We start from the raw sequence: 55,067 nt of genomic DNA, 5'->3' as shown, positions 1-55,067 counted from the left end.
ACGACGGGACACCGCGGACCGTGATCAGCTCGGGTGCGCTGCAGCTGCTCACCGCGCGCCAAGTGGAAGCCGTGCTGAGCCATGAACGCGCGCACCTTTCTGGACATCATCACGCGTTGACCTCACTGTCACGAGGACTCGCTCGCGCGGTCCCGCTTCCCCTCTTCCGCGCGTTGCCCGAGCAGATCGAGCTGCTGCTCGAGCGATCGGCCGACGAGATCGCGAGCACGCAGTGCGGGCGGGGCCAGGTCGCCTCGGCGCTGGCACGGATGGTCGACCACGGTGTGCCGGGCACCGCTCTGGCGGCCACCGGCGGAAGCCTTGACACCCGGATGTCCTACTTGCTCGATCCAGCCAGCTCCCCGCGCCTGCGCGCACGAACGCTGGTGTCCTGGCTCCTCATCGCTGTGGTCACCGCCGTTGGACCAGTGACGCTGCTGACGCTTGCCTGCGAACTGAGCTTGGCCCCGTAACCATAGCGACTCACCCGAGCAGCAGACCCTGTCGCCTCGACCTCGTAATACAGCGCGCAGTTCCAGATACCCAAGTTGGTAGTTACGAAGTTGGGTTTTCGGTGTACCGTAACTCCATGCCCGACTCGCCGAAAGGTCGCTCGCATGCGCCGGAGGACTACCTGCGCGCGATCTTCGACTTGGCTGAGAACGGCCACAAGGTGACGACGACAGTTCTGGCCCGCGAGCTCGGAGTCAGCCCGTCCTCGGCGAGCGCCATGGTCAGCAAGTTGCGTGAGCGGGGGCTGGTCGAGCATGCGCCGTACGGATCCATATCAATGACCCACCTAGGTATGAGCTCAACTCTGGCCGTGCTGCGGCGCCGCATGCTCATCGAGCTGTACCTGCACCGCGAACTCGGTTGCCGCAGAGAGCGCGCACATGACGACGCCGCCGCATTGGAGCATGCGGCTTCCGAGACGTTGATCAGTCGGATTGCTCAACAGCTCGGCGAGCAACTTCCCCCAGATATAACGCCTGCCCCAGCACCCTCCTTGAGTATCGTGGAGCCGCGATGAGCACGACCCAGGAACCGGCCGCCGAACACGCGACCGTGGCCGTGGGTGAAGTGCTCGCGAGGGGACGCCTACGCGGTGTGGTGGCGATGCTCGGCCCGGCCTTCATCGCCGCGATCGCCTATGTCGACCCCGGCAACTTCTCCACCAACATCAGTGCGGGCGCCGAGTTCGGCTATGCGCTGGTATGGGTCGTGGTGCTGGCGAACCTGATGGCGATGCCTGTGCAGTTCCTTTCCGCGAAGATCGGCATCGTCACTGGCAAAACGTTGCCTGAAGTGTGCCGGGACCGGTATCCGGCCCCGGTCAGGTGGGCGTTATGGCTGCAGGCCGAGATCGTCGCCATGGCCACGGACGTCGCCGAGTTCGTCGGCGCCGCGCTGGGGCTCTACCTGCTGTTCGGGGTGCCCATGCTGCCCGCGGCGCTGATCACGGCCGTGGTCGCGTTCATCGTTCTCGGTTTACAGGCACGCGGCTACCGTCCGTTCGAACGGGCGATCGCAGCCATGCTGCTGCTCATCATCGGCGGCTTCACCTACGAACTTCTGCACATCGGCCCCGACGCCGGCGAGGCCCTCGCCGGGCTGGTGCCGACGCTTCCAGGATCCGGGAGCGCCTACCTCGCGGTTGGGATCATCGGCGCCACCGTGATGCCCCACGTCGTCTACCTCCACTCGGCCTTGACGAGCCGCCGCGTTTCCTGTTCGAACGACACCGAACGACGGACAGTCCTCCGCTTCGAACGCTGGGACGTCATCGTCGCCCTCGGTCTGGCCGGCGCCATCAACCTCACGATGCTCATGGTTGCGGCAAAGCTGTTCCATAGCACCGGGAACACCGACATCGGCAGTATTGAAGACGCCCATGCCGGGCTCGTCACGCTCGCCGGAGGCACGGCAGCTTTGATCTTCGCCGTGGCGCTCTTGGCGTCCGGCATCTCGTCGTCAAGCGTCGGCACCTTCGCTGGCCAGGTCGTCATGGCCGGCTTCCTGAACTTCCGGATCCCGCTGCTGCTGCGCCGACTGATCACCATGCTGCCCGCACTCCTCGTGATCGCACTCGGCATGAACGCCACCGACGTCCTGAACTTCAGCCAGGTCGTCCTCAGCTTCGGTGTCCCGTTCGCACTGATACCGCTCGTGCTCATTACGCGAGATTCGGCCGTCATGGGTTCCTTCTCGAACTCTCGACGGATGACGATGCTCATGACAGTGATCACATCCGTGATCGTGTGCCTCAACGGCTATCTGCTCTACGACCAGTTCCTCGGCTGATCCCGTGAGCTCGCGCCGTCGGTAGACCGCGGGCTCTCCGGCGCATCTGTGTTGACCCAAGCATTACCGCCCGGCATTCTTATACACACATTGCGATGTGTGCATACGATTATCTGGTGAGCAAAGGAGACGCACGATGAGCCGGGGGCAGGGCCACGGTCACGGTCACGGACTGGCAGCCGCCAGCGCAGGCGCTCGGCATCTGCCCCGGTTGCGGATGGCGCTTGGGCTCACGGCAGCCTTTCTCATCGTTGAAGTGGTCACGGCGCTCACCACGGGGTCGCTCGCACTGCTCTCCGATGCCGGGCACATGCTCACCGACGTAGCGGGCCTCGGCATGGCACTTGCAGCAATCTCAGTGGCCAATCGCGGCCAGAGTTCGAGCGGCCACACCTTCGGCCTGTACCGGCTCGAGATCCTCGCCGCACTGGCCAACGCAGTCCTCCTAACCGGCGTGGGGATCTACGTTTTGTGGGAGGCCATCGACCGCCTCGCCAATCCGGTCGAAGTGCCCTCGGTCCCGTTGCTCGTCGTCGCCGGGGTTGGCCTCGTCGTCAACCTGGTCGCTTTCGGCCTGCTTCGAGCCGGCGCAAATCAAAGCCTCAACGTGCGCGGCGCTTACCTCGAAGTGGTCGCCGACATGTTCACCTCCCTCGGCGTGCTGGCGGGTGGATTCCTGATGATGGTCACCGGGTGGCCCTGGGTCGACCCCGTCATCGGCGCCGTGGTCGGACTCTTCGTCGTGCCTCGCGCTATCCGACTCGGCGTGCAAGCGCTGCGCGTGCTCATCCAAGCTGCCCCCTCGCACGTCGACGTCGAGGCGCTGCGCTCTGACTTGGCGAACATCCCTGGCGTGCAGGAGGTTCGCGATCTGCACGTGTGGACACTGACCTCCGAGATGGAAGTGGCCTCTGCCCACCTCACCGTCGAAAGGCGAAGCGACCATCACGCCGTGCTCGACCGCGCTCAGCACCTCCTTCGCCAGGACTACGCCATCCCGCACCCAACTGTTCAGATTGAGCCCACCGATCACCGGGATTGCCCGGGAGCAGAGTGGTGAGCACCGAGAAACGGAGAAAATCTGCCATGCCCGGTCGACCTCGTACTGGCACCTTGGCTCCGCCAGCGGCGCTGGCCCAGCGCATTGCCCCGCTTCCGGGGCTTGTGCTGAACATCATCGGCTTCCTCGGGGGCGTCGCATTACTCGACGCATGCCGCGGAGCCGAGCCGTCTACTACCGGGATCGGTCGTGTCAATGCCGTTCACCAGCACGGAGAATTGTCAAGCGTCCTGGCCTCGTCCAGGCCGACTTAATCCGGACCCCATCACGACTGCGCACCGTGCTTCTGCAGCCACGTCAACGGATTGACCTTCCGGCTATCCGCGTCCCACACCTCGAAATGCAGGTGCGGGCCCGTTGACTGGCCTCGGTTACCCACCTCGGCGATGACGTCGCCCGCCTCCACACGTTCGCCTTCGCTGACCAACGCGCGATTGATGTGCCCATAGACGGTGATCGTGCCGTCATCGTGCTGGAGGCGAACCCACAGGCCGAACCCACTGGCAGGGCCGGCATCGATGACGGTGCCACGCTTCACCGCGCGGATTGGGGTGCCGATGCTGTTCGCGATGTCGAGGCCGTAGTGCGTCAGCCCCCAGCGGGCACCAGGCTTCGACGTCACACGACCTTCCACCGGCCACACCACTCGGTTGCGCCGGGCCTCGCGTTCTGCTGCTGCTCGTTGCCGGGCCGCATCGGCCTCCGCCGCAGCTCGCTCCTCGCCAAGGCGGACGCTCTTGTTGAGTTCGCCCAGCTCCTCCGACGCACCACGAGTAGGTTCCTGCGCAGGAAGCAGCGTCGAAGACGAGGGAGTACTTGCCTGTTGCTCTCCTTCCCCGAAAGCAACATGACTGATCGACGCGAGCGGGGTAACCATGTCATCCGCGCTGGCATCTGGGTGCCCGGTCGCCTGCGCCTCATGTGCTGTCGCGAGGCCCGCGGCGGCTACAGCCCCACCCAACACGGCAAGAAACGTCGCGTAGGTCCGTACCGAACTGGATGGGCGCGACCGCACACCCGCACCTGACTCTGCATCCGCAAGATCAGACTGATCTCCGCAGCCCGAACCCGAGTGATCGGCACGGAGGTTGGACACGGGGATGCTGCGACTTGACCGACGCTGATTCACGTACTGCCTTCCGAGTGCTGCAGGCGTTGTGCTCGCGCAAGCGCGACCGCCGACAAGCGGCGCGAGATAGCCCGCAGTCGACATCGGCTGAGCCGCATCGCTGCTGTCTCCGCACGCTGAACACAACCGCCCTCGTTCTGGTGACGGCGTGGCAGGCACTCGCCACGCACGTGATCCCTACGTGGTGACCCTCTGTTAAACGGATTAGCGTTCGACAGCCGCAGCTCACCCGGAAGGCCCCCGAAACCGTTACCGAGTGCAACCCGCGGAAGGTCGCGGCAAGATTACGGCATCACCGACGACCTGTCTACGACCTCCCCTAGTAGACCAGCCCACATGGTCCACAATAGAGTCCCGACCAGGAACAACATGCCTCCATGGGGCGAAACCATGCGGCAATGTAAGCCAATGAGCCCTCGGCTATTGACCCACCTGTATCCCCATACTCTTGCGCGGCCACGTTGACCTCGACAGCAGTGCGCAATCGCCCCCACTCACGCGACAAGGACGGCTGACGCTGGTCTTTCACTCAAGACCTAATGCCACATATAGGAGAACTCGGGCATGCTGATACGGGCAATTACGGTAGATCCAGCTAGTCGGCGAACAGATGCCCGAGCCTGCTGGCTGAAAGTCCGACCCGGCTGGCCAGTTCCGCGAGGAGCATAGGCCCGATGACCAGATCCGGCACCGACCGCAAGACCTGCCGCAACGCGGTCTGCCCACCGGCCGAGGTCACGTCGCAACCTCCTCCCGATCTCCTGCCGGCGACCGAAGGTGGACCAGGACCACCAGCGCACCACCGCAGGTGATGAACACGTCGGCGAGGTTGAAGGTGGGCCACCAACCGGTGTGCAAGTAGTCAGTCACTACGCCATCCATCGCTCGGTCGACGAGATTGGCCGCAGCGCCGCCAAGGATTGCCGCCAACCCGGTCCGTCCGAGTAATGGTGTCGTGGGTGCTGTTCGCCAAGCGAGGACGCCGATACCGGCGATGATCAGTGCGGTTGCGGCGATAACTATCGCGCTGGGCAGAGTGTCACCGAGACTGAACGCCACGCCCGGGTTGTAGGCCAGTCGCAGCTCCAGCACGCCGAGATCCACGTTGGGCCCATCGGCGAGTGTGCTCGTTGCGAGCGTCTTGATGCCCAAGTCTGCCAACGCGAGCATCAGCGCGACGCTGGTGAGGGCGAGCCTGGTGTGACTCGCCCTCACCACAGCGCTGACTGCGCTGGTCATGCGCGGGCTCCCACCGCAGGGCGGGTAGTGCTCGTCCGCTGCGGCGCCGCTGCTCCAAGAGGCCGGGCCCGACCGGCGCGCACACCGTTGGCGATGACGACGACTTCCGCCAATTCGTGCACAGCCACCACTGCAGCCAGGCCCAACACCCCGAACAGCGCCAGCGGCACGAGGCCAATCACGATCGCCAGGGACAAACCGACGTTCTGCAACATGATCCGCCTCGCGCGGCGAGCGTGGTCCAGGGCTTGAGGCAGGTGACGCAGGTCCTCCCCCATCAGGGCCACGTCGGCGGTCTCGATGGCCACATCCGTGCCCATCGCTCCCATCGCTATCCCCAGATCCGCGGTGGCCAGGGCAGGGGCGTCATTGACGCCGTCGCCGACCATTGCGGTCGGGCGGTGGCCGCGCAGCTGCTCGATGCGGCGGGCCTTGTCCTCGGGCCGCAGCTCCGCGTGCACATCAGTGATCCCGGCCTCGGCCGCCAGGGCGGCCGCGGTGGCGTGGTTGTCTCCAGTGAGCATCGCGACGTGGTATCCGTCCGAGCGCAGCTGGTCGACGACCTCGCGAGCCTCCGGGCGCAACTCGTCGCGCACGGCGATCGTCCCGATCAGCGTCCCGTCGTGTTCGACGAGAACGGCGGTCGCACCGGCGTGCTGCAGCCGCTGCACCTCGTCGGTCAGAGGACCGGCATCGAGCCACCCGGGCCGCCCCAGCCGCGCGGTCGATCCGTTGAGGCTACCGGTCAGCCCCGCTCCAGTGACCGCCTCAACGTCGCCGGCCGGCGTCACCTCGTCAACGGCGGCGAGGATGGCCCTCGCCAGCGGATGCTCGCTGCGGGCCTCCAACGCGGCTGCTACCGCGAGTACCTGTTCACGGGTGGCGCCATTGGCTGTCACGACGTCGATGACGGCGGGCCGGTTGCGGGTCAGGGTGCCGGTCTTGTCCAGCGCCACCCCACGCAACCTGCCGAGACCTTCGAGCGCCGCGCCGCCCTTGACGAGCACGCCGAGCTTGCTGGCCGCGCCGACCGCGGCCACCACGGTCACCGGCACCGAGATCGCCAACGCGCACGGTGAGGCGGCCACCAGCACCACGAGGGCCCGCTCGATCCAGGTGGCCGGATCGCCCAGCAGACTGCCGATCCCGGCGATCAACGCCGCAACGATCATCACCCCGGGCACGAGCGGCTTGGCGATGCGGTCGGCGAGGCGCTGACTAGCGCCCTTGCGGGACTGCTCGGCCTCGACGATCCGCACGATCCTGGCCAGCGAGTTGTCCTCAGCGGTCGTGGTGACCTCGACCTCGAGAACCCCGGTGCCGTTGATCGACCCGGCGAACACCTCATCACCGGGCGCGACCTCCACCGGCATCGACTCACCCGTGATCGCCGAAAGATCCAGCGCGGTGCGGCCGGTACGGATGACGCCGTCGGTAGCGATCCGCTCCCCTGGCTTGACGAGCATCGCGTCCCCGACCCGCAACTCCGCAGGCGCAACGACCTGCTCGCTCCCGTCCCGGAGCACGGTCGCCTGCTCGGGCACCAAGGCCAGCAACGCACGCAGGCCGCGGCGGGTGCGAGCCAGGGAGTACTCCTCCAGCCCTTCACTGATGGAGAACAAGAACGCCAGCATGGCGGCCTCGCCCACCTCGCCGAGAATGACGGCTCCGACGGCGGCAATCGTCATCAGCGTGCCGACACCGATCTTGCCCTTGACCAGCCGTTTCAGCGTTCCCGGCACGAAGGTGTAGGCGCCGGCTGCCAGCGCCAGCCACTCGAACACGCTCGCGGCGATGTCGGACGTTGCGGTCCAGTCGATGATCCACGCAGCCAGCAGCAGGACACCGGACACCGCAGCGGCCTGGAGCTCAAGGACCTGCCATAGTCGCTCGGGTTCCCGCTCTTCAGCTTCCTCGTCGACGCGGGGTTCGTCTCCGCCGCAGCACGCGTCACTCACCGCGCAAGCTCCTCGTTCTCGACAGCCTCGGCCTGGGAACCGTTGCCATAGTTCGGGCACAACACCACCGCATTGCCGGTGGAGGACAACAGCGTCTCCGCCGAAGCCAGCAGATCCAGCAGCTCCGGTCGCGCCAGCGCGTAGAACACCTGACGCCCCTCCGCTCTGCCGGCGACTAGCCCGCAGTCGCGCAGACAGGCCACGTGCGCCGACACGGTCGACTGCGCCAGTCCGAGCTCGCCGACCAGATCGGCCACTCGGGCCTCCCCGCCCGCCAGCCGCTTCACGATCGCCAACCGCGTCCCATCCGACAGGCTGTGGAACAACGCCACCGCCGCATCCGTACCACTCGAGGCCAGGCATCCCGCAGTGTTATTCATCGTCACATGGCGATGATAGCCTAGGTTGGCGATGAATCAAGTGTCGCCAACCACGCCCAGGAAGTCGACGAGGCACCGGAGTCCAGCTCCGAACCGCCTTCCGATTAGAAGATCCGCTGCAGACCCTTCAACACGAGCGAGGCGGGCGCCCCGATCTTGCACCGGCGGCCACAAGCAAAAATCGCGCCAGCTGCGATCAAACCTCGCGAGCACTGCAAGGCCACCCGGAAACCCGCTATACGAGGAAGGTTAGTAGCCTGGTTGACTGACCAACATGGGAGGTTGATGTGCGAACGGCCGCCGTACTGACGAGCGCGGTCTGCGTGGCCACTTCGGCGTGGGCTGCCCTGTTTCCGGGAGTGGCGGCCGCACACACGGAGCTGATCGGAAGCACGCCGACTGACGGCACCTCGGTACCGTCTAGACCACAGGCGGTGGAACTTACCTTTAGCGATCCACTACAGACAGGGTTCACCACGGTCGTCCTCAACGACGACGCGGGACGCCAGGTGCCTACACAGCCCCCCACCGTTACCGGAAACAGTGTGAGCCTCCCCTTCCCGACCGACGCGCCCGGCGAGTATGCGGTCGCCTATCGCGTGCTATCACAGGATGGTCATTCGGTTAGCGGAGCAATCCGGTTCACCGTGCAACAGAGCACAGCTGCGCAGAATTCACTCCCTTCGGCACCCGGCCAGTCCTCCCCTGAAACGTCGACCCCTGGCCCGGCAACACCTGATGACAACGCATCCACGCAAGCAGCATGGTGGCTCGGCGGCATGGCAGTCGCAGTGCTGCTACTCGGCGGTGCTGTGTTCGTCGCGCTGCGGCGGCGTCCGGACGAGAAATCTGATGAGTAACCGAACTCGCTCAGCATCCGACCGCAGTGACGTAGGAACGCGAGCCATGGTCGCCGCTCTTGGTGCCGCCGTGGTCGTCGGCGGCCTCGCACTCTGGTGGGGTGGAGGTGTGACCGAACGGGGAGCGCTGCTGGGACTCCCCGACCCCGGCCCAGTCACCCAGTTGGCGCTGCCCACGACTCGAGTCTTGATGGACTTGTCCGCAGCCTCGACCGTCGGTTTGCTCCTGGCAGCCGCGATGCTGGCTCCCCGGCGCAACACGGCGAGTGAACGCTGGCTGTTGAGCCCGCATGCCTATCGATGGGTCCGTGCAGCCGGTTGGACCAGCTTGGCGTGGTTGCTTTCAGCCGTACTCGGCGTCGTCTACACCGTGTCGGACATTCTGGGGCAACCGGTCGGTCGATTTGCGACCAGCACGGCAGCCTGGACCATCGCGCTGGACCTGGAGCCGGTGCAGGTGCTTCTCTGGGTCGTCGCGGCCTCGGCGGTTCTAGTGGTGGGCTGCCGCGCGGTGTTATCAGTGCGCGGTGCAGCGATGCTGTTCGTGCTCGCGATCCTCGGCACACTACCTCCCGCATTCGGTGGCCATTCCGCTGGATCCGGCAACCACCAACTGGCGGTCTCCGGCATGCTGCTGCACGTGATCGGTGTCGTGGTGTGGACCGGCGGTCTGCTCGCGCTTCTGCTCTCGTGGCAGCTGTCCACTTCGGATCTTGGCCGTTCGGTCCACCGGTATTCGCGGCTCGCCGGCTGGTGCCTTCCCGTCGTCGCGTTGAGCGGCGCGGTAAACCTCGTGGCCAGGTTGGGATTGACCAGCGCATTGTGGGAATCGAGCTACGGCCTGCTGGTGGTGGCGAAGATCCTTGCCCTGGGCATGCTGGGCGGCCTCGGCTTCCTGCATCGACAACGAACGATCCCGACCTTGGATCGCGGACGCAGGGGCCTGTTCGCGCGTCTGGCCTCCGTGGAGATCGTCGTCTTCGCGGCCACCATCGGTCTCGCTGTCGGCCTTACCCGCACACCACCACCCGCCACTGGCGCACCGGAAACCGACCGAGCCACGGAGCTGTTGGGCTTCCCCATGCCGGGCCCGCCCGATGTGAAGTCGCTCCTCGTGGACTGGCTGCCAGAGCCCATCTTCTTGGCCGCCGCGGCGGTCGGCATCGGTCTCTACCTTGCGGCAGTGCGACGTCTGGTCCACCGAGGTGAGTCCTGGCCGGTGAGCCAAACCGCGGTGTGGATCACCGGCTGGGGCGTCATCGTCCTGTTGACCAATGGCGGCCTCGCCCGCTACGGGTACGTCCTGTTCAGCGCTCATCTCGTGCAGCACCTCGCCCTCGCCATCGTGGCACCAGCCTTGCTCCTGTTGGGGCGCCCCACAGCACTCGCGTCGCGTGCTCTCCCAGCGACTTCGGACCCCCGTTGGCCCGGTCCTCACGAATGGCTGCATAGCACGATGCAGTGGCCCCCCATGCGGTTCCTCCTGCGTCCTGACGTTGCGCTGGCTATCCAGGTGGCGGTGTTGGCCGCAATGTATTTCGGAGGGTTCTACGAGTTCGCGCTTCGTTCCCACGCCGCACACCTGACCATGTCCCTGCTGGTTCCCGCCACCGGGTACGTCTTTCTCTCGAGCATCAACGGTGCCGACGCCACACACCGGCTCCGAGGCGGGTATCGGATTGCATTGCTCGCCGCCTACGTCGCCGTGCCCGCCCTCCTCGGATTGGCGTTGCTGCATTCCCAAGCCTCTATCGGCGAAAGCTGGTTCGCGGCACTGCGCCGCCCCTGGGGCGGCACAGCCCTCGCCGATCAACAACTCGCGGGCTCGATCGCGCTCTTGGCCGGAGCGACCGCTGCCCTGGTGGTTGTCATCGCGCTACTCGTCACGCAACGTCGGCGGTTAGTGCCCTGCGTCAGAAATTCGTTGTAGATATCGAGCGCGGGAGTCGAGGAGTTCCCCAGCGGTCTTCCAGAAGGATGGATTGGGGCTGGCGGTCCAGTGCTGGCGAGTTGGTCGGTGAAGTGAGCGAGCCAGGGTTCCACTGGTTGCTCCAAGACGATCCGGCCATCAGTGAAGGCCTATAGCCCCTGGCCGACAACCTATCCGGCCGTACAGTCCATGCATGGTCATGCTGCGGACCGAGGTCACCATCGGCGCTCAGACGTGGCTGTTCGTCACAGCGAGGATCGGGACCGACGCGGTCACCGGCAAAGACGAACACGAGACGGCGGTCATCGAGCCCGGAGCCAGAGTTCCGAAGCCCGTCCGGCGCTGCCTGACCCAAGAGCGGGCCTACCAGGCCCATCACACGCTCGTGGATGACCTCGCCGCGACCGCACACGGCTACGCAGAAATCAGGTCCTACCCGTAGAGATCAGCCACCTTCAACATCGGCGCCAGGACCTGGGCGATCTCCACAACACGGATGGGCTTGGATTCAAGCGGCGTAGAGCTGTTCGAAACTACGACCATCGAGCCGGACGGGGAGGCGGGAGGGTCCGTCCGCCATCGTGCCACGGCTGCCAACCACCAAGCACAGCAGCGGTGTCGTTCGCCTGCCCACGCTGATCGAGGCGCCCATCGGGTCGTCGAGAAGCAAGGCCGGCGCCGACCACGTCATTCGCCGCCTTCCGCGCCGAACCCAACTGCCCTGCGCCTACCCCAACGCAGCGCCTTCGAGCTCCCGCCGATGCCACTCACGAACCTGCACGTCCCGACACCGCAGCTTCGCCGAGCCCGATCATCGAAGGGCCACCCAGTAGACGGCGCATCTCACACCTCACCCCAAACCCCAAACCCACCAACCAAAGATCACCCATCCAGGCGACCAAGAACCACTCCCACCTCGCGACCCCACTTAACACCCCAAGATCAACAACTCCCACAATCCTCCCAATAATGCGGAGACCCGACCCCTGGCGCCCGCACAGCAGTCCGACCAAGATCGACACCGCAACAAAAACAGCCCGCCGACCTGCACTTACGTGCAGGTCGGCGGGCTGTTCAACCGGTCGGGACGGCGGGATTCGAACCCACGACCCCTTGACCCCCAGTCAAGTCGGAGGTCACCGGCATGCTCAAGCCCATTTTCCCAGGTCGCTGTGCAGTCTAACCGGCGCAGTAAAAGGGTCCACCGACACTGATCTCAAACGGGAGCGTTTTCGCTGGTCATATGCGCTTTTCGTCGCACTATACGTCTCAGTTACCGAACCTCAACGGGCGTCCGGTGGTCCCGAACAGATCGCGCAAGGCGCCTTGACTGAGGTGATTCCGACCGGCCAGTCGTGACTTACAGCTCAGGTATCGGGACCGCACTCCACGACTGGCGCCAGCCGGCCCAGAGGTGCATGCGGCCGGATTCTCGGCGGTTGCGATCCTCGCCAGTCCCAGGTGGGCTGGCGCCACGGCGGCCAGCTCGCGCACTGTCGCGGGGTGCAGCCGGTTGCGATCCTCGCCAGCCGGGGACTGGAGAGAATCGCAACGTCGGCAACCGCAACGAACAGCTTCACACGGCACGCCTGGTGATGGCACAGCTCTACGTCGAGCGATCCGAGCACCTCGCACGCTCGCTGGACGGATAGGTTCTCGGCACGTTGGTGGCTGGCGCAGGATGCGAGGGTCACACCCGGCGATCACGCTGATCCGGGCCCCGGCGGGATCAGCGATCGTCTTGGGTGGCTCCTCCGCTCCATTTTGGCTCCAGAGCAGGAAACCCTTCGTTGTTGAACGCATGAATCACATCCCGGACGCAGTCCTGACTGACGTCCAGCAGATGCGCGATGTCGGGCACCAACCGGCCCTGCGCCGAGGCCCACACCACGATCGCCCGCCGCAGCTTGACCTGCTGATCCGCTGAAGGCGCTGCCCCTCGACCATGGCGACCAGCGCACGAACACCTCCGGACGGCGCGGCATCCACCCCCTCCACAACACTTCGGAAGAACCATGCCCGACACCCACCAGCTAAGGATCAATAACCCGATCAAGGTTCATAGACGAGGCACTAGAATCCATCCCCCCGGGGAGTGTCCGGCAAATCGAGGCGCGGATCAGGTGTTCAGAAGGCGCATGGCCGTCTCCGCGTAACGCGCTCCGGACACGTCGATGCCCGCCAGTGCCCCGTCCAGTTCGCGCAACTGCTCCGCAGTCAGCGCAAGATCAGCGGCGGCCACGTTCTCCTCCAAGTAGGCCTGGCGCTTGGTCCCGGGAATCGGGACCAAGTCCCCGCCCTGGGCCAGCAGCCATGCCAGGGCCAGTTGGACGGGGGTGCAGCCGATTCCGGCCGCCACCTCCCGAACCCGCTCGAACAGCACCAGGTTCCGCTTCAGGTTCTCACCCTGGAACCGCGGGTCGCTCCGCCGGTAGTCATCCTCGGCCAGATCGTCCAGATCGGCCAAGGCACCGGTCAGGAACCCACGTCCCACGGGCGCGTAAGGGACGACACCGATCCCGAGCTCGCGGGCGGCGGACAACACCGACTCCTCCAAGCCGCGCTCCCACAGCGAGTACTCGCTCTGCAGCGCGGCAATGGGATGCACGGTGTGCGCACGGCGCAGGGTATCGGCGTTGACCTCGGACAGTCCGAGGTGACGGACCTTGCCTGCCTGCACCAGTTCCGCCATCGCGCCCACAGTGTCCTCGATCGGGACCTCGGGGTTGCGTCGATGCAGGTAGTAGAGGTCGATGTGGTCGGTGCCGAGCCTGGACAGCGAAGCGTCGCAGGCCTGCCGGGCGTACTCCGGGGTGGAATCGATCACCGCGCCTCCGGCAGTACCGCCGGGCCCGACCGAGCGGATGCCGAACTTGGTGGCCACCACGGACTCGGAGCGCCGGGTGACCAGCACGCGGGCGAGGAGTTCCTCGTTGTGTCCGGAGCCGTAGGCGTCCGAGGTGTCGAAGAAGGAGACGCCCAGGTCGAGGGCGCGGTGCAGGGTGGCGAGGGAGATCTCGTCGTCCCGGAGGCCGTAGAAGGCGGACATTCCCATGCAGCCCAGGCCGATCGCCGAGACGCGGAGGCCGTCCGAGCCGAGTTCGCGCTGATGCACTGATGTACTCCTCTGATCAAGCTGATTCGTGTTTCGCACCGGACGTCGATGTGCGGTGGGGATACCGGCCGGTGTTGTTGGGGCGCAGGAGATATCAATCCGTCCCGGCCCGTGCCCGGTTGCGGCCGGAGAGCAGCAGCACCCCCAGCGCACCGGCCACCAACGCAGTGGCGATGCCGACGAGGGCGCGCGGGCCCGCCGGGGTGTCCACGATCAGCCCGCCGATCAGCGAACCCACGGCGATCGCCCCGTTGAAGGCGGCCACGTAGAGCGAGGAGGCGGCGTCCGACTCCTCCTTTGCCAGCCGCAGTATCCAGGTCTGCAATCCGACTGGGATCGCAGCGTAGGCCAACCCCCAGAGCAGTACCAGCGTCACCGCCGCTCCAGGGAAGTCACCGAATGCCCAGAGCAGCGCCATGACCACGGTCATCACGCCCAGGGCGCCCAGCAGTGCGCCGCGCACCGTGTGGTTGACCAAGGCCCCACCGAGGAAGTTGCCGACGATCCCGGCTGCTCCGAAGACCAGCAGCAGCACCGCGACGGTACCGGTGGCAATGCCGGTGACCGTTTCCAGGAACGGGGTGATGTAGGTGAATGCCAGGAAGTGGCCGACCATCACCAGTCCGGTGACGGCGACGGCGGTGCGCAGTCGGCCGTTGCGCAGCACTCGGAACAGCGTGCCCAGCCTGCCGTGCCCCTGCGCGGGCAGGTTGGGCATCGTGAGCATCAGCGCCACCAGGACCAGGAGACCGACCGCAGACACGGCCAGGAATGCCGCGCGCCAGCCCGCGTGCTGGCCCAGAACGGTGTCCAGCGGAACCCCGAACACCGCTGCGAGCGAGATACCGGACAGCACGATGGAAGTGGCGCGCACCGCGTGCCGGGAAGGCACCAAGCGCACCGCGATGGCCGCCGCGATGGACCAGAAGACGCCGTGCGCCAGCGCCACCACCAGCCGACCCAGGAGCAGCACCGCGTAGCTCCCGGCCACCGACGCCAGGACGTTGCCGAGGACGTAGAATACCAGCAGCCCTGCCATCAGCACCTTGCGGTCGATGCTGCCGCAAAGGGTGGTCAGCGGCGCCGCGGTCACTGCGGCGAGCAGGCCGAAACCGGTGACCAGGAAGCCGGCGGTGCCGACCGAGACGTCCACTCCCCCGGCGATTGACGGCAGCAGCCCGACCGGTACCAGTTCAGCGGTGACGAAGGAAAACACGCCGAAGGCCAGCGCGACGACCGCGGTCCAGGCCCGGACCGGTGAAACAACCGGGGCCTCACCGGCATCGGACCGCGCAGAAGTCGGCGTCGGCTCTGTCGAGCCACTGGCTGCAGTTTCCGGCGCGGAGGCCGGACGGCTCTGCTGAGTCGTCATGAAGAGGTTTCTCCTCTTGTGATTTCTGGGATTTGTGCGAGGTCGGAAAGGTTCGTGGAGGCGACCGGGGTGCCCCGGGCGCTGCGCTGTCGGGGTCAGCCGTCCGCCTTGCCGGTCAGCCGCCGCCACAACGCGTCGTCCTGCCGAAACAGCCGGTCCTTCACCTGTGTCGGCCGGATTCCCGTACCGACTGCCGTGTGCCAGTCGCGAACGAACGCCTCGCCATCCAGCAGTTGAACCGCCGGCCTTCCCAGCCGGCCGGCGCCGCGAGCGTGGCTGTACTCGGCGGACTCGATGGCGAGGGCGCGGTCCAGATTGGCCGTGAAGCGGGTGGTCTCCTGCTGGTTCCAGAGGTTGCCGGGCGCGATCGCGAAGACGTACCGACGGGTGCCGTCAGTGTCCGGCTCGACCCGACATGCCACGTTGCGCAGGCCGAGCCCCCCGGAGCCGAGGGCTGCGTGCAAGGCCCGTACGACCTGGGCCTCCCGCAGCCGTTCCCCCGCCGCGTCGGAGCGCGTCCCGCGGCCCGCGTACTCCACGCGAGGCACCCCGTCTACTCGGTCGACCACCCGGACCACGTCGCCGACGGCGTACCGGTAGAAGCCGCCGACGTGGCTAAAGACCACGTGGTAGTCCCGTCCGGACTCGATTTCGTGCGGTAGCAGGGTCGCGCTGTCCGGGGCGATATCCTGGTCGGCGGGCACGAACTCGTACACCGCCGCCGACGTGACGAGGCTGCCGCCGGAGGCATGCCGGTCCAGCGCCACACCGGTCGGGCCCTCGGACGCCGCTACCGGCGCGGGCAGCACGGTGACATCGCTGCCGAACTCGGCTCGCAGCGCGGGGAGATAGAGCGAGGCGACGCCGGTGGTCCAGCAGAACAGCGCGCGCAGCCGGGGCCACACGTGGGAGGGGCGCACAGTTCCGAAGTAGTCGGCGAGCCGCTCCATCTGATCCGCTCGCCCGGGGTCGGGCGCGTGGTGGGGCAGGCCGCCCAAGGTTCCGTCGCGGACCTCCTTCACGATCCGCGGCCACCACAGGGTCAGCTGGTACGGAACCGCAGCGATCATCGCGGGGTTGATGCCGATCAGGCACCGCAGATCGCTCTGCACGGCCAGCCGCAACCGCAGATAAGCGCGTTCGAGATGGTCGTCGGGGTCCGTGGTCACGGGCAGAGCGGCCCAGGGAGCTCCGGTGCCGGGTTCAGCGGAGAGGGGCTCGCCGAACCGGGCACCGAAGTCGACCTGGCTGGCGCCCACGTGGGGGCGGCCGTCGGCCGCGGTGGGCGGGGCTGTGAGCGGGTCGTGCTTGAGGTTGAGGACGGCGTCAGGCCGCTGGAGCACTTCGGGGAAGTGCTCGATCAGCGGGGCCCAGGCCGCGAAGTAGAACGGCATGAAGGTGGTGCTCATGAAACGCGGAGTGACAGGCACCTTCTTGCTCGCTCCGGTGCTACCGCTGCTGGTGAAGTAGACCTCGGGCGCATCGGCGGTGAGGAGGCCCCGCTCGCCGGCGGCGGTCCGCTCGATCAGAGGCGCGTGGGCAGCGTAGTCCTGCACCGGGACCGCGGAGCGGAACTCGTCCATCGTACCGATCCGGGCGAACCCGTGCCGTCGGCCGAACTCGGTATCGGCGTTGAAGGCCAACAGGTCAGCGAGAACCCGTGCCTGAGCACCCCGCATGTCCTGGTGCTCGGCGGCGATCCGCTCGCGCGCGGTGTGCACGCGCTCGCGGTAGCGGTCGGCGTGGCCGGGGGTGTGCCATGCGGAAGGGGTGGTCACGAGGTGAGCACCTCCCGTACGAGCTCAGCGGTGCGTTCGACGCTCGGCTGTTCCGGCAGCTCGGTCACCGGAAGGTCGCCGACTTCCTCCAGCAGCAGCTCGCGCAGTTCCTTCTGATACCGCTCGAACCCGGCCATGTCGCCCTTCCCGCCTTCGTGCTCTAGAGGGTTGAGGTTCGCTCCGTCGCTGCGCCGCCGCCAAGCGGACGACGGTGAGACATCGAGGTAGATCACCCGATCCGGCTGCGGGAACGTGCGCCACCAGTCGTACATCGCGGTATCCCGGACCCCGGCGATCCGGCATTTCGCGAGGATCTTGTAGTAGTACGAGTCCACGAGCACCGGCACCCGCGGGTTCCGCCCCCGCACCTGGTCCCTCATGTGCACCACGGCCGTCTGGAGCACGCTGGCCAGGAAGTCCGCCGAGTAAGCGGTTCCGAGGCCGGGCAAGAGGTAATCCTGGAGGTCGCGGCGGAGCCGGGTGATCAGGATGTGCTCGGGAGTGACGAAGGCGCTGTCCGTCGACACCAACCGCCATTCGGGCAGCAGCTCGGCGAGACGGCCCATCACCGATGACTTGCCGGCTCCGTCGGGACCGAGAAGCACGAAGAACGGTCGCCCGGCCGTCATGCCGTGATGCCTTCGACGCGTCCGGCCAATCGCTTTCGCAACTCCTCGTCCTCCCCCACGGCAACGGGGTGCCCCACGAGTTCCAGCATCGGCAGGTCAGAGACGTGGTCGCCGTACGCCCAGCAGTCGCGCGGGTCGACGTCGGGACGGGATTCCAACATCTCCAGCACGGCAGCGCGTTTGCCCGCACCGATGACCGGGGAATCGACCTCCCCGGTGTACCGGCCATCGACGACCAGAGGACGGGTGCAGAGGATGGCGTCAGCGCCCACCTCCCGCGCGAGGGGCTCCAGGAGCGGCGGGAAGGAACCGGAGACGAGGACGACGGTCGCACCATCTCCGAGGTGAGCGCTCAAAGCTTCCCTGGTCGGCTCGATGTAGAAGCCCCGGCTCGCGGTGCGTTCGGCGAACCAGGCCTCGGCGAGCCTGTCGAGCGTCTCCACCGACTCGTCGGCGTAGTGGGCATAGTAGAAGCGGTTGATGTCCGCACGGGAGGTGCCGCCGTCGGCACGGCCGCGGATCGCCGCCATGATGCGTTCGTACTCTTCCTCCCCGGTTGCTCCGTGGCGACGGACCAGCTGGTAGCGGAGGAAGTCGAACATGCTCTTGACGTTGATCAGGGTCTCATCGACGTCACTGAAGACCATGTAGGGGCGGTCCGAAGCCGGCCCGCAGCTGACATCTGACATGTAGGAAGCTCCTTTTGGGATGCCGACCGGCGGCCCGCTGCATGCGCGGACCACCGTCTGCCACTCGGTGCGAACCTCGGTCACACGGGCGATGCCTCCCCCTTCGCCACGCGGAACGCCGCGGTGCCCTGGAGGGACCGTTCGGCCGCTCGGTGCTCTTTGGCATGGGAGACCCGGGCGTCGAAGGCGGTGAATCGAACCTCCGTCACCGCTGTCTCCGATCCGCTCTGGAGCACGGCGAGTTCGCAGGAGAACGTCGTGCGGGTGTGGTGCGGCGAACGGCGTGAGAGGACTGTGCACCGAACGACCGCGGGCAGCGGGAAAAGGAAGTTGCGGTAACGGGTGTCGAAGGCATCGATCACGAAGTAGCTGTCGCCGACCGCCGTCGGGGCCAGGTAGTGCTGCTCGGCCACCGCAATGAACATCTGCCGCTCGGCTTCCATGACCAGCATGCCCTGCACGTGCTGGCCGGTGAGATGGTCGGACATCATCTCGTTGCCGGAGTCGATCAATAGGTCCGACTCGAACGTGCCGGGGTCGGTCGGGCGGGGCAACGAGATCAGCACGTTCTCGACCCGGTGCTTGTGCACGATCTCCCGTCCGGCGCGGTGACGCAGCAACTGGTCGTCGATGACGACCAAGTCCGAGAGGCCGTGCCGGGCCAACGTGTCACGTACAAACTGGACGTCGAACTCGGACACCCCTTGCCCGAGCGCCACCCGAGCCGCACCGGTGCAGCCTGGAAATTCACCCTTCCTGATCTGCCCGGCGAGCTGAGAGACCGTCAGAACACCGCTGTGCGCGGCGAATTCGGTGAAGACATCACCCACGAGGAAGAGGGAGTCGCGTTCGGCGTCGATGGGGTGGCAGGGCTCATGCGTCTCGGCAGACACGGCACACACCTCTCACTCGGAGAACCGGCGGCTCAGTTCCGGAAACCTGGGATCGCTGCCCAGTGCGCCGCCCTCCACCCAACGGTTGCGCGGCACCTCCTGGATGTAGACGGTGATCTTGTCCAGGGGGGCTCCCGTGACGCGCCGGACGGTCCGGGTCAGCTCCTCCATGAGTTCCTGCGCCTGGGCGTCGTCCTGACCGTCCCAGGTAGTGACCGAGATGATGGGCACCGGGCTTCTCCTGTTCTGAACGTCGGTGGTGCGCGGTCGGATTAGGGCTGCGGAGCGGCGACGGTTCGCAGGTCCTGGAAGGACGCGCAGCGCAGCTTGAGGTGAGCGTGAATGTCGCCGCCGAGACCGAACTCGCCGATGGCGCCGCCGTAGTTGCGCTGGTAGCTCATCCACAGCACGACCACGTTGATGATCCGATTGGCCCCGGGCAGTTCGGGGTCCGGGAACGGGTTCGGCATGGTCACGTGGTATTGGCCGTTCCCGTAGGCATCGGTGACGAAGACGTTCGGCACTCCGAGCGGGCCCGGTCGGGTCGGCTCAGCGGGGTCCAGGTCGCGTGCGCGCAACGACATCACGGTGTAAACGCTGTTCGGGACGAGCCGGGAGAAATCGAACCCGAACGTCCCGCAGTGGCCGTCGGACGTGACCCCGACCTCCAGCGTGCCGCCCGCGCTCATCCAGGCGCCGAACGTCACAGGGGAGGTGACCTTGGGTCCGTCCTCCGGGCGCACGTCCGGGATGGGCACCTCGTGGAAGGCGTAACTGGGCCGCTCGACCCGGCCGGCCTCCGGCAGCTGCTCCGGTGCGAAGACCATGGGGTAGTTGTTCAACGGCAAAGGCAGCGGAAGCGTGTGAAGGACGAGTTCCTCGTCGGCCCCTCTGGGGTCGGGGTCCAGCTCCCGTACCACGGTGTACGGGGCGAGCGTGCCGAATTCGGGCAGAGGACTGTCGGAGGAGACGAGGGCCGCACCCCACTCGGTCCGGATCGCGCCCACCGGGGTGGCCCGGTTGATCTCCCCAACCACCACGAAGTTGCCGTCGGCATCCATGACTTCACTCGGCGGGTAGAGCGGGCCCTGCGTGGTGGGACTGAGCTCGTGCGTCTCCGTCGCACCCGGGGTCGCGGTCCACGGTGCCCTGGCGGGCTCAAACACCGGCACGCTTGTAGACGCGGGTGTACAGACCACTTTCGCCACCGACGATGAATCGGTCGCCGGCCTGCTCGACGATGTGTTGGTACTCAGCGGAAGTGAAGACCTTCTGGTACTCCTCGGGCTCGCACTCGAAACCGCTCACGAACATCACGCCGGGCTGGGTGCTGAGCAGCGTGTGGTACGCCAGGAACGCAGTGACCGGCTCGGCACGGCGAACGACACCGAAGATGGTGTTCTCGCGCCACTCGCGGTAGGCCGTGTACTCCGCCGGCTTGACCTCGATGTAACGCAATTGGACGTACGGCGTCAGAGGAAGCGGGTCAGCGGTGTCCTTGGGCGCCTCGACGAACTCCAGGAGCTGGCGACGAAAGTCGCCGACGAGGTTTGCCGAGACGGCATCCCACAGACTCCGCCAGCCCACCGACAACGCGTCCAGCTCGGCGTAGTCCTTGACGGGTGTGACCTCGAGAATGCTGTCGTCCTCCACGCTGCGGAACAGAGCGCGGTCGGCCGGCGGTTCCTCGTAGTTCGACTCACTCCAGCGGGCCAGGACCTCGTCCGCCTTGCCAGGAGCGACGCCGACTTCGTTGAGAACGAGCAGAGTGGCAGACATCCAAATTCCTCTCGGCTGAATCCAAATGAGATGCGTGTGGCGTCACGACCGGACGAGAGGCCAGCACGCGGATCGCTCAGTAGAACGGAGAGAACGCGCAGCTCGGAGAGTGCTCCGGCTGGGGCTGAGCGCGCGTCAGGCTAGGGCCACGCCCTTGGCCGCGAGTGCTGTGGCCGCTTCGGCAACGGTCTGCTCGGGGACGAGTTCGTCCGTCTCGATCTCGATGCCGAAGGATTTCTGGAGACGCAGGGTGAGTTCCACCAGCAGGAGCGAGTCGACCTCCATGGCCTCGAAAGTCGTGTCCGGCGTGATCTCCGCCGTCGGCACGTTCAGTTCTGCCAGGATTTCGATTATGTGACTGGCGATCGGATTACCCACATCTTCCTCCATGAGCCTCTTGAGTGCCGAATTCGAAATTCAGAGCTTGAGCCGCAGCCGCCCCGTGGATGCAATCCTGGGCCCTGGCCGCGGGTAGAGAAAGTGTCTCTTCATGATGGTGGTGGCAACACCACCATCCGCCGAAACCGGGCGCAGCGTGATCATGTCTCGCTGCGTTGCCGGAGTGGTGCGCCGGTGTCCCGCACCGGCGCCTGCGTCCCCAGTGTTCAGCTCAGGCGACTCCGGAGTGGCCACCCGCGTACGCCCGCGCCCTTATCTGCGCAGCGGCGCCGGGCTGGTCAACGTAAACGGTCAGCGAAGACTCGGGGAACTCCGGCACTCGCATCAGAACTCGGTCGAAGATCATCACTCCTGCCTGCGGATGGGCGAATTTGCGAAGGTTCTGGTACGGGTCGTCGACCTTGTGCTGGTCCCACAGCTCGGCGAACTTCGGACTCGCCCGACGCAGTCGTTCCGCGATCCTGCCGAATTCCGGATCGTCCGGGAACCGGGCTGACTGCGCCCGGAAGTTGGCGACCAAGCCCCGAGCCACTGCTTCAGTGTCGGGATACTTCGCCCGGGTATCCGCGTCGGTGAAGAACTTCTCCAGACAGCTGTCGCCGCTCGCATTGAGACGAAACAGTGAGCGGGCGGACCCGTTGGCGAACTCGATACGCCCGTATCGATCGGTGAGGTAGGCCGGGCTGGAGGACCAGCCCTCAACGAGCGCACGCATGTGCGGGAGCACACCGACCCGGCGTCCTGCGTCCGTGCGCCGAGGCGGGTTGAGTCCGGCCAGCCGGAAGAAGTAGCTGCGCTCACTGCCATCCAACCGCAGGGCGTTGCCGATGGCCTGCACGACTTCTTCGGAGACGTTGATGTCCCGGCCCTGCTCCAGCCAGGTGTACCAGGACACACCGACACCGGCGAGCGCCGCGACCTCCTCCCGGCGCAGTCCCGGGGTGCGCCGCCGCTCGACCTTCATCAGGCCGACGTCCTCGGGCGATATTCCCTCCCGGCGCCTTCGCAAGAAATGCCGCAGCTTCGCTCGTCGCAATTGTCCGGATACTTGGGAAAGTGCAGATTCCTGCATGTATCGGCCCTTCTTCTGAACCACGCACCCCCGAACAAGCCTCAACACGGGAGAGCGAAATGAGGAGAAAAGTCAAACCAGACGAATATCGCACCTAACGCGATCCGCCGCCAACCACAACGACGACACCATTCTTCATGCGGGTCACCCGTCCTTCTGAAAAACTCGCTCGATGAACGGCTCGAGCAGTTCCGCATGCTCCCTGGTAACCGGCTTCGTCGGATACGCAAATCGCAGGTTCCGGCACTTCTGGTCATCTACCATCAGTCCGGGCAAGGAAAGCGCAGGAACCGTCGTGACCTGTTGCCGCGCCCAATCCGCGAACAACAACCCGCTAGCCCGATATTCGTCGGGCAGCCAGCTCAACTGCTCGATTCGCACATCAACAAGACCGGCGTCCAGATCGGGTGTCACATCAATCCCACCCTCCGCTGCAACCGCCTTTTCGAAGGACTCCGCAAGCTCCTCCTCGAAGAGAGTGCAGCTCGCATCGCCGGAGGCAAGCACGATCAGGGTGTGGCCCCCTGATCGTATTGACTCGAGAAGCGCCTGCTGACGTTCTGTCGAAGGCCAAACCCCGGTGAGCGACCATCTGTCAACAGCGCTGCGCTGCCACTCCAACCGGCCTAGCCCCTCAAAAATGACCGCCACTCCGTTGATCAGGAGCTCAGACATCTGTCCCCCTGTTCCATCTCGATATCAGCGGCACCACATTAAAATCCATGCGCCTCATTCCCAAATCGCGATTACCATCGCGCAATCCCTCACCACCAAGTCGCAGACAAAATGCACCTACCCCCAGGCGGAGCAACAAAACGAGACGCCTTCTTCAACTTTGAAGCCGATCAGCAATACACCCAGTCGCCTTAAGGTACCGCCATGACAACCGGCGCGCTGCGCATACGTTGCCCACCCCAGCGTTAAACGCTCCAGCAATTCCAAGCTAGCAGCCACCCAAGGGAGGCGCCATAGCCGTGTCGGAAATCACAATTCGCACGAACGCGCGTCCGATTTTTTCTTTTGATCCTCTTTCGTCTTACTCGGCTAGCAGCATTTGAGAATAGGCTGCTGCTCCGATCGTACACAGGGCTTCCAATGGTCCATCCGGGTGAAGATATTTGCGGGTTTCCGTCTTCTCAGGTGGCGCACCATTGCCGCGTGCCATGATTGCCGAGGCCAGTGGTCATGCGCATCGAGGCGTCTGAGCAACGTGCCTTCCCTTGGTGTTCCCGCTGCACTTCATTAGCGATTTGGAGTTAGTCGTGACTTCGTGCCCGATACAGCAATCCACCATTCGACCGCCGATTCCTACGCTTGCCGGCCCAAAGCCCTTCCTCGACATCGCCCCTAGCTGAACCGACAGCTCCGGGGCTCCACCTCATCTCGGTGGCGAGTCCGGGCTTCGGCTGGGCTCGGAGGTTTTCGCGGCCTGCCAACGAACCCCCGGAACGCCCTCCGGGTGCTGATCACGGTCCGCGTAGCCTGCCCGAGGAGGCATCGAGTTCCGAAAACCTCCACGTGAACAGCCATTCCAGGCTCTGCGGTGCGGGTTTCGCTGTCGGGCGGACGCGGCGGCCGGGAGAACTCGACCGGGAATCCGCCCCTCCATGTTGGACTAGATCCGGAATCCCGGTCCGTTCAAACCGTTGGTGCGATCCTGGACGGAGCTGGTCGGCTGCTCCGGGGCCGTTCGACCGCCGCTGTTTTGGCGAGTGCCCGTGCCCTTCACGCCATTCCGCGAACAGTTCCGAAGCGTGATCCTCACTACTGACATAGCGTGCCGGGGCCGCTACCTTCCGCTGTCATGGACAACGTGACCTCAAGGATCAGCAGCAAGAAGAAGCCGCGCAGTGAGCTCGCGAACTTCCTTCGCAGCCGCCGTGCCGCGCTCTCCCCCGCCGAAGTCGGCATGGGATCGGCCAGCGGTCGCACCCGAGTCGGTCTCCGCCGGGAGGAGGTCGCGGTCTTGGCCGGGATGAGCGCGTCCTGGTACGCGTGGCTGGAGCAGGGCCGCCCCATCAACGTCTCGAACGAGATTTTGGATGCGGTCAGCCGCGCGTTACGCCTCACCGAGCGCGAGCGCGTCCACCTGTACCGGCTCGCCGACGCCAATCCCCCGCTGCCGGCGCCGCGTGCGGATTCACCGGACGCCGAGGCCCTCCAGCGCGTGGTCGAAGCCAGGGCATCGGGGCCAACGTGCGCCATCGATCGGTATTGGGACGTCCTCGCTGCCAACGAACAAGCCGTCAGGATGCTCGACCTGGGGCACGAGGGCAACGAGAACTTCCTGATCAGTATGTTCACCGGATCCCACGGACGCCAGTACGCCAACCAGCCCGAGGTGGCTCGCCGGATGACAGCCCGCTTCCGCCTCCAGACGTCCTACTTCGCCGACGATCCGAGATACGAGCAGATGGTCGACCAGCTCTCCGCCGAAAGCCCGTACTTCGCCGAATTGTGGAACCGCCACGAGGTCGAGGAGTTCGTGCCCACGACCGTCGAACTGGACCATCCCGACGACGGTCCCATCTCCTTCACGCTGTACGCGATGGATCTCGACGATGTCTTCTCCGCCCGGCTGCTGATGTATCTGCTGCAGGAGTGACCGCTCTGCGCGCCGGCCTCGAAGCAGCGTTTCCCGGATGCGGTTGCGCCTGAACCGGGACCGTGGTGTTCCCGCCACCAGCGGGGCCACTCACAGCTTCAGCGAGGTCTGGCAGTGCGGTGTCCGACTTCCCGATAATCGTCGTGCGCCTCGGTGCGTCTTCGCGGCGGCGCCGCATTAGCGCCGTCCCACGTACCCGGCCGCAAGTGCCGTCCCTTCCCGTCCTTGCCGGAGGGGCGCCACCTTCCAACGGGCAACGACCACGACGTCCAACACCGGCGATCAGGGAGGGACCCTTGATGTTCGCACTGTCCCACGGACTCCTGGTGAAGGAGGCGGCGGTATGAGCAAGGCTGCGGTCCTCGCCGGGCTCGGAACGTACGTGCCGCCCCGCGTCATCACGAACGACGATCTCTCCCGAACCATGGACACCTCCGACGAGTGGATCCGCTCGCGTACTGGAATCACCCAACGCCACTGGGCCGAACCTGGTACCTCCACCGGCGATTTGGCCGTCGAGGCGGGCCTGCGGGCGCTGAAGTCGGCCGGCTCCGGCAACGTCGATCTGGTCGTCGTCGCCACGACCACTCCGGACCACCCCACCCCGGCGACCGCTCCCGATGTCGCCCACCGGCTGGGGCTGAACTCGGTCGCCGCGTACGACATCGCCGCGGTGTGCAGCGGATTCGTCTACGCCACGGCATCCGCAGCGGGCGCCATCGCCGCGGGGATCGCCGAGCGCGTGCTGGTCATCGGGGCGGAGACCTACTCCACAATCCTCAACCCCGAGGACCGCACCACCTCGGTGATCTTCGGTGACGGCGCCGGGGCCGTCGTCCTGCGAGCCGGTGAACCGTCCGAGCCAGGCGCGCTGCTCGGGCACGACTTGGGGAGCGACGGCTCGCTCAAGGATCTCATCATCGTCCGGGCCGGCGGCTCACGCCAGCCGGCCGGTGCGGTGGCCGCGTCCGGTGCGCGCCCTGCCGAGACGTACTTCCAGATGGAGGGCAAGCCGGTCTTCCAGCACGCCGTGACCCGCATGGCGGCCTCGTCCAAGACCATGCTTGATCGCGCTGGGTGGGCCCCCGAGTCGGTCAACTGGTTCGTCGGCCACCAGGCGAACATCCGGATCCTGCACGCCGTCGCCGACCAGCTGGGCATGGCCCGCGACCGCGCAGTCTGCAACCTCGACCGCGTCGGCAACACCTCGGCAGCCTCCATCCCACTGGCGCTCGGCGACGCCGTTTCCGGGGGCCTGCTGAAGCCTGGCGCCCGAGTGCTGATGAGCGCTTTCGGGGGCGGCTTGACCTGGGGTTCCACCGCCCTCGTGTGGCCGGAGATCGTAGTGGGCTAGACGTTCCAAGCGGGGCGGCCACCGGAGCAAGAGGACCGACGACACCATCCACCTCCGACGGTCATCTCACCGTGACCGATCACAGAGACCAAGGAGCTTGACGATGCCCGGTTCCAACGTCGGTTCCACACCGCTGCGCATCGCCGTCCTCGGCGCGGGCAACATCGGCCTTCCCCTGGGACGCCACTGGCTGGCCGCCGGTCACACCGTGACCTTCGGTTCCCGGACTCCGGACCGGCTCGCGTCGCTCGTCGAGGAGGCCGGCGAGAGGGCACGGGCGTCCGGGTACCCGGACGCTGTGGACGCGAGTGACGTGGTGCTGCTTTCGGTGCCACGTCCGCATCTTGAGGAGTTGCTGGAGCAAGTGGGCAACCATCTGACGGGGAAGACCGTGATCGATGCGACGAGCCCGATCGGGCTCTCCGAGGACGGCCTGTTCGTATCCGAGCTGCGCGCGGGTCTGACCCAGGGAAGCTGGTCGGCGCAGCGGCTGCCGAACAGTTCGGTGGCGCGGGCTTTCACCCACTTCCCGGACGAGCTCCTGTGGCCACGCGGGACGCAGCAGCGGCATTTCTGGGGGATGGCGGTCGCCGCGGACGACGAGGACGCGCTGGGGATCACGGAACGCCTCGTGCGGGACGCGGGCTTCGTCCCGGTACGGCTCGGAGGGCTGGACGAGTCCGCGGCGCTGGAGCCCGGTGGCGCGCTCTTCGGATACTTCTCGACGGCAGCCGGTTTGCGGAGGGCCGCAGGCATCGAGGACGATTGAAGCGCCTGTGCCCCGGATGTGCACGTCGTCGCAGGTCGTCCGGGAAATCAAGCAGGAGAGGCCGGGTTGTCCGGCCGCTCTCACACCACCGGACGTGCGTTGAGGTTCGGGGGTTCGACCAGTCGCGATCCATGGCGAGCAGCGGTTTTCGACTCCTCTACCTCAGCGGCAGCCAGGATCGAGCCGTTGTTGCCGGTGGTGGAGCGGCGGTATCGGCGGAGTGGTCCCCGTCTGGACGTGCTGTTCGCCCTCTGCACCGCGATCGCATGAGCGGAGCTGTCCTCTCCCGGCGTCGCATCCCCCACCGCGGGCTCCCCGCCCGAGCTGAAACCACTCCTCGGCGCAGCATCACCGCTGGTCGCCGATCCCCGCGATCCGCAGGGATCGGCGACCAGGATCCGGGAGCGCCGTGGAGCGGCGAACTAGTATCGACGACCTCATCCGCGCTGCTCCCCGACCCCCTGCCGCACGATGGACGCGACACCAAGTCACTCACGGGACCGGCGAACCGGACCGATCCTCATCATGAGCCGGCAGGCCGAGAAGGTTGACGGCCTTCACTTCACGCGGCGTCCTTGGTAACGATGATGTTGTTGAAGCTGCAGGTCGCGGAGAACTGGCGGTTGGCCTGCATCCACTCCTTCACCTCCGCCTCGATTTCGACTCGGATCTCCGGCGCCATCTCCAGGGTGTAATTCCTGAATGCGGTGCCCATCAGGAGACTCCAGCCCCCGTCGGCTGTCTCATAATCCATCACGACGTCCCGATGGGTGATTTTGATCCGCTGCTTGTGCGTCACCTCTTCGAGGATCGTTTTCAGAAAGGAGATGTCTTCGGTCAAGCGCCATGGCATGGAGACCTGCAGGTCATCGATCTTGTTCTGAGCCAGGTCCATGAAGACCCCAGAGACGGGGGCGAGAAAGTTGCGCCCCAAGGTCATGAGGACCAGTTTACCGCCCGGCTTGACGGCGTCCCACATTTTCGCCAGGAAGGCCTTGAGATCTGAGGCGAAGAAGGGGCCATTGGCCGACACCACGATGTCGAACGCGGCGACCTCGAACTGCGCCTCATTCATGTCCTCAACGCGGAATTCGATGTTCTTGACCCCCGCGGCCTCCGCATTCCCTTCGGCCTCCTCGATCATGGACGGGGAGACGTCAATGGCCAGGGCATGCCCTGTCGGCCCTGCGATCTCCGCCGCCCTGACGATCGAGTCGCCCGTTCCGCAGGGAAGGTCGAGAATCCGGTCGCCCTCTTTGACCGCCATGTCCGCCAGCAGCGGGTCGCGTATTACATCGGGGAAGGAGTCTTGGATCCTCGTGTACTCGTTCGCCGCCTTCTGGAAAGTGCCGCGAGAGTCGAATCCAGCCATTTCTAGAATTCCCTTCTGATCTTCGATCCAGCGATGGCAGGGGCGGTCGCGCCTGCTGGAACGCGTGCCGGCAAGCTACACGTGCACCCCTGACTCACCACAGATACGGGCCTCCTGATGGACAGGCAAAGGCACGGGTTTCGCGGAGAGTTGACCAGCTGGTTTTCCGGAGCATGCGGGGCACACACGTCAGTTCAGCCGGCACCACTACACTACGAATGACAATTAAATTGCCCATTCCTCCCTCAGCGACCAGTACAGAAGAACCGCTCAAGCAGCGCACACCACTGGGCGACAAGCAGTTCTTCAAGTCGGAATGCGGCGGCTTCGACCCGGCCGCTTCCCACACATTCATCTTGGGCGCACAGCACTGGTGGAGGAAGTGTCCTCTGATCGTGGTGGTGCGAACACCGCCTGCGCGAAGAGTAACGCTCCTCCACGTGCCGCCGCCACCCGCCGTACCGCTCACGGCGTTTCGGAGGGGTCTCGCTTCTCGAACACTTCCCGGGCCGTGCTGATGGCGTTGAGGACGTATGGGAAACCGACGTACGCGGTGACCTGCGTCAGGGTCTCGACGACCTGCGCCGGGCTCAGGCCGACGTTGAGAGCGGCCCCGATGTGCACGGCCAGCTGCGGCGCCGTGTCGCCGAAAGCCGTCAGGGCGGCGACGGTGACGAGCTGCTTACGCTGCGGCGAAAGCCACGGCCGGTGGTAGATGTCGCCGAACGAGAACTCCACGACGTACCGGGCCAGGTCGGGAGAGATGTCCTTCAGGAAGGCCACGACGTCCAGGCCGTGCTGACCGTCGATCCTGATCAGGTTCTCGACGCCGCGTTCGTAGCGGTCGCGGCCGTCGTCCATGACCACCGGGTCGACGGTGAGGTCGTTGTCGGCGAAGACAGCCCGGGCGACGCCGATCGCGTTGAGCGCGCGCGGGAAGCCCGTGAAAGGGACCAGGTGGACGAGAGCTTCCACCATCTCCACGGGGGTGACGCCGACACGGAGGGCCGCGTCGATGTGGAAGTTCATCTGCGGTGCGGTGTCCCCCAGCGCGGCGAGCGCGCCGATCGTGGCCAACTCGCGCTCCTGCAGATCCAGTCCGGGGCGATCGAAGATGTCGGCGTAGGCCCACTCGACGACGAACCGGCCGAGGTCCGGGGCGATGTCGGCCAGAGCGTCGACGATGGCCGTGCCACGTGCGCCGGACATCTCACCGAGCACGGCGAGGCCGCGCTCGTATCGGGTATCGGTCTGCGCGGACGAGGAACTGGACTCGTTCATGCTGCTCCACGTTAGTGATCGGTTTTTGCACCAAGCAATTTCAGAATTCAGACAGTCCCGACCACGACGACATTTCCCTCGCTGATGTAACCGTCCGGGTGGCGCAACGGGTGCGCCGCGTCCTCCGGGTCGAGGAACGGCGCCCAGTCGCCCGGAATCCCCAGATTCCGCGCCTGTCGCGCGAAACGCGCGCACGCGTTGCCGTAGAACCGCATGGCCGCAGAGGAAAGAGGTGCGTAGTGCTCCATGAGAATCGTTCGCTGCCGCACCGATCTCAGGCCAGCTGCGCGGAGTCCGCGATGCAGGTCGCGGCCGCGCAGCAGCTGCCGCGCGTATCCAGAGGACCTGGCCGACGCGCGGAAGAAGTCGGTGATCAGGAACGGGTCCGCGGGACGTGCTGTGCTCAGCGTGCCGTCAACGTCCTTCACCGCGACGAGCCCTCCGTGCCTGGTGACCCGACGGAACTCCGAGAGAGCGCGGGCCAGTTCGGCGTCGTCGAGGTACTGGGTGGTGTTCGCGCACCACACGGCGTCGAACGAGGCGTCCGAATAGGGCAGTCGGAGCACACTCCCCTGCCGCACCTCCGTCCGCAGCCGGGCCTGATGGTTCCGCATCCGCTCGGCGGCCCGCTCGGCGTTCTCCTCGGCCAGATCCAGGGCGGAGATCCGGCCCCGTTCGCCGACGAGTTCCGCGAGCCAAGGCAGGAAAGCGCCGCTCCCGCAGCCCGCGTCCAGGACGTGCCAGCCGGCGCGGATTCCGACGGTTCCCAAGGCCTCCTCGTAGGCGTCGGCGCAGGCTTCGAAGTGGAGGTCGACGATCTCCTCGTGCGTGAACGCCATGCCGGTGGAGGTCGTGTAGCCGAACGCCGCGTGATCCTCGGTCAACATGCTTTCGCTCCATCCGGGCAGGAGGTGTGCCCCGCGGCCAGGAGCCAAACGAGGATCTCCGCGGTTTTCCCTGGTGCTTCCAGCGGGGCGAGGTGACCGACTCCGGGGAGCGTGACGAGCCGGCCGCCGGCCAGGGCGGCGGCTGTAGCACGGGCCTCGTCGACGGTGACGAGCTCGTCCTCCTCGCCCTGGACGACCACGGCGGGCACGTCCGCGGTGCTCAGTGCGGACAGAGAGGCCTCGCGGGCGGCGATTGCCCGCTGCGCCCACGCCACGGACTGTGGATCGGCCGCCTGCGCCAGCGCCGTCACCCGGGCCAGCAACCCGGGCTGCTGGGCCCGGGTGGTGGCGCCGAGCAGGGACGAGGTGGTGTCCGCGACGATCCTGGCACGCAGAGAGTCATCGCTGATCAAGTCGGCGAAGCGGAGGCGCGCCGCGGCCCCCTCCGGTGTGTCGGCCGTGCCACGGGATGCGAACAGACCCAGTGCGCGGACGCGGTGTGGATGGCGGCGCAGGAACGACATCGCCGCATAGCCGCCCATCGAGCAGCCGGCGACGACCGCCGAGTCGAGGCCGCGACGATCGAGTTCGCGGGCCAGTTCGTCGGCGAGCAAGTCGAGGGAAGGGGCTGCGTCCACCGGGAGCGGGGTGCGCCCGAAGCCGCACTGGTCGATGGGGAGCACGCGGTGACCGCAGGCTCGCAGGGCCCGAGCGGGCTCGTCCCACATGGACGAGTCGAGAGGCAAGGCGTGGAGCAGGACGATGGGGAGGTCCGCGCCGCTCATCGTTCGGCCGCCCGCTCCGCGTCGCGGACGAACCGCCACGCCCGCTCGGGCAGCCGTGTGCCGCGCAGCCAGGCGAGGGCTACCGGAGAGGGGGGCAGGTCGTGCACGGGGACCACCTTGATGTCGGGCGGCAGGACCGCCTCGAGGGACTGGAAGGACACGTGCATCGCGAGAGTGCTCCGGAGCCGTTCCACCAGGGCGAGCACCGTGGTCATGGTATGCGTACGGCGGATGGCGCGGCCTGCCCAGGTGTGAGGCGGAACGACGAGATCCCAGACGTTCGGCGGAAAGTCACCGGGGCATCGGAATCCCTCGTAGTCGGCGATCTGCTCAAGAGAGACCGACTCCTGGGCTGCCAGTGGGTGATGGGCGCCCACGAGCACGGCACGGCCGTCCCAAGCGACGCGTTGGCTCAGCGCGATGTCCGGATCGAACGGGTCGTACTTGACGAGCATGAGGTCGGTCTCCCCGGCGCGCAGCAGCCTGAACGGCTCAGAGACCTCGTAGCGGATGTACTCGATCGACGACACCGGGTGATCGGCGGCGGCCACGATGCGAGCGGCGAGGTGAGTGGAACCGTGTATGCCGAGCCGGAGGGGCCGGGGCGACGCGGCCGCGCCGGAGGCAGAGGCGTCACCGGCGGCTACGGGTGTGCGGCTGGTCATGGGTCAGACCTCCGTGGTCAGTCCCGCGTAGGCCTGAAGTTCGTCCGGTCGGTGAACGTCGGTGTCTACGCGGAGCATTGCGAACTGGCGGGCCAGGACGTTCAGTCGGGGCACGAATCGCAGGGTCAGGCGGTCGCAGGGTTGGATCAGTCCGTCGAGGACGGCCTCGGCGAGCAAGTGGTTGATGTGCACGAGGGCGTGCGCGACGGTCACCCTGGCGGTGGCGATGTACAGGTCGCGGTGGACGGCGCTGCGGAACCCGCCGGAGCAGGACGCGATCGCCGGACGAGGGACGGTCACCGTGGCCGCGGGCATCGTGGTCAGCTCGTGCCCGCCCTCGAAGGTCTTGAGGAGGCGACGCAGCGTCGCCGTCGCCGCACCCGGCGCCGGGCCCGACCAGGCCAACGATCCATCGCCCGCCACGTGGTCGAAGGTGAACCGCTCATGCAGATTGGCTGGGTTACCGGCCAAGAACACGGTGCGCGTGAAGGAGCTGCGCCAGGCGTCACGCGTCTCCGGCGCCAGGGCGAGCGCGAAAGTGCAAGTCTCGCGCACCCATTGGGGCAGATCGAGCTGGGACACGACGACCACCGCCAGCACCTCGGTGTCGACGGCGTCCGCGTCGTGGAAGCCGGCCCGGAGCGCCTTCAAGGCCTGGCCGCTGGACAGATCGAGCCGGTCGGCCAACTCGGGCCGGGCAGTGCGGACGCGGTCCACGGCGGAGCGCAGCAGGGCGGATTGCGGCGGGGACGCGGGCGGGAGTGCTTCCGAGGGGTCGGAAACCGCGTGGGCGAGAGCCGTCGGTTCGGGGGAACTGGTCACAGGTACACCGCCGACAGGAGTCCGGGATCGGGAGCGGGCCGTCGACGGCCCAGGAGGGAACAGGTGAGCTGGTAGGGGTCGACGTAGGCGTGGCCACGCCGGTGCCGGTCGAGAGCGTCGAACAGATCACCGGTGCCGACAGCGACGCCAGCCCGGGAACGTTCGAGGAGTCGGGCGGCCATGCTCAGGCATTTCCGCAGCAGGTCGTGCCGGAACGACTCGCGCTGGCCAGGGCCGAGGGTCGCCACGAAGTACAGGCGCATGCCGAGCCGCAACGCCTCGGTGTCGTCACCGCACTTCTCGGCGGCCTCGCCCAGCAGGACGCCGACCGTGTGCCCGCGCCAACCACCGTGCCGGGCCGAGGCGATCTGCCCGTCGATGGGAACCCTCCCCAGGGGCACTCGGCGCACTGCGGGCCCGAGGCGGGTCAGGACGCGGCTGAGAAGCTGGTAGTCGGTGTCCAGCTCATGGTCGTAGAGCAGGACGACCTCGTCGTACCCGGCCACGAGCGGAAGCAACTCGCGCAAGGCGCAGGCGACGTAGTTGGGCCGGCCGTCCGACGTGATGATGCGGCGCGGGGCATGCCGTACCGGGTGAGATCAAGGTACACCGGACCGCCGCAGTCGCGCTGGTCGAGGACGAGACCCGTGGCGGCGAGCTGTTCGACCATCTGCTCCAAGGCGAGACCCGGCGGCTGGTGTTCCTTGAGACCGGGGTCGTGCATGCCGAGCCGCTTGTAGTGCCCGGTCCACAGCTCCAGCAGCCGTCGGCTCGCGGGGTGGGTCCAGCCGCTGTGCTCGATGGCGTCCCGGTACGGCCGCAATGCCTTCGCGCTCGGCGGCTGCTCCTCGGATCGGTAGCGAACGTAGAGTTCGCCGATCTCCTCCTCGGAGAACTGTGCGTAGTCGGTCTCACCACGAGTGCGGTCGAGGTACTCCCAGAAGCCGACCGTCTGCTCGGTGACGTGGTACGTGGTGGGGCTGTACCGGTACGTCACCTCGGCGAGCGGCGCCGTGGCCCGGAACATGACGTCGGTCCACAGTAGACCCTTGAGATGACTCGGGGTGAGGGGTTTGGTGGGCGTCACCGTGACCGGGGCCAGCAGGACGTGATTGCGGGGCGGCATCGTCATCCTTCCTTCCGTGCGGTGGCTGTGATGGTCTGCAGGAGTTCGGTCCGCGTGGGAGGCGAGGTCTCGGGAGCCGGGGCGGGCTCGGCGGGCACCTGACGCACCCGGCTCGGAAAGTCCACGTCGGCGAAGAGCCTGGCAGGGGTCGTCAGGCTCGTCTGGGCGCGGGTAACTCCTTGCCATACGACCGGATCGGTGGCCGCGGCCTTGCTCGCCGCCGCCCAGAGGTCCGGGGCTACCGGCGGCACCGGGGGGCACCGGGACGCCGGAGGCAGACTCGCCGCCGCCCGCCACCGCTCGACCCGCACCCACGAGTCGTGGATGCTCTGCTCGTACCAGGGCCGCAGGAGTTCGTCGCTCAGGTCCGCAGCGGCACGGCCCAGCTCAACCGCCGCGGACGGGTGCCGGTCGATCAGGTCCGCGAGCCGGAACGCATGGGTGAAGGCGAGGGAGAGCCCGCGGCCGAACATCGGGTCGGTGACGCAGGCCGCGTCTCCGACCCGGAGGAGACCCACGAGGGGCGAGGCACCCCGCAGGAGGTTCGGCGGCATGCCGATCACTCGCACCGGCCCCATCGGCTCCACGGCGCTCTCATCGACCCACGGGAACAGGTATGGCGAGATCCCGCAGACGGCGGTGAAGACACCGGGGTCGCGCAGCGCCGTCGTGGCATGGTCGCCAGGCAGGGTGCCGAGAGTGATGGCGAACACGTCGTTGTCCGCCGGGTGCGCCACCGCCGAGTAGTGGCCCCAGACTCCGCCAGCCGCATTGCCCCGGTTGAGCGGCCCCGGCGGCGAACCGCCGGGTTGACGCAGCCGGTAGAAGCGGCCGAATGCGCGCAGGTGACTGGCGCCGGTGAGGTCCTTCCCGGCCGGGAAACCGGCTGCGGCGAGCCAGGTCCGCGACGCGCAGCGGCGGCCGGAAGCGTCCACGACGAGGTCAGCGGCGAGGGGCTCTCCGGAATCCGTAACGACTCCGGCCACCCGGTCGGAGTCGAGCAGCAGCTCGGTGACCGCGGTCTCGTGGCTGATGGTCACCGTGGGCAGGGCACTCGCGCAGCGGTGGAGGACGAGATCGAGCACGGAGCGACGGCAGAACACGGTGATCAGGTCTTCGTCGTCGACGTCGCCGGGTGCCGCCGTTCTGAGGTCCCACAGCCGCGCCCCAGCCTCCAGCAACCCGGTCAGCAACCCCGGCGCGTACCGCCGCAGCGTCCACACCCCGAGCGCATTGAGGACGTGGTCGTGCGCCGCCTGCGGCACCGCCGGTCGCAGCCACGACTCTGCGCTCTTGAGGACGGGCCCGTCCGGGGGCGTCTCCCCCGTTCAAGAACCCGGACCCGGTGACCGCGTCCGCCGAGCGCCAGAGCCAGGGCGAGACCGGCAGCACCACCGCCTGCGATCACGATGGTCCCCATGGTCAGCGTCGCCGACCGTGCACGAAGAACACCCGGCGCACTTCCGGGACTTCGCGCGGCGGCACCGAGTCCGGCCACCTTCCGTAATCGGCGTCCGGCTCGCCCGGCTGAACAGCGCGAACGTCGAAGCCATACTGCGCGAACAGTTCCTCCGGCTCGTCAGTGCCGAACACCCAGGGGCACCCCCAACTGGCGAACACGTCGAGCAGGCCTTGTACGTGAGGGAGCGTCAGCGCGGACCGGTTGACGATGTCGGCCGCAATCCGACTGCCTGGCGCGGAGATCGCAGCGACCCGCTCAAGCATGCGGCGGGAGGCGGCCTCGGGGATGTAGTAGAGCAGGCCCTCCAGCAGCCAAGTCGAGGGCAGGGTGGAGTCGTACCCGGCCGCGCAGAGCCGGTCCTCCCAGTCGTCGTCGTTGAAGTCGACGGCGACGGTGCGGTGGTCGATGCGGGGCGGGATCCCGCGTAACCGCTCGGTCTTGAAGTCGAGCACCGATGGGCGGTCGACCTCGAAGTAGCGGATGTGATCGGGCCAGGACAGCCGGTAGGCCCGCGAGTCCATCCCGGCAGGGGCCAGCACGATCTGAGTGGTCTCCGGCGCCCGGGCGGCGTCCTGCAGCAGATCGTCGAAGAACCTCGTGCGGATGGCGTTGTAGTCCGGGGTGCTGGGCAGGGTTCGCGGCCGGTCAGGGGGAAAGGTCGCGGCTCGGATCTCGGCCAGCAGGTCCGGGCCCTCGTCTCCAGCGAGTCCGGCGGCGTACGGGTCCTCGTACAACCGGTCCGCGCGGCGGGTCTCCGCCGCGCGGAGGGCTGCGGTGAGCAGGGCGGTCCGTTCGACAGGGTCGAACACGGGCATGGGGGGCTCCTCGTCTGGGACTGTTCGAGAGCGTGGCGCGCGTCGGAAGGACCGGGGACGACCCGCTTGCCGGGAGCGCGGTTCGGCACGCCGGAATGCCCGTGCAGTGCCCGTCGCGCGCCCGCGCGCAGCAGCCTCTAGAGCGAAGAGGAGCGCGCGACGGACTCCACGCGGTGTGGGAACGAACCGGAGATCACGAAGGAACACGCCTGCATCAGCCCGTGGGACCGCAGGCAGGTGTCAGCCTTCCGGATGCCCGTCGTAAACGCGGATCTTGTACTCGGTCGCTTCCAGCGCCAGGCCAAGCTCGCGGATCTGCCGGATGATTCGGTCTTGCTGGTCGAGCATGATGCGCCGACGTTCCGGAATGGTGCTCGGGCCCTGCTCGACGAGCAGGATGTAGCGTTTGAGGTCGGTCATGGTCATGCCCGACAGGCGCATCCGGGTGAGGAAGACAAGCCGGCGCATGTCGAGCGCGGAGTACTCGCGGTATCCGGAGGCGTTGCGAGCTGGCCGCACGAGTCCCTCCTGCTCGTAGTACCGGAGAGTGTGCGTCGACAGGCCGACGAGCCTGGCGGCCTCGGCGACACCCTTGGGCTTCGGCGAGGCTTCGATCGTGGTGTCGTCGAGCAGCTCGTTCAGCGCTTCGATCGCTGACGAGGACGGCCCGTCGCTGGCAGCGAGGATGCGTTCGATCAACGCTTCAGTGGCCATGGCTCACAATGTACGACGATCAGAATGCGCGCACAGCGGCTGGCATGCCCGGAAAGTCCGCCGACTCGCTCGCAGACGCCCATTTCTCGACGTCGTCGAGCGCACCTCGGTAGACGCGGGTGAGGTTGCGAACCGCCTCCGCACCGAGTGGGAGCCGAAGCGGCGCGTCGGGGGTGTCGAGCATGTCGCGGATCACCTGGGCAGCGCGTGCCGGGTCGCCTTCCTGGACGCCATCGGCCTCGGCCATGTTCGCGCGCACGGCACCGGCGACCTCGTCGTAGACCGAGCTCCGCTGCGCTGTGTTGAGCACGTCGGCGGCGTTGAACGCGGTGCGGAAGCGACTGGGCTCGACGATGAGGACGCGGATGCCAAACGGTGCGACTTCGCCCGCGAGCGCCTCCGACCAGCCCTCAAGCGCGAACTTGCCGGCCGAGTAGCTGCCGACGGCGGGGAACGACAGCCGCCCGCCCTGGCTGCTCATCTGCACGATCGCACCAGAGCGTCGCTCTCGCAGGTGGGGCAGCGCAGCGCGCACGTAGGCGGCGGGGCCGAACAGGTGCTGCTCAAGCATGGACCGCAGCGCGGCATCCGTGATCTCTTCGGCGGTCCCGACCTGTCCGGCGCCGGCATTGTTGACGAGCACATCGACGCGCCCGAACACCTCCAGCGCCCGCTGCACGACCGCCGCCGCTCCCGAAGTGTCGCGCACATCGTGCTCGATGGCGAGGAGCTGGTCCCCGTACCGCGCCTTGAGCTCATCGAACCGGTCGACCCGCCGCGCGGTCCCGACCACACGCTCGCCCGCCGCGAGCGCCGCCTCGGCGAGCGCGAGGCCCAGGCCCGAACTCGCGCCCGTGATCATCCATGCCTTCGTCTCGTTCATCGTTGCCATGGCTCTGACGCTAGAGCTTCGAGCGCGCTTGAAGGCAAGCCGCGCTCAGGCTCGGCAGGCCACGAGTGGCTCACCCCGCTTGATCCGCTGCGCACTCTCGGCCGGTGCGCGCCGATGCACTCAGCGAGGTACCGGTGTCCAGACGGTCACCCGCGCCGCGCACCTGGTGCGGAATCCGATTTGCAGCAATGAGCGGGGCGGGTCGTGCGAAATTGCCGCGATGAACAATTCGGAAAACCCATCGAGAAGCCGGCTGACCACCTGGGGTGTTCGGACAATTTGAACACGGTCCGTTCCTGCGGGCACCAAGCCTTGAGGAAGAGTTTCCCAGTCATGGTGGTGCGACCACCACCCACCGCAAACGGACTGGTAGTCGGCCTGGTGGTGGTGGGAGTAACCGCATGAATTCGCCCCTGTAGCGAAGGGCCGGGTCGGGTAAATTGCGCTTATCCGGGAACCCATTTCCTTTAGGAGTAGATACGTGTCGGCAAATGCAATAAGTGCGACGGGGCGCTCCCGGGTCACTCGCCTCAACACGCTCACCGGGCTGCGCTTTGCCGCCGCTTTCGTGGTTTTTCTCTACCACGCGGCGCTGCTCGGTTACATGGGTGTGCCCTGGCTCAGCCCCGAGAACGTGCACGACTACTACCGTTCCGTACACCACGTTGGCGCCCTCGGCGTTAGCTTCTTCTTCGTGCTCAGCGGCTTCGTGCTGACCTGGTCGTCGCGGGAGACGGACACGGCGCCGCGCTTCTGGCGCCGCCGGTTCCTCAAGATCGTCCCCAATTATCTGGTGGTCTGGGTGCTGGCCATGGTGGTCTTCGCGGCACCCTTCACCGACGTGAAGATCGGGCTGCTCAACTTCTTCATGCTCCAGGTGTACTACCCGGACTTCTCCATCAACTTCGGCGTGAACCCGGCTGGTTGGTCCCTGGCCGTCGAGGCGATCTTCTACCTGCTCTTCCCCCTCCTGCTCCGCCTAATCAAGAAGATACCGGCCAACCGGGTCAATCTCTGGGTCGCGATCGTCGGCCTCGGCATCATCGCCACGCCGTTCCTGTCCACCCATCTCGTCCCGGCCGGTTCCGTGTTCATGCCCATGGAGCCCGAGACCTCGGTGAACCAGTACTTCTTCTCGTACATCCTGCCGTTCCCCCGAGTCCTGGACTTCGCCCTCGGCATCCTGGTAGCCCGCTCGGTGATGTCGGGGCGCTGGCGCAACATCGGTATGATTTGGGCTGGCGCACTGCTCATCGCCAGCTATGCGCTCGGCTACTTCACTCCGTACATCTACTCGTCGCGCGCCGTTTGCGTCATCCCAGCCGCCGTCCTCATCGCGGCCGGAGCAATCGCGGACGACGAGGGCCGCTTCACCGTCTTCCGCAACAAGGTGATGGTCTGGCTGGGCGACATCTCCTTCGCCTTCTACCTCGTGCACTACACCGTGCTGCAAGGAGTGTGGAAGCTGCTCGGCAGCAAGACCTACACCGCACCGCAGGCCACGGCCATGATGCTGCTCTGCCTCGGCGTCTCGATCCTCGCGTCCTGGGCGCTGTACGACCTGATCGAGCGCCCCATCACCCAGCGCTGGTCCAACCCGAGGAAGAGGTCAGCACCCGTCCAGCAGGAGTCGGCCCTCGCGGAAGCCCGACCGCTCGCCGCCAGACGAGCCGACGAGGAGCGCTGACTGCCGCCGAACGAGGAGGCCAGCCCGCGAGCAACCGTCGGCCCCGTCCGATTTCGTCCGGTCGGGGCCGACGGTCGCTTCCTCGCTCAAACTCACTCGGCACGTCAGAACCACCCGCTCTTCGGATCTGCCCAGGGTCTACTTGACACCTTGACCTGCCCCAGAGTTCGTTACCCCGGCCGGTGTGAAGGTCAGGCGGGGATAGATGAGCTCTCGGAGGATAGCTCGTACTCGATTGGTGAGACGTAGTCGAGATGGGAGTGTCGTCGCTGGCGGTTGTAGAAGATTTCGATGTAGGTGAAGATCTCATTGGCCAGGTCGAGCCGCGTCCGCCACTTCCTCCGGTTCAGGAGCTCGACCTGCATGGACGACCAGAACGACTCCATCATCGCGTTGTCGAGCCCATCACCGATGGTGCCGAACGAGGGCATCAGGCCGGAGCGGACCTTGTTAGTGAAGGCCCACGAGGTGAACTGGACGCCGTGGTCGGCGTGGACGATGCCGCCGGGTGGTGGTGTGCGGTTGTTGATGGCCATGTCGAGCGCGTTGATGACCAGGGTGGTGTCCTGGCAGTTGTCGATCGACCATCCGACGATCTTGCGACGCCGACCGCGCCTGGCGCGGCGCTGAGGCCGAGACCAGCGAGGGGCGTTTCATCGACCCCGCTAGCGCCGACGAGGTCTCGCCACCCTTTACTGGGTGGCGGGACCTCGGACGGTGATCACGACGTGAAGCGATCCGATTTGATCGCGTCGAGGAAGGCTTGCCATTGGGTTGGGGTGGCGGTGAAGTAGCCCTGGCTTCGGTCTTTGGTGTCGCGTACCGCGGCGTGTCCGTCTGCCGCGTTGCCGACCTCCACGCAGGAATTCGTGTTGGCGCTGCGGCTCGACTTCCGCCACCCCGTCGGGGGCTGCGATAGGCTCATTCCGTTTTCTCCAGTTCAGTGATGATGCCGGCGATGAACTCGGCCGATGCCTCCGGGCTCATCGCCACTTCTTCCCTACTCATGCGGTCCACGGCATCCGTGTAGGCCGCGACGTCGTCGGGTTCGTGGAAGAACAGACCGGCCCTGCGGTTTTCGATGTGGACGATCTTCGAGTAACTCGCGTCGGACTCCAGCAGCAGGAACGCGCCCTCCAAAGCGGGATGCCAGCCCACGCATGAGGGGATCACGCGGACCGTGATGTGTTCGCGCCGAGCGCTGTTGATCAGGTGCTGCAGCTGCTCGGCCATGACCGCGGTGCCACCAATGCTGGAACGCAGGGCGGCCTCGCCGATGAACGTCACGAGCTCCGCCGGCCGCTTCTCACGATCGATCACCTCCCGGCGGCCCCACCTCATCCGCACCCGCGACTCGATCTCGTGATCAGCAACGCCGACCTCGGTCATGAGGGCGCGGGCGTACCCGGAGGTTTGGAGCAGTCCCGGAACCAGCAGCGGCGAGACATCGACAATGCGAGTCGCCTCCGACTCGAACTTCAGCAGCGCCTCCAGCTGGCGCGCCCGGTCACCCAATCGGACCGCGAGCCACTGCGGGGCGCCGGTCTCGCGGGCGAGTTGAAGGACCTCGTCAGCCTCGGTTCCGTTAACACCGAGCGCGCCGAGGATCCGGTTGACCGTGTCCGTGTCGGGACTGCGCTTGCCCGTTTCCCAGTTCTGGAGGGACACGTGGTGGCTGTACCCGAGGTGCTGGGCGAACGCCCGCAGACTCCACCCGCGATCTTGGCGAAGTTCGCGAAGACGAGCGCCGAGCGTGAGGGCCTGCGTCGTCGCGCCAGTGGTAACAGCCATGCACCACACAATAGGCCCCGGTCGGGTGCGATGTCGATCAGCATCAATGACCCCACGATCAGGGCATTGCCCGACCGGTATCAGTGGTAACAGACTTTGTTTACCGCGTTACCACTGTTGCGCGGTGCGACTCACGATAATTGGGGGAAGCGATCCGCCATGACTCATCCTGTTCGATGGACACCGGCCGAAGGAGAACGCCACGCGACCGCGGTCAGCGGTCCTGGCAGCGGCAAGGACACGGAAGTCCTCACGCTGTGCGGGAAAACTGTCACCACATCTCAATCCGACCGCGCGTGGTTCTGGGAGACCTGCCAGCACTGCAACCGCGAAGCGCACCGCGTGGCGGGCGTGCCGATGCCACCCGCCACGGGCACCGAACCGGTCCGCCCGTGAAGACCGCGACGCTCATGCGGGCCGCGATCATCTCGATCGCCGCCGCCGTCGACAACGTCGAGGCCGGATACACCTCCCGGAATGAGCGAGAAGAGCTCGCACGCGTCTGCGACCACCTCGCTACCGCACTGCGCACCGCCGATGGCCCCGCCGCCATAGACGGCGACGTGATCTCAGTGGTGACCGACTCATGATCCACCTCGTTCCCTGGACTTCCCGCGGGTCTGGTCCTCGCCAGCGTCGGCTCCCTGCACGTAGGCCGGCACAACGTCGACAGGGGCACACATTCGGGCGCCACTGAGGTCACGTTCGTCCAGGTAAAACGTTTGCCCCTGAGCCGGTGGCGCGTTCGGTGTTCTGCCTGCTGGCAGGGTGCTGGACGCCGGGCCGCTCCACGCAACACGGGCACCCCGGAGGGGACCCCGCCCGTGTTGCGTTCCGGGCCCACCGCCCAGCCCTCAAGCCGCAGGCAGAAACCCCGAGACGCCACCGCCCAACCCCGTAGCGGGTGGGCGGTGGCCTGGTGGTTTTTGTCCTTTTCTGGTGCCTGCGGAAAAGGAAACCACACCAATGACTTTGCCGAACATCACGAGATTCCAGTACGGCCGCGAAAAGTCGCGGATCTTCCTCAACGACATCCACCTGATCGGGATCCTCGAGCACCCCTGTGATGACCCCGAGGTCCGGGTGACCTTCTGCGGGCCCTCGGGCAAACGCTTCGCACTTCCGGCGGCCGAGGACATCCCCGGTGGTACGAGTTCGATCATCGTGGCCTCGCTGGGCTACGAGTACCGGCCGCACGAGATCGCCGTCGGCTACTTCGCACCGCGGGGGTACGGCATCTGGTGCCCGACCTGCCACACCGCCGGCACCTCGCTGCACCGCTACTACCCCGACCAGACGGAAGCCGAACAACGCGTGGTCACCGTCCACGAGGACCTCTGCGGGCAACCCGCCGTGCTCGTCACCGCGCCCTTCCCGCTCAGTCCCGATCTTCCTCCGTCCAACGCCTGGCCCACCACCGACCACGACGCGCCCTAACCAACGCACTCCCCTACCAATCGAACAACTCCTGCCTGTCACGCGGCGGGGTCCGACCACCGTCGGGCCTCGCCGCGTTGGTGTTTCTCGACTCCGATGAAAGGAGCTTTCATGCCCACGACCGATCAGCAGCTTCCCCGCTTCGCCACCCTGGACCCGAAGTCGCTGGTGTTGCGGGACAACCCGCGCACCATCACCGACTTGCCGAGCGAGGAGCCCGAGATGCTGGCCAGCGTCGGCACCCACGGCGTCCGGCTTCCGATCCTGGCCACGCCCACCGAGGAGGGCCCGTCGGTCATCGACGGCTTCACCCGGGTGCTCTGCGCGCTGCACCACCAGCAGGACCAGGTACCGGTCTTGCTGGTCACCGTCGAGGAGGCCGAGGAGTGGCGGCGTCTGGTGGATCAGTGGATCGCCAACGAGCACCGCCGCGGGTTCGGTGAGGCGGACAAGGCCGCCATGGTCGAGCAGCTCGCCATGTTCGGTCTCAGCCCGGACGACATCTCCGACCAGCTCAAAACCGACATCGCGGTAGTCCGGGCGGCGCTGACGGTTCGTGGTAGTGAGAAGGCGACGAAGCTGGCCCGGCAGCACGATCAGCTGGACATGCTCCAGCTCGCGGCGATCAGCGAGTTCGAGGACGACGAAGCCGCCTACAACGAGATCGTCGAAACGCTGCAGAACCGCCCTGCCCAGCTCAAGCACGTGATGACCAGGCGACGTCATGAGCGTGAGGCCCACCAGGCCTGCGATGAAGAAATCGGTCGCCTCTCCGCCACTGGGGTGACGGCGATGCACGATGCTGACCTGCCCGAGACCGCTCAGCCGCTGTCGGCCTTGACCAATGCCAACGGCCAGCGTCTGTCGGAGCTCGTCGCCGAGCACGAGGCGTGCCCGGGGCACGCGGCCGGTGTGCGGACGGTCTTTTCCGGGGACACGCGGGTGACCTGGCACTGCCTGGACTGGAAGAAGCACGGCCACCAGAAGCACTCGGATGCCTCCGCTAGCGGGCAGGGTCTCTCGGAGGAGGACAAGGCCGAGCGCAAGCGGGCGCGAGAGCTCAATCCGCAGTGGCGTGCGGCCCTAGAGGTGCGCCGGGAGTGGCTGCAGGAGTTCCTGCAGCGCAAGACGCCGCCGAAGCAGACGCGCCAGTTCCTGGCCGCCGTCTTGGCGGCCGGCGATGAGCGGGTCACCAAGGCGATCGGGCGCGGCAACCGCTACGCCCGCACCACCTTGGGTGACAAGCGCGTCGACCGCTTGCAGGCGGGTGGGCGGCGGATGACCGAGGACCAGGTCACGATGGCCGAGCTCGGGATCGTGCTCTGCGCCTACGAAGAGGCCTACGACGCCGGCCACACCGTCAACACCTGGCGCTCCCCCACTCCGGCCGACGAGCGCTATCTCACCGCCCTGGCCTCCTGGGGCTACCCCCTCTCCGAGGTGGAACAGCTCGCTCTCAACCCCGACATCACGACCACATCCGACGACAACGCGTAATCCGCACGACCCGACGCGCCCCGGCCACACGCCGGGGCGAGTTGCGCTGTCTTAAGAGGGAGGTCCCGGTGTCCGAAGAGGAGGAGTCAGAGCTGTCAGGGGTGAACAATGAGCATCTCGCGACGCTGACGTTCGACGCGATCATCGATCGCGATACTGACCAGCTCGATGTGTTGCAGGCCGAGTGGTTCCGCCGCGCCGAATACAGTCGGCGACTCGGTCAACTTGCCCGCGACCACCGCACACCCCGCGAGTAAGACGTGCTGAATCCGGCAGGAACGCAGTGCTTTTCACCATTCCCATACTTTTTCGATCAGCAGTGGAGTGTGTCCTATGTGGTTCTTCGTGTTCGTGTTTGAGCTCCTGGTGCTCGTGTTGATCGCAGGAGTCGTCCGGGCTGCGCTGCAGCGCGTCGACGAGTTCTTCGACGCCCTGATCGAACGTCTCCGCAACAGCACCAACCCCGCTGGCGCCGGTGACGACACCGCCGCCGAGGAGTCGATCGAAGAGGCCCGCCAGACCCAGTAGCAACCCCGTGACGGGCCGGTCCTGCGCTGCAGGGCCGGCCCGTCGTCTTGTTCCGGAGGAGGAACCGATGAACGCCCGTAGCCGTGTACCCGCTCGCCCGTCCCGCGAGCCGGTCGCTGTGCGGATCTTGCACAACAACAGCCCCCGAGCCTCGCTGTTCGGATACACGCTCAACGACACCGTGACCCAGGTGTTCGCCTACGACGACACGGAGGTGGACTCGGCGACCAGCTGCATCGAGATCGCTGAACGAGCCTTCCAGAACTTCGCCGTCGAGCGCACCCCGACCTGCGAGAACGCCGATCCGCACGCGGTGTCCTACCTCAAGGCGGGACTGCGGGCGTTGTCGGTGGGCGACGTCGTGTGCGTCGACGGGCGCTTCTTCGCCTGCGAGCCCGTCGGTTGGTACGAGATCGATCCGCCTCGCGAAATCCCTCTCGAACACCCCGGTGCGGCACTGCCCGACTGATGCCGCCCGCCGCTGGATTCGAGGTGCGACGAATCGTCCCGTGAGTGGGTCTACCGTGAGTTGAAGGAAGGAAACGTTGGATCATGTCCTCCACCTCGAACCGCGGGGCTGCGACACCGCGCCTGATGCGCGTGGCGCTGGAGGCGGCCGCCGTGGGAAAGCACGTGTTTCCGCTCCAGCCCCGCGCCAAGAAACCCGCCATCGGTGACTGGGAGACGACCGCGACCACCGATCCGGACCAGATTCGGGCCTGGTGGCGGCGGGCGCCGCACAATGTCGGGATCGCCTGCGGCCCCAGCGGATTGCTCGTGGTCGATCTCGACATCGCCCACGCCACCTCGCCACACGCCGAGTCCGATCCCGCCGTCGGGACCGGGTATGCGGGCCTGGCTGTGCTCGCCGCCGAGGCCGGCGAGCGGTTTCCCGACCACACTTACACGGTGGCGACCCCGAGCGGCGGCCAGCACCTCTACTTCACCTCCCCTGCCGGGGTGGAGTTGCGGTGCAGTGTCGGGCGCTTGGGCAGGTGGATTGATACCCGCGGAGCCGGTGGCTACGTGGTGGCGGCCGGGTCGGTGGGCCCGCACGGCCGCTATCAGGTGCAGCGGGACCTGCCGATCGCACCGCTGCCGCAGTGGATCACCGGTCTGCTCGCGCCCCACCCCGCAACCGCCTCGACCGAATTGCGGCTCCCACCCGAGCGGGCTGCCGCCTACATCGCCGCCGTGGTCCGCGCGGAAACCGACAACGTGGCCCGGGCTGTCACCGGTCAACGCCACCACGTGCTGTTGAAGGCCGCGGGTGCGTTGGGGCGGCTGGTCGGCGGCCAGGAGATCGACTACGCCGTCGCTGAAAACACCCTGCGCCACGCCGCGCACACGCACATCGGCCGGGACGGTTTCACCGACGCGGAGGCCGATACCACCATCCGCGCCGGTCTGGCCTGGGGCATCCAACGCCCCCGTCACATCACTCAGCCGGGCGACTGACTCGTCGTCTCGCGCCGCTGGGCGGCGGTCGAGCGCCTGTCGATCCGCGGCGCCAGCACATCAGGCCCCCGGTGGGGGTGGCGAGGGCGCCTGCGGCGTCGCTGCGCGATGTGCTTCGCACACCCCCGCCACCCCCACCGGCGTCCTGATCCCGCACCACACGCAGATCAACACCCTCACCCGGCCTCACCACGCACCCACGTGGGAACAGGGGGTGAGGGCTTTTCATCCTGTCCCCACCCATCAGGGAGATTCATCCATGAACGAGCGCATCAACGTGCCCATGAACTCGGTCGATGACCTGTTGGCCGGCCTTCCGCACATGCTCGGGTTCTACCCGCGATACTCACTGGCCCTCATCGCCCTGGACCACGTCCGCGATGACCAGCACCAGCTGGGCTCGACCATGCGGGTCAGCCTCCCCGAACCGGACCAGTACGCGGACTTCCTGGCCTACGTCACCGGCGTGGTGCAGCAGAGGCTGCAGGCCGATGCCGTGCTGCTGTTCCTCATCACCGACACCGACGCCAAGCCAGTAGACGGTTTGCCGCACGAATCGCTCGTCAACGGACTCCTCGATGCTCTCGCCGCCACCGGGAGCCCCGTCGTGTCCGCCGTGTGGACCCCGGACATTCACCACGGCGCCGAGTGGGTCTCCTACCTCGACCCCAGCCTGCGCGGCACGGTCGCCGACCCTCAAGCGTCCCTACTGGGTGCGGAACTGACCGCACTCGGTCACGTCCTGTTCTCCAGCCGCGAGGACCTCGCGGCGCTCATCGAGCCCGACGAGGCCACCGCAGCACGGTGGGCCATCGCGCTCGACGGGCTGGGCATCAACGATCCCGAGCCCCACGCCGTCGCCGACAGGATCGACACGATCAACGATGCCATCACCGAAATCTCTCAGGGCCGCGATCTCGATGACGACGAGCTCGTCGAGATCCTGTACTGGATCTCCGACACCCGCGTCCGCGATGCACTGCTGCCCACCGCGATCGGTGAGCACGCCGCAGCGGCCCACCAGCTCTGGCTCACGCTGGTCCGCAAGGCCCCCGCGCCTGAGCTCGCCGATGCCGCAGTCCTGCTGACCGTCTCGGCCTTCGTGCGTAGCGAAGGGCCCCTGGCCAGCGTCGCGGTCGACCGCGCGTTGGAAGTCGACCCCGAACACCCTTTGCGCGAACGCTGCGCACGGCCATCGACAGCGGAATGCCGCCTTCGGAGGCGGCGCGCCTGCTCCAGCCGTAACCACCCACACCCTCGCAGGACACGGCGGCCCGGCTGCCGTTCGGTCAATCGCCGAGCGGCAGCCGGGCCGCCGCCATCTCACACCCCAGCTCTCGATCAAATCCACTCCACACGCTGAGTTCCGGTTGAAACCCGTTGGAGGATCACCGTGTTCACCGAAATCGCCGATCTGATCAACGACACGCACAACGAACTGGACCCGCTCTTCGACATGATCGGCTGGGCAGAAGAGGAGATCAGCGCCGCGCAACGCCGCCACCCCGCCCACTCCGACACGCTGCACCACAGCTTTATCCTCCTGCACTCCCACGACGAGCGGATGCGCACGGAATTCGTCTACCGGGGACACGCCCGCGAACTCCTCGACCGCATCGCCGACAGCGCCGACACCCAGCCTGCCACGGCCGCCGAGATCGCACTCGCCTTCTGCCAGGTCAGCCAGACGGCTCCGCTGAACTCTACCGCTACCGGCCTGCTCTTTCGCATGTGGCACAAGGCTTTTCCCGACACACCGCTACCGATCGAAGACGATCAGCAACACCGCGAGCAGCTGTTCGGTTCCCGCATCGACGACGCCGAAGCCGAGGCCCGCGCCAAGCTCGCGGTCCCCACTCGCACTCTCGGCACCATCGAGTGCCGCGGATGGCACCTCGGCGAACCCGTCGCATGCCACTACGCACCGCTGCAGCTGCGCCCCGATCACAAACCCGCATAACAGCGCATGGCCGCCCCACGCGGTCCTTCCACGGGGCAGCGTGGTGTGTCCGCTAGGAGTACTCCGTGACCACCCCGAACGCCGCGCCCTCGTACTACGACCCCGCCGACGTCCTGGCCGAGGTCTTCGACGACGAAACGCTCGCCGACGACCTCGCCGCCTACCTGACCTGCGTCGAGGCCAACGTGCTGGCCGGGTTCCTGGACTCCACCGGTCGCCACGACGGCGCCCAGTGCTGGCTCAGAGCCCACCGAGTCGGCTGCAACGCACCCCACCGCCACTAACCACCCCGGCCACCTGCCGATGCGACTGGAGTTGCCATGCACTCACCCACACGAGCACCCGCGCACCCACGCCGCGTGAAGCGAACACGCCCAACCCACCGACGTCGTGACGTAGCATCGCAGGTCATGCGGCTCCAGCTCGTCATCGTCTACGCCCGGCTCTGCGGCGCAGCCGGGCTGGGTGTGCTGCTCGGATCCGCCGCCACCGGCCTCCTCAACCTGCTCACCGGTGCCGTATTCACCTCCGAACCCGACTGGCCGGCCGGTGTCCCGGTCCTCACACTCCTCGGAACCCTGGTCGGCCTCGCCAGCGGACCGCTGACCCGCCGATGGTTCGCACCCGCCACCCCGCGGCGCCGGCTCGTATTCACCGTCGGCGGGGCCGTCGCGGTTCCACTGGCCACCGCCGTACACACCGGCTCCATCGCCCTCGCATTCCTTCTCATCCTCGCCTCAGCCGCGGCCACGACCACCCTGTGGATCCGGGAGTTCCGGCGCGAGACCGCCCAGGCACGAGCGCTGTTCTTCGGTTCCCGCCGTCCCCGCTGACCCGCAACGTCCCGGCTCCACGGAGCTGATCCTGGTCCTGGCCTGTGACCCTGGCACTGCCTGGTCAACTGCGCCGGGCGGCGACGGCGTCGGTGTACTTCTCCGTCGTCAGATCGTCGCTGGTGATATCAAGCGAGTCGAGCACGGACCGCACCACGTCGAGACCGGCCTCGACCCCAGTTTCGTCCGGGACGATCGTTTCCACCTCAACGAAGGTCCCGTCGAGCTCGGGCACGTGCACGAGCGTGGCGAGCACGTCCCGGCCGTGTTCGGTGAAGCGGTAGTTGCGGCAGTGCTTCTCGAACGCGATGGCCTCGACGAGTCCGAGCGTGGTCAGTAGCGCTGCGATCGGTTCGCCGTCGTCGAGCGTGGTTCGTGCTCCGGCTTGGAGCCGGACTCGTGCACAGGTGGTTCCTTGAACGTCAGGACGGTCGTCGTGGCGGAGTCGGTCTCGACCACGCGAAGCCGGGCTTCGTAGCCCCGCTGATCGAGGTCGCCTGTTGGCCAGTCGAAGTACCGGTCCCGGTAGATCTGGACTTGCTCGTCGGCACGCTCCCGCAACCGTGCGCGCACCACTTCCGGATCGTTGACTCGGGCCTTGAGTTCGGCCTCTACCGCCACCGTGGAACCTCCCTAGATCACCTGCTGTGCTTGTGCCCGTAGCTCATCGGTGAACCTACGGAACCCACGATGCAACGCGCCATGCGCCGAGGCGGCGATCTTGTACATCGGTGAGGTGTGCCCCTCGTGGTCGGTGCCGAACGCGGAGACGAACTGCACCTGGTCGAGCGCGAGCACCCGCCACGTGGGGAGCAGGTCGTAGAAGTACACCTCGACCTGTGCCCCGGTCTGTTCCTTGAGCTCGCGAAGCCGCGCCACGCAGAGGTTGACCCCGGAGGCGAACGACTCGTGCGATTCCCCGACCTCGGCGGCGCGGCGCTGGGCCGCCTTGCTGGCAGGGTCGACCAGTAACGCCCGGAACAACGGCCGGTTGCGGGCAACCGTGGCACGAAGCAGCGAGTCGTTCATGCCGATGATGCCAAGCCCGCGTACGGCGAGGATGTCGATCTCCTTGGCTTCCGACGCGGCCTGCCGAATCTCCGGCGTCGCGTCCGCCTGCGACGGGTACGCGGCCAGCATCTCAGCCCGGCCGAGCGGTCCGAGATGGTCAAGCCCGGATGGATGCACCGGGGCGAGCCCGAGCAGCACCCGGGTCTCGTCGGGCATCGCGAGACCGTCGGCGATGCGCTCGTACACCTCGAAGGCGGTCACGGTACGGGTACCGCGCAGGATCTCCGAGATCCGCCCTTGCAAGATCCCGGTCGCCATCGACAGCTGCGTCTGGCTCGCCCCGGTACCTCGCTGCACCACCCGGAGGATCGAAGCGACGTCGCGTTGCTGACATGCCTGCCGCATGTCTTGGCTGCTCCACACGGTTGGGGGAACGATCAGAGTCTCCCAGTTGACCACCCAGAAATGTTCTCACAGTGAGATACCCCTGGTGGTATGGGTTGAGCTGCCGGGCGTGGCGATGTTGAGTACATGTCGGTTGAAAGCAAGCAGGCCCAGGAGCGCCCGGCTACCGGCGGCGTTACCCGTCGATGGCTGCCGTCCCCGTCACTGCGCGACCTCGAAACCCACCTCGCCGTAGTTGGCGCCGCGAAGGGCGCGTGTGGTGCGGCCATCATGTGGGCTACTCCTGGACACCCGGCCACCCAACGCCCGCGCTGCCGCGACTGCACGGCGGAGAGCCGTCGATGACCACGAGCAACACAGCAATGGCGTTCGCGCTGCGGTCGGCGCAGTGGAAACTCGACGAGGCCGCGTTCGCCGCTGGGGCCGGACGCCTGTGCCAGGAGGACGCACGGGAGCTGGCCGAGCAGCTCGCCCAGCTCGCCGGCCACGTGAGGAAGTACGCAGAGGCGCACGTGACTATTGATGTGACCAGCCATGGTGACGAAGACACCCCGGAACCGCTCACCTCACCCGAGGTGACACCGCACTGAACTGTCTCCAGGTTCATCAAGGCCTCGCCGAACATCCGGCGAGGCCTTTCGCATCCACCGCTGATGGCGCTTGTCCCGCGCGGAATAGAACAACCGCGCCATAGCGGTGTCGTTGGATCAAGCTCGTCCACGGCGCCGGCGGTGGTGATTCTGCCTGCTGCGAGCCTGCTGGATCGCGGGCCGCTCCACGCAACACGGCACCCCAGAGGGGACCCCGCCGTGTTGCGTTCCGGACCCCCGATCCAGCCACGCGGCCGCAGGCAGAACCCACCCCGCACCGTCCAGCACCGCGCGGACCCATTGCGTGGGCGGTCTGCCCTTTTCTGTCCCCTTTTGGAAGAAAAGGAGCCGCGATGTTGCCCAACGTCGTCCTCCAGCGACGCGGCCCGGATACCACCCACGTCCTCTACGGCGCTCATCTGGTCGGGCGGCTCACCGAGCACCCCGATCACAACCGTGTCCAGGTGATGTTCTCGACCCCGACCGGGCAGCGGTTCCGGCTGCCCGACTGCCACACCGTTTCCAGCGGCACCGCGGCCGTGGTCGTCGCGGCGCTGAGCTACCACTACCGGCCTCATGAGGTCGCCCTTGGCAGGACCGACAACGGGTTCGAGCTGTGGTGCCCCACCTGCCGCGGACTCCCCAACCCGCCCACGCTGTTCTATGCCACGAAGCAGTCGGCGCTCGAACACGCCAAGACCGACCACGCCCACGCCTGCGGGCACCCCGCGATCTTCGCCGATCAGCCCCGACCGCTGCCGCCGGACGTGGCTCCGGACAACGCCGTGCCCACCGACGAATCGAGCACGCCCTGACCGACGACCTCCGAACGCAACTGCGAAACGACCCAGTCGTACACGGCATTGCAGAGTGCGTCCAAAGTTCTGGCGAGGCGCGCCAATTCTTCGAAGACCTCGACGGTAGCGCGTGCGCTATGTTCGCCCGTTCTGTTCGGCGGTCATACCGACAGCGGGGCGGCACGATCACGGCCCCAGCGGAGATGATCGCCGCGGTCGTCACCGAGCTTGCCTTCCAGCCCCCTCCCAAGCCCAGTCTGCGCACACGACTCCGCAGGTTCCTGCGGCTTAGCCGGTAGTTCCACAGCAGTTCCAGCCCGGCCTCCCTCGCTCGACGGGGAGGCCGGGCTTTTTCACGCGCACTCCGCCACCCACGGCCAGGACAGCGCGATTCGACAGCAACTCGTCTTCTGGAGGCAGAAATCATGACCCACCACCGCCACCGTTCGAATGAGGACAGGGAAGATCCGGGGGCTCTGCTCGCCGCCGTTCCCCACCTGATCGGCTACTACCCGTCCGAGTCCCTGATCGTGCTGACCTTCCACAACGTGCACACCCGACCGGAGCTCGTCGCCGGCATCCTCGTGGATCTGCCGGACCCGGATGGCTACGACCACACCATCGCCAAACTCATCACGCCGCTGCTCGCCGATCCCGAAATCAGCGGGGTCATCGCCATCATCACCACCCCCACCCGCACCGACGAGGACCTCCCGCACCGGGAACTCGTGACCAGGTTGGCCCATGAGTGTGGCGAGATTTCCGTGCCGGTGCTGCAAGCGTTGTGGACCCCGGGGTTCCGCACCGACGCCCCGTGGATCTCCTACGCCGACCCGCTGTCGTCGGGAACCATCGACGACCCCACCGCCTCCCCGTTCGCCCTGGCCTCGATGGTGGCCGGTGAGACCACCTACAGCAGCCGCGACGAGGTGGTGAACCTGCTGCAGTCCCGGTGCGACGAGGCCACCGCCGCGCGGTGGAACGCCGAACTCGACTCGCTCACCGAACACTCCCTGAACGACACCGGAAGTGACCGTCAGGATGTCGAGCGCCAGCTCGTGCTCGACACGATCGTGGCGCTGCACCACGGCGGCGAGGTGACCGAGAGCGTCCTGATCCGGGTGCTCCACGCCATCGGTGACGTCGAGGTCCGGGATGCCGTGTTGAGCACCGCACTCGGGCGCTACTCCCGGGCTGCCGAGCGCCTGTGGATCACGCTGATCCGCTCGGCACCACCATGCCGAGAGGTGGTGGAAGCAACGGTGCTGCTGGCCTTTTCGGCCTACACCCGCGGTCACGGTGCACTCGCGGCCATCGCCCTCGAACGAGCCCTGGACACCGATCCCGACCACACCCTGACCCGCCTGCTCACCCAGGCCACCGCGCTCGGGATCACCCCGGACGACCTCGCCGTCATCGCCTACACCACTCCCCCAGGCCCCGAGACCGGCCACACCCAGTCCTAGCCCGATCTGCTCTTCCAGGTGTGCCGGTCCGGGGGCAGTCCCGAACCGGCACACCTGCGGATCACCACCTCATCCGCACCCGGATTCGACTCTCGTGGAAAGGCCATCGCATGACCCTGCCCGCACACCCCTCGATCCGAATCAACCAGCTGGAAACGGCGTTGGCCCAAGTCCGCACCGACTTCGAGGTGTTTCAGGACAAGGTGCGAGACCGGATCATCGAGGCGTACCGCAACGGCGACATCTGCCTCGACGGCGCCAACGACGGTCTGCGTGACCTCGGACTCCCGACGTACGTCGCCGGGTGGAAGGGGACCATGACGCTCACCGTCGAGGTGTACGTCACCGGAACCGACTGCCCCGACACCGCACGCCAGTGGGCCAGAGACGGCCTGGAGCTGGCGTCGCAGGACGACGACGTGCGTATCGATCACATCGACCGCGACGTCGACGAGTTCACCGAGGCCGACGAGGGGGACGTGTGAAAACTCCCCACGATCTCCGGGTTCTGGCCAGGCACGCCCTCGTGCGGGCGCGGGCCGGTGAACCGGGCATGCGCCACTACGCACGCGGTCTGCTCGACGAAGCCCGCCGGCGTGAACTCACCGCCCACTCGCTGGCCGTCGGCCGTGCCAACGTCACCCCGGACAGCTACCGCGCCGTCCTCCGCCGCCAACTCACCGCCACAACGCACACGCCACGGTGACACGGGTTGTCGTGCGGAGGTGACCCGCACGACGGTGCGCGCCGTCGTGCGGGTTCGTCGTGTGCGGAAGTGGGCTGCCGTGGGCTGCCGTGGGCTGTGGACGTGTCGATCTGAGGCGAATCAGATCAGCACGGGGTGGCTGGAGCAAGGGCGCCTTCGGCGTCGCTGCGCGATGAACCCTTGCACCACCCACCCCGTCCCGATCCCGCGGTCGCAGATCGACACCCCACAACCCGGTCTCCCTCCGGTCCGGAATCGGGGGTCGGTTCCCGAAGTTGTCTTCGCCAACAAGGAGGCCGTCATGGCTGGAGAAACCGAAATCACCCTCGTGGGTAACCTGACCTCCGACCCCGAACTCCGGTTCACCCCCTCCGGAGCGGCCGTCGCGAACTTGACGGTCGCCAACAACCCGCGCGTGTTCGACCGGGAATCCGGAGGCTGGAAGGACGGCGACTCGCTGTTCATCAGGTGCAACGTCTGGCGCCAGCTCGCCGAGAACGTCGCCGAGTCGCTCACCAAGGGCACGCGGGTGATCGTGCAGGGCAGGCTCAAGCAGCGCAGCTTCGAGACCCGAGAGGGCGAGAAGCGCACCGTGGTCGAGCTCGACGTCACCGAGATCGGTCCCGCCCTGCGCTACGCCACCGCAAGCGTCAACAAGGTCACCCGCAACACCTCCGCTCAGGAGCCGCCCGAAGACCCGTGGGCCGCTGCCCCGGCAGGTGCCGACTCAGGCGCTGAGGCGACCGCACCGCCGTTCTGATCACCACCT

65 protein-coding genes and 1 pseudogene (1 of these 66 only partly in view) are annotated in these 55,067 nt (G+C 66.8%); 29 read left to right on the top strand and 37 right to left on the bottom strand.

What is annotated here, in order from left to right; translation table 11 throughout:
- The 4 genes from REH65_RS32750 to REH65_RS32735 all read left to right on the top strand — a co-directional run.
- Positions 1-473 carry the 3' portion of a M56 family metallopeptidase gene (locus tag REH65_RS32750; RefSeq protein WP_406690595.1) on the top strand. Its footprint begins 418 nt before the window's first position, so 473 of the gene's 891 nt are visible here — the last part of the coding sequence; the start codon falls outside the window, past its left edge; its stop codon occupies positions 471-473.
- A gap of 116 nt (positions 474-589) precedes the next feature.
- Complete coding sequence (locus REH65_RS32745; protein WP_406690594.1) at positions 590-1,030, top strand: metal-dependent transcriptional regulator; 441 nt, start codon at positions 590-592, stop codon at positions 1,028-1,030.
- Positions 1,027-2,301, top strand: coding sequence for an Nramp family divalent metal transporter (locus REH65_RS32740; protein ID WP_406690593.1), 1,275 nt, complete (start codon positions 1,027-1,029; stop codon positions 2,299-2,301). The genes REH65_RS32745 and REH65_RS32740 overlap by 4 nt, the downstream gene beginning before the upstream one ends.
- A 136-nt stretch (positions 2,302-2,437) precedes the next feature.
- Complete coding sequence (locus REH65_RS32735; protein ID WP_406690592.1) at positions 2,438-3,361, top strand: cation diffusion facilitator family transporter; 924 nt, start codon at positions 2,438-2,440, stop codon at positions 3,359-3,361.
- A gap of 265 nt (positions 3,362-3,626) precedes the next feature.
- Here the strand turns inward: REH65_RS32735 and REH65_RS32730 are convergent, their stop codons facing one another.
- From REH65_RS32730 to REH65_RS32710, 5 genes are all read right to left on the bottom strand, one after another.
- The gene (locus REH65_RS32730) at positions 3,627-4,238 is read right to left on the bottom strand and encodes a M23 family metallopeptidase (protein WP_406690591.1); all 612 of its coding nucleotides are present in this window, start codon (positions 4,236-4,238) and stop codon (positions 3,627-3,629) included.
- An 847-nt stretch (positions 4,239-5,085) separates the two neighbouring features.
- A complete protein-coding gene (locus tag REH65_RS32725) occupies positions 5,086-5,229 on the bottom strand; it encodes a hypothetical protein (protein ID WP_406690590.1) in 144 nt (47 codons plus the stop codon).
- The gene (locus tag REH65_RS32720; protein ID WP_406690589.1) at positions 5,226-5,729 is read right to left on the bottom strand and encodes a signal peptidase II; all 504 of its coding nucleotides are present in this window, start codon (positions 5,727-5,729) and stop codon (positions 5,226-5,228) included. Before REH65_RS32720 ends, REH65_RS32725 begins: the two co-directional genes overlap by 4 nt.
- Positions 5,726-7,687 (bottom strand): heavy metal translocating P-type ATPase, encoded by a 1,962-nt coding sequence (locus REH65_RS32715; protein WP_406690588.1) that lies wholly within the window; start codon positions 7,685-7,687, stop codon positions 5,726-5,728. Before REH65_RS32715 ends, REH65_RS32720 begins: the two co-directional genes overlap by 4 nt.
- Positions 7,684-8,073 carry an ArsR/SmtB family transcription factor gene (locus REH65_RS32710; protein ID WP_406690587.1) on the bottom strand — a complete coding sequence of 130 codons (390 nt, stop codon included), beginning with the start codon at positions 8,071-8,073 and terminating at the stop codon, positions 7,684-7,686. The genes REH65_RS32715 and REH65_RS32710 overlap by 4 nt, the downstream gene beginning before the upstream one ends.
- A 281-nt stretch (positions 8,074-8,354) precedes the next feature.
- Between REH65_RS32710 and REH65_RS32705 the strand changes: the two genes are divergently transcribed.
- The 3 genes from REH65_RS32705 (at position 8,355) to REH65_RS32695 (ending at position 11,299) form a co-directional block, all read left to right on the top strand.
- Positions 8,355-8,927 carry a copper resistance protein CopC gene (locus REH65_RS32705; RefSeq protein ID WP_406690586.1) on the top strand — a complete coding sequence of 191 codons (573 nt, stop codon included), beginning with the start codon at positions 8,355-8,357 and terminating at the stop codon, positions 8,925-8,927.
- A gap of 109 nt (positions 8,928-9,036) precedes the next feature.
- The gene (locus REH65_RS32700) at positions 9,037-10,857 is read left to right on the top strand and encodes a cytochrome c oxidase assembly protein (RefSeq protein WP_406690585.1); all 1,821 of its coding nucleotides are present in this window, start codon (positions 9,037-9,039) and stop codon (positions 10,855-10,857) included.
- A 193-nt stretch (positions 10,858-11,050) separates the two neighbouring features.
- Positions 11,051-11,299, top strand: coding sequence for a hypothetical protein (locus REH65_RS32695; protein WP_406690584.1), 249 nt, complete (start codon positions 11,051-11,053; stop codon positions 11,297-11,299).
- A gap of 1,287 nt (positions 11,300-12,586) precedes the next feature.
- Here REH65_RS32695 and REH65_RS32690 read toward each other — a convergent pair.
- From REH65_RS32690 to REH65_RS32630, 13 genes are all read right to left on the bottom strand, one after another.
- A complete protein-coding gene (locus tag REH65_RS32690) occupies positions 12,587-12,718 on the bottom strand; it encodes a helix-turn-helix domain-containing protein (RefSeq protein WP_406690583.1) in 132 nt (43 codons plus the stop codon).
- Positions 12,719-12,976: 258 nt separating this feature from the next.
- A complete protein-coding gene (locus REH65_RS32685; protein ID WP_406690582.1) occupies positions 12,977-13,972 on the bottom strand; it encodes an aldo/keto reductase in 996 nt (331 codons plus the stop codon).
- A 94-nt stretch (positions 13,973-14,066) separates the two neighbouring features.
- Complete coding sequence (locus REH65_RS32680) at positions 14,067-15,344, bottom strand: MFS transporter (protein WP_406690581.1); 1,278 nt, start codon at positions 15,342-15,344, stop codon at positions 14,067-14,069.
- Between the two features lie 95 nt (positions 15,345-15,439).
- Positions 15,440-17,122 carry a GH3 auxin-responsive promoter family protein gene (locus REH65_RS32675; RefSeq protein WP_406690580.1) on the bottom strand — a complete coding sequence of 561 codons (1,683 nt, stop codon included), beginning with the start codon at positions 17,120-17,122 and terminating at the stop codon, positions 15,440-15,442.
- Positions 17,119-17,751: a hypothetical protein gene (locus tag REH65_RS32670; RefSeq protein WP_406690579.1), complete on the bottom strand. Its 633-nt coding sequence runs from the start codon at positions 17,749-17,751 to the stop codon at positions 17,119-17,121. Before REH65_RS32670 ends, REH65_RS32675 begins: the two co-directional genes overlap by 4 nt.
- On the bottom strand, positions 17,748-18,524 hold the full coding sequence (locus REH65_RS32665; protein WP_406690578.1) for an HAD family hydrolase: 777 nt from the start codon (positions 18,522-18,524) through the stop codon (positions 17,748-17,750). The genes REH65_RS32670 and REH65_RS32665 overlap by 4 nt, the downstream gene beginning before the upstream one ends.
- Positions 18,521-19,333, bottom strand: coding sequence for an AfsA-related hotdog domain-containing protein (locus tag REH65_RS32660; RefSeq protein WP_406690577.1), 813 nt, complete (start codon positions 19,331-19,333; stop codon positions 18,521-18,523). The genes REH65_RS32665 and REH65_RS32660 overlap by 4 nt, the downstream gene beginning before the upstream one ends.
- Before the next feature lie 12 nt (positions 19,334-19,345).
- Positions 19,346-19,564, bottom strand: coding sequence for a 4-oxalocrotonate tautomerase family protein (locus REH65_RS32655; protein ID WP_406690576.1), 219 nt, complete (start codon positions 19,562-19,564; stop codon positions 19,346-19,348).
- Positions 19,565-19,605: 41 nt separating this feature from the next.
- Positions 19,606-20,394, bottom strand: a complete 789-nt coding sequence (locus REH65_RS32650) for a hypothetical protein (RefSeq protein ID WP_406690575.1) — start codon at positions 20,392-20,394, stop codon at positions 19,606-19,608.
- Between the two features lie 97 nt (positions 20,395-20,491).
- Entirely contained in the window at positions 20,492-21,112 is a 621-nt protein-coding gene (locus tag REH65_RS32645; RefSeq protein ID WP_406690574.1) for a hypothetical protein, read from the bottom strand.
- Between the two features lie 135 nt (positions 21,113-21,247).
- Positions 21,248-21,502, bottom strand: coding sequence for an acyl carrier protein (locus REH65_RS32640; protein ID WP_406690573.1), 255 nt, complete (start codon positions 21,500-21,502; stop codon positions 21,248-21,250).
- 220 nt (positions 21,503-21,722) lie between these two features.
- The gene (locus tag REH65_RS32635) at positions 21,723-22,607 is read right to left on the bottom strand and encodes a helix-turn-helix transcriptional regulator (protein ID WP_406690572.1); all 885 of its coding nucleotides are present in this window, start codon (positions 22,605-22,607) and stop codon (positions 21,723-21,725) included.
- A 120-nt stretch (positions 22,608-22,727) separates the two neighbouring features.
- A complete protein-coding gene (locus tag REH65_RS32630) occupies positions 22,728-23,258 on the bottom strand; it encodes a hypothetical protein (RefSeq protein ID WP_406690571.1) in 531 nt (176 codons plus the stop codon).
- 1,129 nt (positions 23,259-24,387) lie between these two features.
- Here REH65_RS32630 and REH65_RS32625 point away from each other — a divergent pair.
- From REH65_RS32625 to REH65_RS32615, 3 genes are all read left to right on the top strand, one after another.
- Positions 24,388-25,188, top strand: a complete 801-nt coding sequence (locus tag REH65_RS32625; protein ID WP_406690570.1) for a helix-turn-helix transcriptional regulator — start codon at positions 24,388-24,390, stop codon at positions 25,186-25,188.
- Between the two features lie 343 nt (positions 25,189-25,531).
- On the top strand, positions 25,532-26,542 hold the full coding sequence (locus REH65_RS32620; protein ID WP_406690569.1) for a beta-ketoacyl-ACP synthase III: 1,011 nt from the start codon (positions 25,532-25,534) through the stop codon (positions 26,540-26,542).
- Positions 26,543-26,645: 103 nt separating this feature from the next.
- Positions 26,646-27,311: an NADPH-dependent F420 reductase gene (locus tag REH65_RS32615; protein ID WP_406690568.1), complete on the top strand. Its 666-nt coding sequence runs from the start codon at positions 26,646-26,648 to the stop codon at positions 27,309-27,311.
- A gap of 562 nt (positions 27,312-27,873) precedes the next feature.
- On the opposite strand, the gene REH65_RS32610 is transcribed toward REH65_RS32615, so the two are convergent.
- From REH65_RS32610 to REH65_RS32550, 13 genes are all read right to left on the bottom strand, one after another.
- Positions 27,874-28,683 (bottom strand): class I SAM-dependent methyltransferase, encoded by an 810-nt coding sequence (locus REH65_RS32610; protein WP_406690567.1) that lies wholly within the window; start codon positions 28,681-28,683, stop codon positions 27,874-27,876.
- Between the two features lie 465 nt (positions 28,684-29,148).
- Positions 29,149-29,964 (bottom strand): carboxymuconolactone decarboxylase family protein, encoded by an 816-nt coding sequence (locus REH65_RS32605; protein ID WP_406690566.1) that lies wholly within the window; start codon positions 29,962-29,964, stop codon positions 29,149-29,151.
- A gap of 47 nt (positions 29,965-30,011) precedes the next feature.
- A complete protein-coding gene (locus tag REH65_RS32600; RefSeq protein ID WP_406690565.1) occupies positions 30,012-30,851 on the bottom strand; it encodes a class I SAM-dependent methyltransferase in 840 nt (279 codons plus the stop codon).
- Positions 30,845-31,636: an alpha/beta fold hydrolase gene (locus REH65_RS32595; protein WP_406690564.1), complete on the bottom strand. Its 792-nt coding sequence runs from the start codon at positions 31,634-31,636 to the stop codon at positions 30,845-30,847. The genes REH65_RS32600 and REH65_RS32595 overlap by 7 nt, the downstream gene beginning before the upstream one ends.
- Positions 31,633-32,301 carry a LysR substrate-binding domain-containing protein gene (locus REH65_RS32590; protein WP_406690563.1) on the bottom strand — a complete coding sequence of 223 codons (669 nt, stop codon included), beginning with the start codon at positions 32,299-32,301 and terminating at the stop codon, positions 31,633-31,635. Before REH65_RS32590 ends, REH65_RS32595 begins: the two co-directional genes overlap by 4 nt.
- A gap of 3 nt (positions 32,302-32,304) precedes the next feature.
- Complete coding sequence (locus REH65_RS32585) at positions 32,305-33,123, bottom strand: DUF6182 family protein (protein WP_406690562.1); 819 nt, start codon at positions 33,121-33,123, stop codon at positions 32,305-32,307.
- Positions 33,120-33,629: a hypothetical protein gene (locus REH65_RS32580; RefSeq protein ID WP_406690561.1), complete on the bottom strand. Its 510-nt coding sequence runs from the start codon at positions 33,627-33,629 to the stop codon at positions 33,120-33,122. The genes REH65_RS32585 and REH65_RS32580 overlap by 4 nt, the downstream gene beginning before the upstream one ends.
- Positions 33,551-34,249, bottom strand: coding sequence for a hypothetical protein (locus tag REH65_RS32575; protein ID WP_406690560.1), 699 nt, complete (start codon positions 34,247-34,249; stop codon positions 33,551-33,553). Before REH65_RS32575 ends, REH65_RS32580 begins: the two co-directional genes overlap by 79 nt.
- A gap of 2 nt (positions 34,250-34,251) precedes the next feature.
- A complete protein-coding gene (locus REH65_RS32570; protein WP_406693299.1) occupies positions 34,252-35,514 on the bottom strand; it encodes an NAD(P)/FAD-dependent oxidoreductase in 1,263 nt (420 codons plus the stop codon).
- Complete coding sequence (locus REH65_RS32565; RefSeq protein WP_406690559.1) at positions 35,436-35,669, bottom strand: FAD-dependent oxidoreductase; 234 nt, start codon at positions 35,667-35,669, stop codon at positions 35,436-35,438. Before REH65_RS32565 ends, REH65_RS32570 begins: the two co-directional genes overlap by 79 nt.
- A gap of 2 nt (positions 35,670-35,671) precedes the next feature.
- The gene (locus REH65_RS32560) at positions 35,672-36,526 is read right to left on the bottom strand and encodes an SAM-dependent methyltransferase (RefSeq protein WP_406690558.1); all 855 of its coding nucleotides are present in this window, start codon (positions 36,524-36,526) and stop codon (positions 35,672-35,674) included.
- Between the two features lie 240 nt (positions 36,527-36,766).
- Complete coding sequence (locus REH65_RS32555) at positions 36,767-37,240, bottom strand: MerR family transcriptional regulator (RefSeq protein ID WP_406690557.1); 474 nt, start codon at positions 37,238-37,240, stop codon at positions 36,767-36,769.
- Positions 37,241-37,259: 19 nt separating this feature from the next.
- A complete protein-coding gene (locus REH65_RS32550) occupies positions 37,260-38,132 on the bottom strand; it encodes an SDR family NAD(P)-dependent oxidoreductase (RefSeq protein ID WP_406690556.1) in 873 nt (290 codons plus the stop codon).
- Between the two features lie 481 nt (positions 38,133-38,613).
- On the opposite strand from REH65_RS32550, the gene REH65_RS32545 reads away from it, so the two are divergent.
- On the top strand, positions 38,614-39,819 hold the full coding sequence (locus tag REH65_RS32545) for an acyltransferase family protein (protein WP_406690555.1): 1,206 nt from the start codon (positions 38,614-38,616) through the stop codon (positions 39,817-39,819).
- A 191-nt stretch (positions 39,820-40,010) separates the two neighbouring features.
- On the opposite strand, the pseudogene REH65_RS32540 reads toward REH65_RS32545, so the two are convergent.
- The 3 genes and pseudogenes from REH65_RS32540 to REH65_RS32530 all read right to left on the bottom strand — a co-directional run.
- A pseudogene (locus REH65_RS32540) lies at positions 40,011-40,421 on the bottom strand (transposase); the annotation flags it as partial.
- A 119-nt stretch (positions 40,422-40,540) separates the two neighbouring features.
- A complete protein-coding gene (locus REH65_RS32535) occupies positions 40,541-40,744 on the bottom strand; it encodes a DUF397 domain-containing protein (protein WP_406690554.1) in 204 nt (67 codons plus the stop codon).
- Entirely contained in the window at positions 40,741-41,610 is an 870-nt protein-coding gene (locus tag REH65_RS32530; RefSeq protein WP_406690553.1) for a helix-turn-helix domain-containing protein, read from the bottom strand. The genes REH65_RS32535 and REH65_RS32530 overlap by 4 nt, the downstream gene beginning before the upstream one ends.
- Before the next feature lie 159 nt (positions 41,611-41,769).
- Between REH65_RS32530 and REH65_RS32525 the strand changes: the two genes are divergently transcribed.
- From REH65_RS32525 to REH65_RS32470, 12 genes are all read left to right on the top strand, one after another.
- Positions 41,770-42,006 carry a zinc finger protein gene (locus REH65_RS32525; RefSeq protein ID WP_406690552.1) on the top strand — a complete coding sequence of 79 codons (237 nt, stop codon included), beginning with the start codon at positions 41,770-41,772 and terminating at the stop codon, positions 42,004-42,006.
- Positions 42,003-42,200 carry a hypothetical protein gene (locus REH65_RS32520; RefSeq protein ID WP_406690551.1) on the top strand — a complete coding sequence of 66 codons (198 nt, stop codon included), beginning with the start codon at positions 42,003-42,005 and terminating at the stop codon, positions 42,198-42,200. The genes REH65_RS32525 and REH65_RS32520 overlap by 4 nt, the downstream gene beginning before the upstream one ends.
- Positions 42,201-42,576: 376 nt before the next feature.
- On the top strand, positions 42,577-43,047 hold the full coding sequence (locus tag REH65_RS32515) for a hypothetical protein (RefSeq protein WP_406690550.1): 471 nt from the start codon (positions 42,577-42,579) through the stop codon (positions 43,045-43,047).
- A gap of 111 nt (positions 43,048-43,158) precedes the next feature.
- On the top strand, positions 43,159-44,544 hold the full coding sequence (locus REH65_RS32510; RefSeq protein ID WP_406690549.1) for a ParB/RepB/Spo0J family partition protein: 1,386 nt from the start codon (positions 43,159-43,161) through the stop codon (positions 44,542-44,544).
- A 68-nt stretch (positions 44,545-44,612) separates the two neighbouring features.
- Complete coding sequence (locus REH65_RS32505; protein WP_406690548.1) at positions 44,613-44,801, top strand: hypothetical protein; 189 nt, start codon at positions 44,613-44,615, stop codon at positions 44,799-44,801.
- A gap of 76 nt (positions 44,802-44,877) precedes the next feature.
- Positions 44,878-45,072: a hypothetical protein gene (locus tag REH65_RS32500; protein ID WP_406690547.1), complete on the top strand. Its 195-nt coding sequence runs from the start codon at positions 44,878-44,880 to the stop codon at positions 45,070-45,072.
- A gap of 67 nt (positions 45,073-45,139) precedes the next feature.
- A complete protein-coding gene (locus REH65_RS32495) occupies positions 45,140-45,541 on the top strand; it encodes a hypothetical protein (protein WP_406690546.1) in 402 nt (133 codons plus the stop codon).
- Between the two features lie 83 nt (positions 45,542-45,624).
- The gene (locus tag REH65_RS32490; protein WP_406690545.1) at positions 45,625-46,530 is read left to right on the top strand and encodes a bifunctional DNA primase/polymerase; all 906 of its coding nucleotides are present in this window, start codon (positions 45,625-45,627) and stop codon (positions 46,528-46,530) included.
- A gap of 259 nt (positions 46,531-46,789) precedes the next feature.
- Complete coding sequence (locus REH65_RS32485; RefSeq protein WP_406690544.1) at positions 46,790-47,893, top strand: DUF4192 domain-containing protein; 1,104 nt, start codon at positions 46,790-46,792, stop codon at positions 47,891-47,893.
- A 30-nt stretch (positions 47,894-47,923) separates the two neighbouring features.
- Entirely contained in the window at positions 47,924-48,490 is a 567-nt protein-coding gene (locus tag REH65_RS32480) for a hypothetical protein (RefSeq protein WP_406690543.1), read from the top strand.
- A 65-nt stretch (positions 48,491-48,555) separates the two neighbouring features.
- Complete coding sequence (locus tag REH65_RS32475; RefSeq protein WP_406690542.1) at positions 48,556-48,774, top strand: hypothetical protein; 219 nt, start codon at positions 48,556-48,558, stop codon at positions 48,772-48,774.
- A 126-nt stretch (positions 48,775-48,900) separates the two neighbouring features.
- Positions 48,901-49,323 carry a hypothetical protein gene (locus REH65_RS32470; RefSeq protein ID WP_406690541.1) on the top strand — a complete coding sequence of 141 codons (423 nt, stop codon included), beginning with the start codon at positions 48,901-48,903 and terminating at the stop codon, positions 49,321-49,323.
- A 64-nt stretch (positions 49,324-49,387) separates the two neighbouring features.
- On the opposite strand, the gene REH65_RS32465 is transcribed toward REH65_RS32470, so the two are convergent.
- The 3 genes from REH65_RS32465 to REH65_RS32455 form a co-directional block, all read right to left on the bottom strand.
- Entirely contained in the window at positions 49,388-49,558 is a 171-nt protein-coding gene (locus tag REH65_RS32465; RefSeq protein ID WP_406690540.1) for a hypothetical protein, read from the bottom strand.
- A 98-nt stretch (positions 49,559-49,656) separates the two neighbouring features.
- Positions 49,657-49,944, bottom strand: a complete 288-nt coding sequence (locus tag REH65_RS32460; protein ID WP_406690539.1) for a CYTH domain-containing protein — start codon at positions 49,942-49,944, stop codon at positions 49,657-49,659.
- Positions 49,945-49,956: 12 nt separating this feature from the next.
- Positions 49,957-50,793: an XRE family transcriptional regulator gene (locus REH65_RS32455; protein ID WP_406690538.1), complete on the bottom strand. Its 837-nt coding sequence runs from the start codon at positions 50,791-50,793 to the stop codon at positions 49,957-49,959.
- A 287-nt stretch (positions 50,794-51,080) separates the two neighbouring features.
- Between REH65_RS32455 and REH65_RS32450 the strand changes: the two genes are divergently transcribed.
- From REH65_RS32450 to REH65_RS32425, 6 genes are all read left to right on the top strand, one after another.
- Positions 51,081-51,329, top strand: a complete 249-nt coding sequence (locus tag REH65_RS32450; RefSeq protein WP_406690537.1) for a hypothetical protein — start codon at positions 51,081-51,083, stop codon at positions 51,327-51,329.
- 353 nt (positions 51,330-51,682) lie between these two features.
- The gene (locus REH65_RS32445; protein ID WP_406690536.1) at positions 51,683-52,144 is read left to right on the top strand and encodes a hypothetical protein; all 462 of its coding nucleotides are present in this window, start codon (positions 51,683-51,685) and stop codon (positions 52,142-52,144) included.
- A gap of 407 nt (positions 52,145-52,551) precedes the next feature.
- Positions 52,552-53,592 carry a DUF4192 domain-containing protein gene (locus REH65_RS32440; protein WP_406690535.1) on the top strand — a complete coding sequence of 347 codons (1,041 nt, stop codon included), beginning with the start codon at positions 52,552-52,554 and terminating at the stop codon, positions 53,590-53,592.
- A gap of 110 nt (positions 53,593-53,702) precedes the next feature.
- The gene (locus REH65_RS32435) at positions 53,703-54,077 is read left to right on the top strand and encodes a hypothetical protein (protein WP_406690534.1); all 375 of its coding nucleotides are present in this window, start codon (positions 53,703-53,705) and stop codon (positions 54,075-54,077) included.
- Positions 54,074-54,298: a hypothetical protein gene (locus REH65_RS32430; RefSeq protein WP_406690533.1), complete on the top strand. Its 225-nt coding sequence runs from the start codon at positions 54,074-54,076 to the stop codon at positions 54,296-54,298. Before REH65_RS32435 ends, REH65_RS32430 begins: the two co-directional genes overlap by 4 nt.
- 301 nt (positions 54,299-54,599) lie before the next feature.
- Positions 54,600-55,058 carry a single-stranded DNA-binding protein gene (locus REH65_RS32425; protein ID WP_406690532.1) on the top strand — a complete coding sequence of 153 codons (459 nt, stop codon included), beginning with the start codon at positions 54,600-54,602 and terminating at the stop codon, positions 55,056-55,058.
- The last annotated feature ends 9 nt before the right edge of the window (positions 55,059-55,067 follow it).

It is taken from the genome of Saccharopolyspora sp. ID03-671 (assembly GCF_045278815.1).
GTDB lineage: Bacteria > Actinomycetota > Actinomycetes > Mycobacteriales > Pseudonocardiaceae > Saccharopolyspora > Saccharopolyspora ipomoeae.
Note: the sequence above shows the minus strand (reverse complement) of the source record. Positions and strands in the feature narration are given on the sequence as shown.

Coding starts and splice junctions, on each gene's coding strand:
- REH65_RS32435 (WP_406690534.1), top strand. CDS start 53,703: ATGACCCTGCCCGCACACCCCTCGATCCGAATCAACCAGCTGGAAACG.
- REH65_RS32720 (WP_406690589.1), bottom strand. CDS start 5,729: ATGACCAGCGCAGTCAGCGCTGTGGTGAGGGCGAGTCACACCAGGCTC.
- REH65_RS32605 (WP_406690566.1), bottom strand. CDS start 29,964: ATGAACGAGTCCAGTTCCTCGTCCGCGCAGACCGATACCCGATACGAG.
- REH65_RS32555 (WP_406690557.1), bottom strand. CDS start 37,240: ATGGCCACTGAAGCGTTGATCGAACGCATCCTCGCTGCCAGCGACGGG.
- REH65_RS32620 (WP_406690569.1), top strand. CDS start 25,532: ATGAGCAAGGCTGCGGTCCTCGCCGGGCTCGGAACGTACGTGCCGCCC.
- REH65_RS32640 (WP_406690573.1), bottom strand. CDS start 21,502: ATGGAGGAAGATGTGGGTAATCCGATCGCCAGTCACATAATCGAAATC.
- REH65_RS32550 (WP_406690556.1), bottom strand. CDS start 38,132: ATGGCAACGATGAACGAGACGAAGGCATGGATGATCACGGGCGCGAGT.
- REH65_RS32740 (WP_406690593.1), top strand. CDS start 1,027: ATGAGCACGACCCAGGAACCGGCCGCCGAACACGCGACCGTGGCCGTG.
- REH65_RS32500 (WP_406690547.1), top strand. CDS start 44,878: ATGTGGTTCTTCGTGTTCGTGTTTGAGCTCCTGGTGCTCGTGTTGATC.
- REH65_RS32575 (WP_406690560.1), bottom strand. CDS start 34,249: ATGCCGCCCCGCAATCACGTCCTGCTGGCCCCGGTCACGGTGACGCCC.
- REH65_RS32510 (WP_406690549.1), top strand. CDS start 43,159: ATGCCCACGACCGATCAGCAGCTTCCCCGCTTCGCCACCCTGGACCCG.
- REH65_RS32490 (WP_406690545.1), top strand. CDS start 45,625: ATGTCCTCCACCTCGAACCGCGGGGCTGCGACACCGCGCCTGATGCGC.
- REH65_RS32670 (WP_406690579.1), bottom strand. CDS start 17,751: ATGACGGCCGGGCGACCGTTCTTCGTGCTTCTCGGTCCCGACGGAGCC.
- REH65_RS32745 (WP_406690594.1), top strand. CDS start 590: ATGCCCGACTCGCCGAAAGGTCGCTCGCATGCGCCGGAGGACTACCTG.
- REH65_RS32610 (WP_406690567.1), bottom strand. CDS start 28,683: ATGGCTGGATTCGACTCTCGCGGCACTTTCCAGAAGGCGGCGAACGAG.
- REH65_RS32445 (WP_406690536.1), top strand. CDS start 51,683: ATGTTGCCCAACGTCGTCCTCCAGCGACGCGGCCCGGATACCACCCAC.
- REH65_RS32650 (WP_406690575.1), bottom strand. CDS start 20,394: ATGGATGCCGACGGCAACTTCGTGGTGGTTGGGGAGATCAACCGGGCC.
- REH65_RS32600 (WP_406690565.1), bottom strand. CDS start 30,851: ATGTTGACCGAGGATCACGCGGCGTTCGGCTACACGACCTCCACCGGC.
- REH65_RS32595 (WP_406690564.1), bottom strand. CDS start 31,636: ATGAGCGGCGCGGACCTCCCCATCGTCCTGCTCCACGCCTTGCCTCTC.
- REH65_RS32590 (WP_406690563.1), bottom strand. CDS start 32,301: ATGACCAGCCGCACACCCGTAGCCGCCGGTGACGCCTCTGCCTCCGGC.
- REH65_RS32645 (WP_406690574.1), bottom strand. CDS start 21,112: ATGTCTGCCACTCTGCTCGTTCTCAACGAAGTCGGCGTCGCTCCTGGC.
- REH65_RS32470 (WP_406690541.1), top strand. CDS start 48,901: ATGCGGCTCCAGCTCGTCATCGTCTACGCCCGGCTCTGCGGCGCAGCC.
- REH65_RS32450 (WP_406690537.1), top strand. CDS start 51,081: ATGACCACGAGCAACACAGCAATGGCGTTCGCGCTGCGGTCGGCGCAG.
- REH65_RS32525 (WP_406690552.1), top strand. CDS start 41,770: ATGACTCATCCTGTTCGATGGACACCGGCCGAAGGAGAACGCCACGCG.
- REH65_RS32530 (WP_406690553.1), bottom strand. CDS start 41,610: ATGGCTGTTACCACTGGCGCGACGACGCAGGCCCTCACGCTCGGCGCT.
- REH65_RS32625 (WP_406690570.1), top strand. CDS start 24,388: ATGGACAACGTGACCTCAAGGATCAGCAGCAAGAAGAAGCCGCGCAGT.
- REH65_RS32680 (WP_406690581.1), bottom strand. CDS start 15,344: ATGACGACTCAGCAGAGCCGTCCGGCCTCCGCGCCGGAAACTGCAGCC.
- REH65_RS32630 (WP_406690571.1), bottom strand. CDS start 23,258: ATGTCTGAGCTCCTGATCAACGGAGTGGCGGTCATTTTTGAGGGGCTA.
- REH65_RS32535 (WP_406690554.1), bottom strand. CDS start 40,744: ATGAGCCTATCGCAGCCCCCGACGGGGTGGCGGAAGTCGAGCCGCAGC.
- REH65_RS32425 (WP_406690532.1), top strand. CDS start 54,600: ATGGCTGGAGAAACCGAAATCACCCTCGTGGGTAACCTGACCTCCGAC.
- REH65_RS32565 (WP_406690559.1), bottom strand. CDS start 35,669: ATGGGGACCATCGTGATCGCAGGCGGTGGTGCTGCCGGTCTCGCCCTG.
- REH65_RS32515 (WP_406690550.1), top strand. CDS start 42,577: ATGACTTTGCCGAACATCACGAGATTCCAGTACGGCCGCGAAAAGTCG.
- REH65_RS32730 (WP_406690591.1), bottom strand. CDS start 4,238: ATGGTTACCCCGCTCGCGTCGATCAGTCATGTTGCTTTCGGGGAAGGA.
- REH65_RS32735 (WP_406690592.1), top strand. CDS start 2,438: ATGAGCCGGGGGCAGGGCCACGGTCACGGTCACGGACTGGCAGCCGCC.
- REH65_RS32495 (WP_406690546.1), top strand. CDS start 45,140: ATGAACGCCCGTAGCCGTGTACCCGCTCGCCCGTCCCGCGAGCCGGTC.
- REH65_RS32440 (WP_406690535.1), top strand. CDS start 52,552: ATGACCCACCACCGCCACCGTTCGAATGAGGACAGGGAAGATCCGGGG.
- REH65_RS32485 (WP_406690544.1), top strand. CDS start 46,790: ATGAACGAGCGCATCAACGTGCCCATGAACTCGGTCGATGACCTGTTG.
- REH65_RS32615 (WP_406690568.1), top strand. CDS start 26,646: ATGCCCGGTTCCAACGTCGGTTCCACACCGCTGCGCATCGCCGTCCTC.
- REH65_RS32560 (WP_406690558.1), bottom strand. CDS start 36,526: ATGCCCGTGTTCGACCCTGTCGAACGGACCGCCCTGCTCACCGCAGCC.
- REH65_RS32695 (WP_406690584.1), top strand. CDS start 11,051: ATGGTCATGCTGCGGACCGAGGTCACCATCGGCGCTCAGACGTGGCTG.